The following is a 57671-nucleotide window of genomic DNA, read 5'->3' as shown; positions in this document are numbered from 1 at the left end:
GTTGTGCGACCGTTAGAAGATGGAGCTTGTACAGGAATGGGTAAATTCGCTAATATTTGGGTTTTTCCTGGCTCAATCACCACATTTTCGGGGAAATTACTTTGTCTAATTCCTCTTAGTACATCATTCATTGTCCTACTACCAGGGCCAGCGTAAATCGTACTTTGGGAATTGTCCACCATATCAAGTAAAGTAATAAACGGTGCTTCAGCAGAAAGGTAACTCGCTGCCTGCAATACTTGAACTGTTACAGGTTCATTTCCTGGATTGTGGACAATGATTCCTTGGTAAACCGTGCGGCTTTGGGCTGATGTTTCCGCCCTGACGATATGATGAGCAAATAAATCAAATCTCCCAGAGAAGGGATAATTGAGGTGTGCTTGGGGGACTTGTTTACCATCGGGGGGGAAGGTAGACAGTAAAATTCCTTCGGTAGTTACTAGTTCCGGACTATTGCTATTAAAGGTGGGGATAGTATCGAGTTTTCCCGGTAAAGGGCGGACTTCTTGGGGTTGGACTTCCACACCTGCTATATATTGGGGCGGTATGGTGTAGATATTTAACGCCCGACACATCAAAGCTGCGACTTCCCCTCTGGTGGCGCTTTGCTGGGGTTTTAGCTGTTTGACTTGGGGATAGTTAACAACAATACTATTTACAGTAGCAGATGCGATCGCACTTTGGGCATAGTTAGGAATTTGAGCCGCATCGTCAAAATACTGGGGTAATGTCTGCGCTGGGTTAGGTAGAGGGCTATAATTTTTCGCCCCAGCAACAACACCGATAATTTGGGCGCGAGGAATTGGCTGGTTTGGTTGAAACACTCCCCCTGGATAACCAGAGAAAAAGCCTTTTTGATAAGCAGTAGTAATGGCTTTGTGTGCCCAATAATTCGCAGGTACATCTGTAAATGTAGTCGAATTGCGCTTGATTGGTGCATCCCCAAAAGCATTCAACAGTAACACGGCTGCTTCGGCGCGTGTTACTGTTGAATTGGGGCGAAAACTACCATCGGGGTAGCCTGTAATTAATTTTCGTGCTGCTAGCTGTTGAACGCAAGCTTCTGCCCAATATTGTTGGGTGTCAGAAAAAGCCAGAGTGATGGGATTTGATAGAGTTAACAGCGAAGCGATCGCTATTGCAGTATTTCTCAGAAGCATTAATAGACTTTAGTATAAACTAAAGCTATTAAAATGCATTAGTTTTGATTGATGCAAGATATTAAGCAACTGAACTTTTCTTAACTCGACGAGTTAAAAATGAACTAGCACCGACAAGACCAATTGCTAAGACACCCAATAAAGAAGAAGACTCAGGAACTACTGTAACTATAGTACCAGAGTACTTGGTGTAGCCAGTAGCGACTGTGTGATTATCTGATTCAAAACCAGATGAAGTACCATTTGAATTAACAGCATTAGTGAATTCAACCTGATCAAAAGTTCCGTCAACATCATAGAAGTTGATGAACGCAAAGGGTTCCCCGCTATCCTGACCCTGGAATGCCGAAGTAGGATTACCGTAGTATGGGTTGGTTGTAGTTGAGGAGTTAGTTCCTAACTTGCTGATATAATTTTTCACATCCGCAGTAGTTATAGTTTGGACAACCTGACCTTTGGAAAGAAATTTTAGTACGTTGGTTGCGTCTCCCGCAGACCACCAAAGTCCAAAGTAACTTTGTGCCTGTTCTAATTTTAAAGTGGAAACAGTTTGTCCATTCCCTGATCTGCTTGCATCTACATCAAAATATTGATTCTTGTTGTTATATTGACTGTTGGCACCAGCACCGCCATATTGGTCGGCTGTCCTAATCTGAGTATTCGTATAGGTACCAATCTTTGTCGTTCCATCTTTCCATTCAAAGCCTGTGGCACTGTAATTTGTTGTTCCTTGACTATCAAAAGTTTGTACCTTAGCCTGAGTAAGATTGCCTAAATTTGCATTTACTACTTTTGCATCTTCTATTGAAACCACAAAAGATGCTGCCATTGCTGGACGGGTAACAGCAGCTAAAGATAAAACTACACCAGATGCGATCGCTGATTTAATTAAAAGACTTTTCATGTGTTCATCCTTCTCAATTTACAAACTTTCTTGTTAAACGCTTATTGCAGTACTCACAGCAACCATTACCTGAATTATGCTCCCAGAGTGCGGTTAAGAGTTTGAGGAGGATTACCGATTTTAATAAGAAGTTTGTGTGAACAAGCTAAAACCCTGACTTTAGCTATACTTTAAGTAATTAGGATGATGAACCGACGGAAAAAGAAGGCTTTCCGTCTGAAGCTATTGAGAATTTAATCTTTAAAGTCTCAAGTTGATGTGTATCTTTTCATATTTCTTTTTACCTATCTTTATATATACTGAGTTTTTCTCACCGATTTACTGCTCATGGATTACTCTTCCTGTGCACTTCCATAACTTCCGTATACTCAAACTCATTGGGACTTTGCTTTACTAAAGGATATCTTTCCTCACCCAAATCTATATAATCTTGTTCACAATCTGGCTTTGAAGAAAAGTAAGTCAACACATATTCTCTCCCGATTCTGTCTGCCATTTCTTCTGCAACTTCACCCCGCCATTGAGTTTTAGTCACCAACACAATTAATTGATTCGCTAACTTAGGAATTGTTTGCGCAATATGTCTTCTAGAAATTTCATCCAAACTCCCAAAGGGTGAATCCATGACAATGGGAAAGGTGCTGCTTTCAGGTAACATTAGCATTTTTCGCTTTTCACTCCATTCCCGCACTCTATCAATAATACTGGCGATAAAAGATAAACTGAGAATTTGATTTTCTCCGGTGGAAGCTGCAACTGGTGCTTCTATTCCGGCGGTATTCTCTACTAGTGTTAGTTCATATTTATCGCTAATTTTGGGAATATAGGGAGTAAAGGATATCTCTGTAAATATCTCCTGTACCCGCTTCTCTAATTGCAGGCGAAATTGCTTTTCTTGACGATTTCGCACTTCCGTTAACCGTTCAATTGCATCTTGGGTAGCGTTAATCCGTCGCTGTGCTAAGGCTTGGCGTTCTTCATTCAGTTTTTGCTTGGCGATTTGTTTACCTAGAGCTTCAATTTCTGTGTTAAAGTGGGCAATTTGCTGTTGATTTGCACCTTGTTCTCTATTTAATTCATCAATTTTATTTTCAATTTCATCTAAGCGTTTCTGTAAGCTGCTAATTTGTTCGTTAGCATCTTTCCGTAATCGGTCTTGAATATTATCTAATTCGCTTTCAATTTGGGAGATATTTTGCTTTAATTGCTGAATTCTCGCTTGTTCTCTGTCAACTTCTTCCCAAAATGCCGTTGCTTGTTTATCAATTTCATCAACTTGCGCACTCATGCGAAAAGCCATTTCTTCTACTGCTGAAGAACCTGCTTGATTTAACCAGAGAGTTACATTTGTATGGGGATGACTACCGACATTTAAATCTGTACCGCAAATACAACGTTGCGAATTAAGTAACTCGTTGATAAACTCCCGCGAAATTCCCGCAGTTAATTCACCTCGCTGCTTTAAATCATCCATGATTTCCCGAAATTGGGCTGTAGTATCGGCTAGGAGAACTGTATAACCCCGTGCGGAAATAATTTTTTTTAAGGCTTCCCGATTTTTCTTGTATTCTTCCTTATAAGCTTGATTCTGCGATTCTAAATTTTGACAACGTTCCTGTAATTCCTTCGCCGCACTCAGTTCCCGTAAGCGGTTACTTGTCTCTTTTTTTAAGGTTTGTTGATATTCTAACTCTTGTTTAATTTCTGTTTGGCGTTGGGTAATACTCTCAATTTCTCGTTCTATTTTTTCTTGCTGGCGCAAAAGCTGTTTGATTTCCGAATCGCCAATGGCTTTTAAGTCGTTCTCTAAACTTTTTTTCGCTTCTCCCAAATGCTTAATTGAACGGTTAATTACCTCCACCCCCAAGAATATCTTGGTAGCTTCCGCAATTTCCGCTTTTTTATCAGAACGGACGATTTCTTCAATTCTTTCACCGTCAAAGAAAAAATATTGATGCAAACTCGCAGGTAAAATCTGATTGATGATATCTTCTGGTTGCTGGGGTGGAAAATACCATTTACCATCATCGCCACCCACCCACATGGTTAACTGAGTTTTACCAGCTTCAAAATCACTTTCGTTTTTGTAAACTCTGCTGGAACGTTTTACTCGATAACGTTTACCTTCATGTTCCCAGCCCACTTCTACCCAGCATTCTACAGCTTGCTTGGTATTTGTAAAACCCTTGCTGTGTATAGCTTTCAGCTTGTTTAAATTCAACAATATCTAAAAACGTATCTAAATTCTACGGTTAAATTAAAAAGTGACTTTTTATAATACTGTTGACATCTAAAATTTTGTCTGACATATTATATACAGAACAAAAAAGCACTAGAACGTCCGTTAAACTTCCTAGTGCTTTTGACACTTTCTAAAGGATTCAAAAAATGTCATTCACTAATCTATTCTGTGCTGGATATATAAGCACGGCTTTGTTACATGTCTTAACAATTCCCTTTCCTGTTTTAGCTGAAAAGAAAGGTTGTAACATTAAAGTTGATCCACCAGTATGTCGTGTTGATGTTGTTCAAGTTGATCCAGACTTAATCAAAACTGAATCAGAAATTCTGTTAGCTCGTTGGTGCAAGATAAACGAAACACCAAAGCGTGATAATTGTCAAGACGGTTCAGGGACTGGTGCATAATCATGTTACTAGAACTATCTTTAACGGCTATCGGTTCGAGCTTGATTAGTACCCTGGTAACTAGTGCTTATTTCAAGAAAATCATTAGTAAACATGAAATCTGTCCGGTATATAACATTTTTACTAGAGCAGCACTCGAAATTAGATGGAAAACAATTGATAAAACTGATTTAGCGATCGCTTTCCTAGATGTTGATAAACTTAAACAAGCTAATCAATTTTATGGGCAAGCGGATTGTAACAATAGATTAGCTAAAGCTTTATCAGTTTTACGTGGTTCAGAACGTTTTGAGATATCTGGTAGATTCTATTATGGTGATGAAGTTGTCATAATAGCACCAGTTAAAGACATCATGAAACCTGTTAAACGTGTCCAAGATGCCTTGAAAGCTAATGGTTTATCAGCTACTATAGCCATTACACGTTACAACCCTGAACATAAATCGTTAACTGATGCTGTAAAACCTGCTAACAAAATTGTAGAAAATCTGAAAGCTGAAAATATCAGAGGTATCGTATATTCTGATATATACGAATTAATAGCTGAAGTTGTTGAAATTTCTAAAATCTGATATTGTCTGACAAATCAAAAACTGACTTTTTAAATTCCCCGGATAGTTTTAAGTTATCCAGGGAATTTTTTATCATTTTAGATTCCTACAGATCTTCTATAACTATTCGATGTCTGCATCTTGTTCTGAACGGCTAAAATAGATTTTTTGACTGATTGATTGTGAACATCATTTAAGCCTTGTTTGAATTGATCCAGGGTGACGTATTCCTGATTATTTATAACCGTTGTCTGAACATGAACTGTTTTGTTACCTGATTCAGAAACACTGGTAGTATTTACATTACCTGCTATTCCACCAAAAGCGAAATTACCTAACAATTTATCCGGTGTTAATCCTGCTTTCTCTAGTTCCTTAACACGATCAGCAGGAATCATTAATTCACCTTGGTGAACCACAGCAAGCATAGGTTTTTTACCTGATTCAGAAAACTCTTTGTTAAATGCTTTCTGAATTTTATGAACACCACCATTACTATAGTTTGGTATTTCGGTTTCATTTTTGTCTTTTACGATTCCACCATCATAAAATAAACCTCCAAAGATTCCACCAAACAGACTATTAAGTCCGGTGTTTAAGAAACCAGAGAGTATAGAACTAAAGAAATTATCAAACACATCAGAAAGTGAACCGCCTTTAACAATCAAATCTGTTATAGAGTTCGACAAAGACATCACAGAATTTCTAGCAACGTCTGAGACTGTCTGACCAAAAGTTTTAAACTGATTGTTAACATTTTCAAGGTTGAGATTGTGTATCTCGTTCAGACTGTCCTTGACTGTTTCAAGTTCTGAAGTGTCTATATTATTGAACTTCATTTGTTCAATCTGTGCATCTAGTTCCCTGAGTTGTTGAGTATATCTCAGATTTTCTTGTAACACAGCAGCATCTCTAGAAATTTTATTGGCAACGAATGGGTTACCCTGGTCAGTGTTGATTTTAGACGCTCTTGCATTCATTAAATCAATTTTGGGTTGATTACTAAAAGTTTCTAGAGTTCTTTGACGCTCATTACTGTTCTGAATGTCTTTAATCCGTTGCTCTTGTCTATCGATTTCAAAAGTGTTTTCAATATTTTGAACCCGTTCATTATTTCGTAAAGCTTCCCTTAAAAATTGCCCTTTCTTTTGACTGTCAGTAAGCTCTTTATTACTGAAGATTTCATTCCGTTTACTTTGGTAATTATTCAGATTTTCAGTAATTTGGATATCTCTATTAATTTCTAAAGGATTACCCAGGGTATAGTCACTAGAGTTTTTACGCTGCAACAGATTGATAGCTGTTAATTGATTTTGTAATTGTTCATTAATTGACTGTCTATCACGTTGTAAATTGTTAGCTTCCCTGGTTAATTCATTTAATTTTTGTTGTCTATCGGCTTCCTGATAACTTAAATCAATTTGCTCTTGTTTAGCAACAGATTGCTTTTTGTAGAGTTCAATTAATTGATTAGCTTGTTCCTGGGTAATTTCTTTTTTAAATAAACGCTCTTGAACTGTTGCAATATTTTTCTCTGTTTCTAAATCAACTTGTTTTAAATTGATTATCCTTTCTAGGGATGGAATATTTTTAACTTGTTCATCAAGCGGGTTAAACTGCTGTAAAGCTTTTAACGATTCAAGTCTAGCTTGTAATTTAGAAATTTCTTGTTGAGTTTCTTCAAAAGTTAGTGATTGTTGTCTGAAACCTTCCTGTGTGTTGAAAATGTTTTTGGCAGTTTGAACAGATTCATTTTTAAGTTTTTGTAATTCAACTAATTCTTTCTGAGTTTTAGATTTTTCGGCTAAACTTTGATTTAATCCTTTGGCTATTTCATCTTTAGCTGTTCCTGTAATTTCAGGGTTATTTAGTAGTTGTTTAGCAGTCTGAATCCTATCATCAAGTTCAATAATTAATCTGTTTCTGTCTCGAATATTATCATCAAATTCTCGATTTTGTTTTAATAACTGTTCATTAAATGAATCAGTACTAGATTTAATCGGATTGCCATATTGATTTTGAACATCCTGAAGCTGTCTAGCGTTCTGTTGTTGCTGATCACCAGAATCCCTTAAACCTCTACGAAATGTTCTTAAACTTTGTTCATTTTTACGTAATAATTCAAGCCGTTTACGTTCGGTATCAGCGTCAATTCTTTGTTGTTCCAAAAGCGATCGCTGATTAATCATATCTACATTAAGATTACTACCCTGGACTACAACATTTTGTAATTGACCAGGGTTTAGGTATTGTCCTTGCAGAGATGCTTGTAGCGCTGGATTCTTGAACTTTTGAAAATTATTTGTGAATGTTGATAACTTACCACCACTAGTCCCTTGTCCATAAGGGTTACCTTGAAGAGATGCCCATTCCTTATTTGCTAGAGTCACAGCACCTTGTATATCACCTTGCATCACTTTTTCTAATGCACCGCGATACATCAATCTGCCAACGGCTAAAACTTCCTGTGATTGTGGTTTAAAATCTCTAAGCCCTAATCCTTGATGACCATATTTAGTGTCATCATCCCAAACAAAGTCTATCGTTTGATATCTTCCTGTGGCTGAGCTTGTGTAACCACCAGCACTCACACGTTTTTTAGGATGACTTGTTAAACTATTTGGGTTAAAACTTTCTCTATTTGTATCACCGAATAAATACCCATAACCCCCGGTAGTGTTTGCGACATCACCAACTTCTGCAACTGCAACAGCATCTAAGAACGCTCTAACATTTGGATTTTTCAACGCTTCTAAAGCTTTTCTACCCGTTGGTGTTAATCCAGAAAAATCTGACGCTGAATATTGCGAAGCTTTACCAAATAGATAATTACTCGATTGTGTTTGACCAGGGTTAACGGCTACTTGTCTAGTTAATGGTTGCAACATCTGTCTAGCGCGATCGCTTCCTGTGTAATTCCAATGCCACGGCTCAAAATCTACACCTTGCTTATTCCCTGGTGTGAACGGCATCTGAAAACCATATCTAGCAGCATTCTGTTGCAACCATCGGAACTCCTTAGACTTACCAAAACTAGGTTCAACAGAATTGATATCCATTGCAAAACCTGTATGGTGTTGGCTAAATCCTGCCGGAGCCGAAACTTTAGCGCGTTGTTCTGGTGTTTGGTTTCTAGCTTTCATTCCAGAGTTAAATACTGTTTCTTGGTCTTTAACGGAACGGAAACCGGAAATAACACCGAGATTTACACCTTGTTTAGCAGCATCAGCAGCCATATTTCTAAATGCTGTTGCGGCTTCTTTGTCTAATAATTCGTTTCCAACTTTTACTAAATTTTCGCGGCTATTTTCTCTATAGGCAAAATGTCCATACTTGGTTATAGGCACTTGGCTAACAGGTTGATTAACAGGTTGATTAACAGGTTGTTGAATATTTACATTTTGATTAGCACTTGTAGCTTGTTGTAATGATTTTAAATATTGCTGAGGCTCAACATATTTACCATTGATTTTCACACCAAAATCTAAGTGTGCGCCTGTACTTAAACTATCCATTGTAACGGTTGATAATCTTTGCCCAGCATTAACTTGTATAGGCTGTTTAAGATTACCGTTGAACATTTTTTGAAGTTCTGTTAAATCCAAATGATTGTAAACAATAGTAACTTTGTTACCTTTTGGATCAACTGTATTGATATCAACACCACCACTAGTTGAAGTAATTTGTCTTGCTGTAGCAGTTCCAGACATTAAAGCTTGTACAACAGCACCTTGACTACCACCTACCCTAGAATCTAAATCAACTTTATTATGTTGTCTAGCACCACCGTCACGTATACCGTAAAAACTTTGACCCTGTGATGGTTTGTAGTTGATTATATCTTGGATAGATCTTCCTGCAATCGGACTTGCTATAGCACTATTAGACTGTTGAATACCATTAAATAATGATTGTCCTACACTGATTGCAGCACCTAAAGGATTACTAAAAGCGTTAGCAACATTACCTAAAGTTTCAACAATTCCTTGTCCTTGTGTTAATCCTTGAATCCATTTACCAGTTTGATCAACTATAGAACCAAATATTCCTGATATGTTTGAAAAAACATTTTCTAGAGAATTACTATTTTCTCTGACAGTTTCTAAAGAACTGCTGAACTGTTTACTTAGTTCTGATGATTCACCGATGTAAATGTTAGTGTCTTTGATAAACCTGTTAGCAATATCTAAATTATCATTTTGATTTTGAAATTCTTTTGTTAATTCCGAACTGCTATAAATATTCTCATCAATCACAGAATTAAAAGAATCTAAACCGTCATTAATTAATCCTGTTATATCGTTAGTTTCGTTAAGATTGTCATTCAATCTTTGAACGTTTTGATTATTATCAATACCGTTAAAATCCAGGGTAACAGGTATTTTAGGTAGATTCCCTGGTAAACTTCTTTGTAATTCTATTTGCTGTTTCAGGTTATCTTGTAACTGGAACTGAGCATCAAGAATTTTAGATTTTTTATCGATTTTATTATTTGCTATATCATTTAATTCTTGTAGATTAGCCACAAGACTATCAGCAAACTGAGTAAATATATTATCACCAACATTTGTTAAAACTGTCTTAATTCTATTTTGTTGTTGTAAAGTCTTGATATCGTTAGCAGATTTTTCAAATTCAATCTTAGATTGTTCAGTCTGTTTAACAATATTTTGATAATATTCGGCAACCTGTTTAGTCTGTTCTCGTAACTGATTAACTAATTCAAGTTTTGACTGAGCTATCTGAAGTTGTAAAGTGTTTAACTCGTTCTTGTTCTGTTGTAAGTTTGCAAACTCTTGTAATATGAATTTTTCATTATCTGTTTCAACCTGACTAAGAATCTGGTTGATTCTGGCTATCCCTGTATTAGCATCAACCTTGTAAGCTTCTAGAACATTAGCTGATTCAGTACCGGATCTAAATAGTTCTTCGGACTGCTTGATTGATTCTGACAGGTTCTTAATTTGACTCTGTATATTGTTTATGTCCAGGGATTGATTAATGAATTGTCTGTTCCCTGGTGTAACATTTCCTTTAATATCTGCACTTACAAAAGCTGTCTTATCTCTAGAAATTAAAAAGTCACTTTTTGTTTTTGTGTCTTGTAACAGAATGTTAACGTCTGTTAAGTTCTTTTTCCAAACATCGAAACTACTTGCAACTTTACCAACAGACTCGGTTATCTGTTGTTGACGCTTTTCTAAAATTGCTATCTGAGCATCGATTTCTTGATTTTGTCTATTGTACTGGTCTGTTGAAAGTTTGTTTTGATCATAAGATTCTTTAATTAATGGTTTGACAGCTTTCAAGCCTCTGATTTGTGCCTCTATAGCACCTTGAATACCTGCAACGGGTTGCAAATTTTTAAATCTTGTATCGAGTAAATCTTTTTCCTGTTTCTGAAGTTCTTTAAGTCCTTGAACATTTTCAGGATTTAATTGGACAATGGCACGTCTTTTAGCTTGAATTTCAGAAAGTTTTTTATCAGTTTCTACAACTAAATCTATTTGTTTCTGAATTTCTGAACTGTTTGTGATTTCTATTAATTTTTCACCAGATTTTAAACCTGTTTTACGTCCTTTTTGAATGTCATCAAAAGCCTTATTCTCTTTCTCGTTCTGAGTATCGAAAGGATTTAAATACTTTAAAGGATTTGTTAAAACATCTCTACCTAAATCGAGTAACATTTCTTTGTTACCCTTTTTAACTTCTTTGCCTGTTTCTATTTTCTTTAACATCGATTCAATATCTTTCAGACCTTTTTCAGATTGTTTTGCAAAATCTGAAGCTGCACCACCCATATCTGAGAAAGCTATTGTTAATTTTTCAATCGATGTTAAAACTGTTTGGAATACTAGTAATTCAGCACCAAAGTTTAACATTGGTTTGATTGCTGTAAACATTCCAGACAATGTTACTTGACTAAATTTAGCTTTAACAGTTAATAGATTTAAACTGGCTATTGATTGATAAACACCAGTGATAAACGGCTGCCATAACGGTCTAGTTAAAGCGATCGCTAAAAGTTTAACAAAATTTAAAATACTATCGATATTTTTAGATAATAAATCTAAACCTGTTGATGTAGCATTTAAGCTTAATTTTTGAAATGGTAAGAATGCTTTACCTGTATTATTTTGTAATTCAAGCAAACTATTATTGAAATTGTTAATTGCAGCTTGGCTAGTTTCTAGTGATGCTGGTAAACCTACAATTGATTCGGCTCTAGCTTGTTGTGATGCTTGAATTAATGTCTCTGGACTCAAACCGCCCGGAGTATTTTTAAGCTTTTTAGCTAATTGACCGGGTGTTAAACCTTGCGATCGTGCAAATATATTGTAAAACCCTGGTACAGCTTCACCAGCTTGACCCCTTAATTCTTCAGATTGAATACCTTTAGAAGCCATTTGTTGTACAGCAATACCAAAACGTTCTTGTGTTTGCTTATCAACACTTCTAGTTGCTAGCATCACATTAAAGTTTTCAAGTATCTGTGAACTTGGAGCGCCTTCTAAACTGCTGTTTTGTGTAGCTGCTAAAAATCCTGCTGCACCTTCCAATGATTGTCTTATATCAACTTTTAAAGCTTTGGCTTGCTCGCTGAAACGTTCAAAATTAGTTTTACCAGTTGCACTATCACCAGATGCAAACACAACCTTACGATTAAGGTTTTCCATCTCTGTCGCAACTTGCACACTAGTTACTAAGAAATCTTTTAATTTTGGTAATACTTCTGTAAGAACTGTGTAAGCTAAACCGAGTTTTGAAACACTAGTTATTAAACTAGTAACTGATTTAACAGGATCGTTGATAAAATCTGAAAGAACATTTTTACCGGAATCAAGACCTTTCTTAAAACCAGCAACAACCATTTTACCAATTTCAATAAATACCCTGGATGGTGATTGTATTTGATAACCTTTTTTAACTTGTTCAATTGGTTGTTGTACTAAAACTTCCTCAAAAACTTGCTCAACATCTGATGATTGTATTCCTTTTTCTAAACCTTTTGTAATGTCTTTGGCTACTTGTTTAGATTGTGTAGCGACATTACTAGAATCTATTTGTGGTAAAGGTATTTTAGCTTTTGCAAACTGTCGCTTAATATTATTTTCAAGTTGGCTAAGTTGTCCAAGCATTTGATTTACTTGAGACGCTTCTGTTGTTCCTATTTTTGGTATATTAGCTTCAGTCCTGAAAGATTCAATATCAGCTTTAGCTCTTGATGTATTTTCAAGAATTGTTTTAGCTTGTAAAGTTGCTTCAGGAAATTGTTTAGTTTTTAATTGGTCTTTTAAAGTACCGTACGATTTACCAAAATTATCAACAATCTTTTTAGAATTCTCTAGTGATTGTTTAATTTGTTCATTAGTAAAAGTTTCTATTTTCTTTTGAATTTCTTGAACAGGTTTTACTATTTCCTGTGAAACATTTTTATTTTCTTTTGGTAAAACTATACCAATTTTAGGATCTAAAAGTTTAGCTTTAGTTTCTAAGATTTCTTGTAAAACATTTTGATATTTAGTTTGTGTTATACCAGTTGTTTTACTAGAAACACTATTAACCTGTTTGTAAACAAGGTCTAGTTCTTTGACAATATTATTAGCGACCAGGGAAGCTTCAATTCCTGGTTGTTCTTGTAAATGTTTTAAATAAACTTTCGCTTTCTCAACAGCTTTTTTAATTTCTGATAACTCTCTGTCATCAGGTTGTAAATCAACAAAGATGTTTTCAAAATCTTGAACTATTTCTTCTAATTCAGATTTAAAATCGTCGGTTGATGTTAATAAATATCTCTTAATATGTTGTAAATTTTGAAAAGCTGCTGTGGCTAATTGATCTATTTGTTTCGTGTTTAATTGTGATTTATCTTGAGATTTAAAATATTCAGCACCTTTCCTAAAATCAGTTATTAATTCTGGTGTGACTTTCCCTGGACTACCAAACATGAAATTTTGAAGTTCAGCCACATTAGCATTTCTATAATTTTCGTAGGGATGTCCTTTAACACCTAATATTTGTTGCCCTTTAGTTCTCTCAGCAAGTCCTAAACGCCCATACATTTTATTAGTTTCAGCACCTAGATGCTCATCGGGACTAATAATTTTTCTATCTTTTTCATCAAAACCACCAATAAATTTTGGTGTACCAACACCTATAAAATCTGATTTATCACCATGCCCTAAAAGCTCCATTATTTTATGGGCTTCCTCAGCAGCAAAACCACCACCAGACTCACCCACAAATTTAATTTTAATCTCCGGATTTTTTTCTAATGCTGCTAATGCTTGTGCAGACATCTCTAAAGCGTCTTTAGAATAACCTCTTAATGTTGGTTTACTGATGCTAGTTAACAAAGCTTTTAATTTTTCTGGTGCGTTGTTTAAAGACTCTCTAGGAATGTCGCTGTCTTCATTCTTAGCCCAAATAACAGCGTTTTTAGGATTATCTTTACTTAATTCGTTTAACCCTGGACTAGAACGCATTTGACCAGAGACAAGAGTCTTACCTGACAAACCTCTCGCACCAGCATAACCACCAACAGCTATATAAAGATTTTCCGTTTCATCAGTAACGGCTTTAGTTGATAACATGTCAGCTTTACCTTTTTTAGCATTCAAAATTTCAAATGCTCTTTCTCTAACTAAAGGTAAAGCTCTTTCTTGTAACGCAATAGTTCTATATTGTTTTAATGATTCACCAATAGGTTTAGTTATACCTCTTAAAGCTGTTTCTGAAAAAATAGCACCTTTCATTTTTGCAGAAACTACTTCTAATTCTGAAATTAAACTTTTACTAACATTAGAAAAATCTACATCTTGTGTAGCAGCTTTAATAAAACTGTTAATTTTATCGGTTATTGTATCACCTTTATCTTCTAAAGCTGCTATTATACCATCACCAACTTTATAAGCACCTTGTCTCAGTTTTACTGTTAAAATCTGTTGTATTTCATTCGTGGTTTCTATAAATTCTTTGTTTTCAGTAAAATTATTTTTAACAAATTTACCTGTTTCCCTGGCAGCTTTTCTAAATTGTTGTGCGCTACCAGAACCAAAAGTGTCTCGAATACCTAGAGATAATTGACGCTGAATATTAGCACCAATATTTTCTTGAAAACCTGTTACAACATTCCCTATAAAACCTTTTTTATCGTTGGCTTGTTTAACAGCTTTTTCAACTTGTTTAATATGAAAAGTTAATTCTCTAAAATCGTTTTTTGTGTCCCCAGTACTTTCACGATTTTTTATAGTTACGCTTAATTTACCTTCAGTATTTTTTAAAGCTGTTTCAACTTGCTCAACAATATTATTTTTATCAATTTTTACAGGAAATCTTGCTGCCTGTAACTCTTTACGAATATTATTTATCTCTCTAAATATTTCAGTATTATCAATTTCAAAAGTAACTTTCTGGTTTTGAATCTGTTGTAATTGAAACAAATTTTTATTCAAATTATCCAGATTAGTCAAGTCTGTTCTAGGCTTTATAACATTGTTTTCATAAAACCTAACAGTTTCTTTTAAATGTCTTTGTTTTAAATCTAAATGTTTATTTAAATCTACTAATCTTGAATCATCAACGTTAACGACCAGGGTATTAGTCTTTTGTCTAGAAAGCTGTAATAACTGTTTTTGTAATGGTGCAAAATTAGCCTTAATATCAATATAAATAGAATCAATCTCTTGCCCGTTATCAAAAATTTCAGACATGATAAAAATATGGTATAATTATATGTTTTCATTATACCATATTATGATAAGTATTCTTTATACTACAAACTAGGGATATTAAACGGTAGCTTATCTGGTGTTAACATTTCAGATTCATTTTCAATACTTTGGAAACTCATTTTACTTTGCAAGGTTTCTACAAATTCTTTAGCAAAATCACCACCATTGAAGCCCGCGCCAGCACTATATAAGTTATAAAGGGTTTTTTCGGCTTCAATACGTTGATAATTTTCTAACAGGTTTTCATATTCCCAAACAGGTAACTCTAAAGCTTCTTGTCTTGACAAATGATAGAAATGTCTGAATATTGCTAGTTCGTTCAGAACTTTTTCTAAATAAACCTCAGCCTTTACACGTTTTTTTCACTATCATCTTGACCAGAGATACCACGCTTTTCCAATTCTTTTTCGTTGTACTCAGACAAAGCTTGGTTAATTTCATTGAACAAATCGGACACCAATTTTTCTTTGGGATAATCTAAATCTTCGTTATCGTTGTAAAATTCCTCAACGATTTCCTTTAATTTACCGGGTTTAAGTTTACAAAGCGTTTCTACATAGTTGTAGATGTTTTTATCAATTTCATCATTAATAGCTGTAATTTCCCTGGTAATAGCTTTACGCTGATCCAAGTTTTTCTGATCAAGTTTGTCAACACTAGAAAGTTTCGATAATTCATCAGATTTTTTAGACAACTTATCATTTAAAAAACTAACCTCATTCTGAGTATCGAAAATTGATAAACTTGCAGCTTTACTCAAAATATTGGGGTGATAAACCTTTAAATTTAAATCTTGAATCTCTAAAATAGGTTTTACTTTGTCCAGAACTTTATCAAATATTTTGACAGATTTCATAAACTTAACTAATGAATAGACAATTATCTATAACATTTTATCATGCTAAATAAAAAGTCACTTTTTGGAATTCAGCAATAATTATAAATGTTTCTCTATAGCACATAATATTATATTTGTCAACAGTATTAAAGAACTATTTTGAATATTTAACGAATGACCATTATATAGATAGTCTAGAAAACCTTAAAATCAGTCAAATAGCACAAACTATCAAGCTTACAGATTAGCCATGTTCTAGAGCGTTGTAGACCAGGGTAAACAACTATTAGTCCTGGTTAATGGTTGTCAACTGTTGGCTATCGAGCAACATCTTATAAATCAATAAGTTTAGCTTATACATATACTATTTTAAGCATTTATACTTACTTGTACTACTGTAATAGTACAGATATTCTCAATAACTCGAATATTCTCAATAAGACTACAAAATTTTTTGTAGTTTTTTGTAATAGTTTTTGTAGAAATTACAAACTACAAAAACCTTATGTAGCAAGGATTTTGTAATAGTTTTTGTAGATTTTGTAGTTTTGAGCCGGATATAAATCTCTAGAGCTTTGTAGTATGTCTGTAATATAAAAACAGGTAGTTTTGTAGTACAAGAAAATCTTATATATCAAGACTTATATGAATATCTAGTTTTCTATGGTCAGAGAAAAATAATTAAAAAATTATGTAGTCCAGGGTATGTAATCAGTAAAAAACCTAAATAGTTATAAATACTTAAACTAGTACAAATAATCTATTTAATTTGTATTACATATATAAAACATAAAGAAGTATAAGAAAAACTTATATTAATTTATCCTTTATATAACTAGTACAAATTTATAAGTAAAAATACTTATTTAGATTTTTTATGATTTACTCAGGTTTTTGTTAGTACAACTACCCTGGACTACATAATTTTTTGATTATTTTTCTCTAGCCAGATTAAATCATAGATTTCTATAAGCCTTTGATAGTACTAGTTTGTATAAATTTTACTAGTACACTTTGATAGTACACCTGTACTAGTACACCTGTAGAGATTTATATCCGGCTCAAAACTACAAAATCTACAAAAACTATTACAAAAACCTTGCTACATAAGGTTTTTGTAGTTTGTAATTTCTACAAAAACTATTACAAAAAACTACAAAATTTTTTGTAGTCTTATTGAGAATATCGAGCTTATTGAGAATATCTGTACTATTACAGTAGTACTTAATAAGTAAAAATACTCTAGTACAGTTATTTGCAATAAGATGTTTTATTGACAATAGGTAGGTATTTGTCGAGTGTTATTCACATCTGAATTGTAAAGAAATGTAAACAAACAGTCATTTGGTTTAAACTAGGTTTATACTAAAAGAATAGTGAACAGCACAGACACATGAACAACTCAAAAGTTGCCATAAGCTTACGGTTATCACCGAGATTGCACACAATTGTTAAAAAGATTTCTGAAATTGACCAAAAAAGTATGAATGATGTTGTTTCTGATGCGATTGAAGCTTACGCTAATAGCCGTGTAATACGTGAAAATATCCAGACAAAAGACCCGGATTATTCTATATCTATTGACAAAGATTTGTCTGGAAATTCAACGTTAACTCTGTATTCACTTTATGCGGGTTCAAACCACATAGTCTTTAATAATGTTAGTGAAGATAATTTACAGGCTGCAATTGAGCAACTAAACTCTTTAGTTGATTTTTCTCATGAGCGTTTACTTTAACTCAATGATTGCAAACATAGCAGGTAATTACAATGATTCAACACCCTTTCTCTTGGCATGTAATTAAAACTCATCGTTCAAATGAGCAAGCATACCAATGTTTTTCCAGACTCAGAGGTCACGATAGTTCTTTATTTTTCGGAACCGATGAAGCAACAAAAGAGAACGCAATAGCTCACAGAGATTATCTAAATAGAATAGAAAAATGGGATAAGTATTACACAACAGAAACGGTACAAAGAGTTTCGTTAGAGTATGATGTTTATCCCGAAGAATTTTTAAATGGTCTAGAAATTGTTGGATAATTTCTAAAACTTGAACAAATGTTATCCCTGGTCAAAAACAACGAGTAAAAAAAATGAACGTTTGTAAAGCTATTCAATGTCCTTATTTTAACGCTAAAACTAATAATTACGGATGTCAAAGATATCAAGTTTCAAACCATTGTCATTTGATTAAAGACTTTCAATTTTTAGCACCAACACAGTATGTTTTAGTTTGTCAAGAAACGACAGAATTAGATAAAATTAAATCGGTCAACAAAGAATATTTTTTAACTGATGAAAAATATCAGGATGATAAAAAGTTTTTAGAAACTCATTCTGGTTGGTTTAACGCTCATAGCTTTAAAGTTGGAAATCTGATTTAACCAATTTCTAAAACTTGAATAACTGTTATCCCTGGTCAAAAACAACCAGGGATTTTTTATTGTTACAGATCAAGCTGCAAAACTAGTCTATATTACCCTTGACAAATTTAAACTTTTATGCTATAGCAAATAAATTCTATATTTTTAAAATTGAAAAGTGACTTTTTGAATTGCCAGACAAATAAAAAAACCCTAGATTTAAAGTCTAGGGTAATGTTGTCCATTACTTAGCTACCAAATTTTAAAACCAGTTAGCGATTGCTAGATTACGGCAACAAACTAGATTGACCACGTAACACTTTGTAGTTGGTTTCGTTAGGGTCATAAGCTGTGAAAGTTATGTTGTACGCTCTTTGGTTTTGAATAGAGAAAGATAGGTTTAATTTACCTTCAACACCTGCATAAGGGAAGATGTACCAGAGTGTTGGATCTGTTGAAGGATCACCACCGACATAAGGTCTAATTACTACAGTACGATATGGAAGTTCAAGAGATCCGGTTGTTAATCCAGAGTCATCACCCATTGTAATCAACTCTGGTAAACCACCAGCTAAACCAGCACTACCCTGGTAAGCAGCAGCGTTTGTGGCAACTCGCATCAAGTCAATTCGATCGTCTGCAATTGATACTTGAGCGTTAGCTGTCATACCAACTTTGGTTTTGTTGAATGGAGCCATAGAAGCTTGAGTTAGGTTATCCTGATACATTTCTTCTATGTTCACCGTTGCAGCTTCTAACTGGTCAGAAGCTTTAATGACAACGTTCAATGGTGTAAAGGTTAGTGTGACACTTGCACCAGTTGCAGTTGCATTAGCGCTCAAAGTGATGCTGGTACTAGAACCTTTAGCAGCAACATAAGTACCTGCGGGAATACCAGTACCAGAAACCGCCATACCTACTTGAACGTTTTGAAAACCGTTGGCGGTACTTGTAGTTACTGCTGTACTTCCTGAAGTTGTAGAACAAGCAGCAACTGTAAAATCTGCTGTATTTTGATAAGTTGTTACCAGGGTTGTAGCTAACCCTTTAAGTTCAGTAAGTGTTAAGGCTGGTGTGATAATTGTAAATTCGGCTGGCCCACGAAGTTTAGCCATTAATTTTAAATCCTCTTAATATTAATAGAATCTGTAAACGAAATAACCACAGTAACTCATAACTTCTTGTACATAACCTAAATAAAAATCCTTGATTTTGTTGAAATTTGTAGATGTTCTAAAAGTGTTCATCAATGTTTCAACACGTTCAAGGATTCCATTGGGTTTTGTAAGTTGAAGTTCTTTTTGTGTGTAAATAGTTATTTGTATCTCTGGGTTTTTTATTTCATTTGAAATATATCTACCAGATGCATTATCACGAATAATACTCACAACTATTTTAGGTAGATTAAAGTTGCTTAAATTCCCTGATGGATGTTCAGGTAATATCTCTGCAATACCGTTTAAGTTTGCAGTCAAATAATCAAAAATTTCTTTTCTTATTTGGAAACCTGAAGTCATCAAAGTTATCAGAGAATATAATACTTTCTAACCTAAAAGTATTATATCATAAGTAAAATTAATGTAATAAGTAAAACTTATAATTTATTGAAATTCTGATAAAATTTCTGAACGTATTTGTGGTACTGAAGATCTGACAAAACCTGTTTTAGCTTCGACATAAACAGCGTAATTTACAGCCCGTTTAATGTTCTGTTCGCGTTTGATACCGTAAAGAGTTTTACCACCTAAACGGATTTTACAGCAGACATTGTTACCCTGGATAACAGGTTTTTCAGCTTCAATACTTTCAAAAAGTCGCTGAGTGTCTACAGGTGTAACATTCCTGATAATTTCAACAGAACGACCAGAACCTCTGTGGATTTTTTCAGCAACTTGTTGTTTAATTTTTTCAATCTGACTTTGAATGTTCATGACCAGTCATTAGGACTATAAGATTTTTTAGGAATCATAGAACCTTTAAAAGTTTGCCCAAAGATTTTTTCTAATTCTTTAAATCTGGTTCTATGAACGTTTTGGAAAATAAAATCACCTTGAACATTGTTATCGATAGTGATGATTGTTTTAGTACCGTTTTGAATTTCACTAGGTAACAGCCAATATTCAACCTGATTAGAATTGACTACATTACCAACAAAAAAGTTTCTTTCATTTTCAATACCTGTAGCTTCAAAAGTTCTAGTATTTTGATCAAGTTTTATAGATACTTCTATAATCAATTGATTGATTTGAATTACTGCGTTAGTTTCGTAAAATGTTCTAGGCATAAATAATAAATTAATAAAATATTTTTAAGTACCCATCAAATTTTTAACACCCTTGTTAACTTGAGTAAATGCAAGTGATAGAGCATCACCAGTATCACTGATTAACGGAACACCTGGAACACCTTCAAATTGATTAATAACTTTTAGAAAATCATCTGACCAGGGTTCATTTACTATGTAAAATTTACCTTTTTCAGCAGCTTCTGCACAGGGTAACGCTCTAATAGCCTTAGAACCTTCAGGTTTTACACCACGTACCCGATAAGCTTTTAACAATGGTTTAAAACTGTTCTCTAGCCATAGAATGCTTTGTGAACCACCTTCAAGTTCTATAAATACTGGTACTGATTTAGGTTGTTTTTCAACAGTTGAAATTACGTAATTCTGAGTTGAATGTGCATCTTTCTTGCATGGATACCAATTTAAAATGTAAAAATTTTCTTTATATTTCCCGATTAATACACCAACCGTGTAGCAACTAGTATCTTTGTCAGTTGCGGCAAAGTCCCAAGCTATTACTTGATAATCAAAATATTTTGGTAAATCGTTCTGAGAAATTTTCTTAAACCATGAAGCTTTGAAAATACTGTTGGCATTTGAAACTGCTGGGATAGTGTCTAATTCTTCTGATGCTCCATCACCATACTGCTCATAAATTTCTGATACCCATTTATTTTCATTTTCTTTAGTCCAGGGTTGTCCACTTGTTAAACAAATACGTTGATACAAACCCTGGTTAACAGCATCTTTAAAAGTGTTTTTCTGCTTATAATATTTTTCTTCACCTTTGTTTACAGCTTCGCAAAGTTCATTAAAAGGATTATCAATACCATTATGAGTTGATACTATAAAAACCTTACAACCCCAAATGAGCATTGATTTTACAGCTTTCAAAAACTCTAAAGGATTTGTGAGGAACGAAAATTCATCGCATAGAACATTTCCTTGTAAACCTCTGATAGAACTAGGTTTACTAGATAATGCCATCACTTTTTTATTAGACTTAAAATTAATTCTTAAACTTAAAATAGAGTCTTTTTCTGACTCGTATAAATCTTCTTTGATTTCACTAGCAGCTAATTGAAAATGTTTAACCCAATAGCTACAACTTTCTAAAAACTCTTTAGCCATTGACAAGCTAGTGCCAATATAATAAAAATTTTTACCGTTTTGTTTAGCAGCCGTTAAAACAGCATAAGCAGCTAACGCCCAGGTTGCCCCGATTCTTCTAGATTTTTCCCAAATTAATATTTTATTTTCTGGATTTTCGGCAGCTTTGTAAAATTGTTGTTGATAGGGAAAAAGTATCGGTGGTAATTCACGGAATAATTTATTATCTTCGGGTAAACAATCGGAAACTTCCCTAGATATTTTATCGATGTTATCCAGGGAAGTTTTATTGATATTCAGAACCGTTTTAGGTTTGATTTTTGTTTCTAAGATAATTTTCATTATTTAGGCATTATCAATTCCTAATAATTTACTTTTTATTTCAAAGATCGCTTCAGCGCTCAAACCACCACTAGCTTTCTCGGATTCTTTTTCGTTAACAACTGCCGGATTAATTACGATATATCCTGCTCTAGTTAACTTCTCTATAGCAGCTTGATCAGTCATAGAATTAGCAACAAGTTGTAGAACCCAATTAGGTGTTGGATTTAATGTAGTTTGCTTATCAATATTGGTGCTTCTAGTAACTTCTACAGGAATTTCATGACCATCTTCATCGTATAAAGATTTTACAGATTTTTTCTGGCTGGTTTTAACAGTTTGGGTAGTTTCACCTTGTTCTAGTAGCGTTTTAACTCTGTCTAAAAATAATTCTTCAATCTCTGGTGTAATTTTGATAAACATAATATCTTAAATTCACTAGTATAATATAAATAACTATAACTTAATATTATAATTCATGTTCAATAATCTATCGACAGCATTAGAAACTGTTAAAAGATATCTTCAAATTGATGATTTAGATAGTACCGAAGATATTTTCTTAACAACATTACTCGAAAATAGCACCGGAACTAATCGAGAAACTAACCAAAAAGAATATAGACCTTTTTATGTTTGTGCCAAATTTAGAAAATTTAAACCAGCTAATAATGGTGTTATTGAAATGTCAGGTACTGATACTGTTAAATTTCAAGATCCTGAGTTAGTTATCCAGGGTTTTATCGAAATGCAACAAGAGCTAGATAAAGCCTTGATTAATATTAAAACTAATATTGATACTAGCCATAGATTCAGCGTTTTTGTTGTCTAGAGTAAAAAGTGACTTTTTAGAATTTAAATTTTACAAATATGGTTTTAACTTTAAAAAATGATTCCAGATATCTTTTATCAATGTTCAGTAGCCTATATGCTGAAAAACTTAACAGCAATACTACTGTTGATGTAAATATCTCTAGTCCTAGTTTATCCAGGCAAGAGCTTAATAATTTATCTAGGACAAACGGGATAATTAAACGTGCTATTTACGAATATCCTAAATCAGCATCAAATTCTTGGATAGATTTAAATTTCAGCAAAGAAACTAATCTAAAAAACCAGGATGTTTTAGATTATTTAATGCGTATTCCATACTATACAAATCTCCAAAAAGCTGTTCATGGTTATGGTGCTAGAAATGCTTTTAAGTATGCCTCTGGACTAGCGCGTAAACTTGGCAGCGCTTTTATAGTTCTTGGGATAGCTGATGGCAACGATTTATCAGAACCTGTTAATTTAAACAATATTCAGTCAATAGACTGGATGTTTGTTTATGATTGCTATGACTTAACTAGAACAGTCATTAATGATCAAGAATTTTTTCAATTATCAAATGATGCTAATCAGTTAATACATCCTAATAGAGTTCTAAACTTTTATGGTAATAAGTTAGACACTGAAATCGAGTATGTAAACTCAAATTACAGACATGATTCAGTAATTAATTTGATGTTTGAAGCTTTCAGCAACTGGGTTACAGGTTCTAAAGCAATCTATGAAATGCTTTTGACTGGTAATATGTACACTTTTGGCATCGAAGATTTATCAGAGGATGTTAAACGTGATATTGACCAGGGTACAACCGAATATCAAGATTACATGCGATCGCGTGCTGAATCTGTAAAAACTGGGATGTCTGCAACTAACTTGTTGATTTATGACAAGATGCATGAATTAGTTGAAAATATATCTAGAAATTTTTCAGGAACCAAAGAAAGCTTTGAAGCGTTGCAAGATACTCTGGCTTCTGTTGTTGATATGCCACGCTGGAAACTTTACAACGAATTTGGTACGGCAGGGTTAGCAGCGTCTGTTGAATCAGCGAGAATTTTACAATTTAATTGGGCTATTTCAGTACAAGATTGGCAGATAGAAAACTGGCTAGAACCTGTTTACAAGTTATGTCAGTTTTGCATGTCTGCTAAAAATTTATATGGTTCAATTGTTGATAACTTTGGTGAAAACTCAATAATATTTCCAATTCAATTGAAGCTTACAAAGCTTGAAGAAATTGAATTGGAAAACTTGGCTATGGATAGAAACCAAAAGTTACTTTTAATGGGTGCTATCAGTCCTGATGAAGTCCGAAAACAGTATGAAAACTCAGTTTTTAATCCTAATATTACCCTGGATAACAATCTATACAAAGCATATCAGAACAAAAAAGAACAAGAACAGAAAATGATTTTAAACCAAAACAATTTAAATAATAAAGATAATTCAGGAAATAACAAAAATGATAAAAACTCTAGTAAATAAAGTTGTAACTTTACCAGCCTATGAAGTCTGTTTACAAATCGAAAGTTACAATAAAGAAACTGATTGTTATTTACTTCACGACTTTCATTATCGCTACAAAACATTGACGATATCTAGACATTATTTAATATCTTTGCTTGATTCTGGATTATCTAAAATATTGACTTAAAATTATTTTCTTGACATATTGTAAAAAATATAATATATGCTATAGTATTATAAGTTAAACTAATACTATAGCAAATCTGTATTAAGTTAAATAATGAAGCTTTTCAGGATAGATTCAAATAACAAAAAACTGGAATGGCAAAAACTTGATAATGGTTCGTACAAAGCCTATGTGACACTAGGTATTGCAGATTTACCATTAGAGTACCAAGACATTTCTGGTAACAAGTATATTGAAACTATTACTGAAAATGAATTATTTAACGATGATAGTTTGCTAACTGCTCACGGTTTACCAATAACTTTTAACCATCCTAAATTTGGCATATATAACCAAAACGCCGAAAATATTTTAGTTGGTTCTACCCTGGAAACTTATTTAAGACAAGACAAAGCTTTATTGATGCCAGCAATTATTACTGATAAAAGAGCGATCGCTCTAATCGATAATGTGTTGGAAAACAATCAAAATATCTTTGTTGAATTAAGTCCAGGGTATTGGTTAAAGGATAAACAGTTTAACAAAGATTCAAATGTTTGGGAGCAAATTAACCGAACTTACGATCATTTAGCTTTGTTGAACCCTGGTGAAGGTAGAGGCGGTCAAAAAATTATTTTAAGAACAGATTCAAATATTTCTTTGTGTACCAGTCTAGTTACTGAAAACACTATTGAAAGTTACGAATCTGATTATGGTATCCAAACTATTGAAACGGAAATTGCAACAATGACAACTCGGAAGATCTCTTATCAAGAAAAAGATTATGAAGTTCCAGTACTTCAGCAAGATGGAAAAGATTACGTAGCTTTTTCAGAAGTTCAAGCACTGTTAACAGATTCAAATCTAAGGATTGATTCTAAACAGAAAAATTTGAAATCTGAAATCGATTCAGCTAACGGTAAACTAGCAGCTTTACAAATTCAATTAGATTCTAAAGCTGAAATGATCACTTTAGATCAAGCATCTGGAATCATTTCTGAATCAATCGAACTTTGGCAAAAAGTCGAACCAATTTTTAAAGCTGATTCTAAAGATTTCAAACCTGATTACAGTCTAAATCCTACACAAATCAAAGAACTTTATATCAAAAAGTTCCATCCCTCTATTAATTTAGATAATCAATCAGCCGTATTTGTTGATGGTGTTTGGTCTGGCATTAGTCCAGGGATTGTAAATCAAGTTAAAGATAATGCTTCTAACAAAGTTCAAGCACAACTTGACTCTTTGAAATCTGCTAACACTGTCCAAACAGATTCGGCCGATGATGAAATTGAAAAAGCTTATAGAGAACTAGAATCGCGCGTAAGTTCTAAATAGTTTCAAAAATAAAAAGTCACTTTTCAAAATTCAAGGTAAACAGAAATGCCAATCGGACAAACTAGCGTAAAGTATACGCAAGATTTTGCATTATTTGAAGGACAGGTACTCTCTAACCCTGGTGTAAATGTTGTTAGAGAACGTTATAACCTTTCTGGTGCTGTTATTCCTTTCGGTCGTGCTGTAGTTGTCGGTGGTACTAAAAATGCTGTAATTCTTCCTAATACTACAGGATTAACACCAGTTGGTTTAACAATCATCAATCAATATCATTCAAGTCCCGATCTTGGTGATAATACATCAATTATTGGATATCCTGATAAATCCCTGGTTAGTATTGTTACTCGTGGTGGTGTAGATGTTGTAGTTTATTCTGCAACCGCTACAGATATTGATGATCCTGTGTTTTTTAGACATGCTAACGGAACGGGTTTAGCTGGTTTTGGTACATTCAGAAACTCTACAGCAACCGATTATACAGCTTGGACTGCTGCAAGATTTGTTAAAAAAACCAGTGGTGCTGGTTTAAGTGTTATCAATATCGGTGGTTTCTAAAATTCTAGAAACCTTTTAGTATTTTGCAAACCATAATCAGATAATCAGAACAAAATAATATGGATGGAATTATACAAGCTGGGCACTATTTAAGACAGCAATTAAGAGAAGTTACACCGGACATTATTAGAACCCAATACCCTGAGTTATGGGGTTATGAAGGTAAACATCATACTGTACAGATGAATTTACCATTCGGTTTACGCGAAATTTGGCAATCTAGAATCGATCATTCTGGTGTTGCTGTAAATTTTGGTGGTAAAGCTACCGATATTCCTTTAGCAAATTTTGGTATCGGTGCTGATAAATACAAAACAGTTATCGGTGTTTTAGGTGCTGAATGGGATTGGATGGAATTACAATCTCAAGAACAAGCCATGAAAGCCAATTTACCTACAGTAGATTGTGTAACCGAATATCGAGCAGCACTTGAGAAAGGTTTACGTGAATGGGTACATTTAAAAACCCTTTTTGGTGACACAACCATAGGGTTTAATGGTTTGTTTAATCACGCTGAAATTGAAGTTATTGATACAACAACAAACCTTAATACAGCAACATCCAGGGATTTACAGAACTTCTTTAGAGGTATTATTAAAGACTTCAAAAAGAATTCTAGATTAACTGCAAGTCCTACAAAGATTCTAGGATCTATCGACTTAATTTATGCTTTGAATGCACCATTTACCGATGCGGCTGGTGCTGTAACTGCTAAAGGTTCAGCTAGAGAAGCGTTATTAACTAGTGGTGATATTGCAAGTATTGATGAAGTTAATGAACTTTCCAATAGTTACTTATCTCAATTTGGTGTAACTGCTGCTAGCACAACTAAAGACGCTTTCATACTTTATGAACCATCAGCCGAAACATTGTATAAGCGTCAATCTAGAATTCTAACAACTCCGGTTGGTCTTAAAGATGATCAGATGACTTATAGAACTACCGGACTTGTAGCAGTTTCAGAAGTCATTATCAAACGTCCATATCGAGTTAAAATTTACACTTATCCTAAATTCTAATATGGCAACAGTAACTTATTATCCTGAAAGAGAAAATAGAAAAGCTGCTAGAACTTTTCTATTTGATGTCAACAAAGTGACTTTAAACCCTGGTGAAAATGAAGTTAATGATAACTTAATCAGTAAGTTCAAACAACTTGAAACGGTTCAAGAACTTGTCGAAGATGAAGTTATTAAAATTACTGAAATTGTTGTTAATAACTCAGTTTTAAAAAGACCACCAGTTGTTGATGACGAAGACGAAGAATAGCTGATAATTTCGAGATTCTTTGTAAAATCCCTGGTAATAATCAGGGATTTAAACTTTAAATATATTTTTGATTATGCCTTTAATTGATGGATTTATAGGAACTTCAGGAACCGATTTATCTGGTAGAACTGCTTATAACGGTTCAACATGGACTAGAACCAGAAACGATGGTGATAATACAAATTCAAAATTAATCATAAGTCCATCGGGGCGTGTAAGACAATGGAAAAAAATAAATGCTTCAAACTTTAGTGTTCACGCAAATAGTACACAAGTTAACACCACAAATTTTTATGAAGTTTTAGGCATTTTTAAATGGTATGGAGATCCTGATTTAATATCTTCAAGCCGTTCAAGTATTGGTTTTGGTTTAAGATATTTGAATTCTAGTAATAGTGGTTATGCTGCTACTATTAGATATTCTGAAGCGACTGGATCAACAAAATTATTTGCAATTTATAATTTACAAAGTAACCAATATCCTAAGCAATCAGGAACTAATGAGAGTAGATGTCCATTAGTAACAGGACATAGCTATGCCATAATTATTCAAGCCGTTTCCGGTGCAATAAATGCTGGTGTGTTCAGTCTAACAACTGGTAAATGGTTAAGCGGTGGGCTGTTTGATACCATTTCAAATACTTTAGTAGTTTCATCAAAAGTTATAAACCCAAATATAACCCAGGTTGGTACACCTGCTATATTTGCAATTTTTGATCCGGCAACAAATCCTGCTGATGATGTTTCTTACAGCACTATACAATTTCACGGTGCTGTCAGTGATGTTTTGTCTGAAGTTCCAAAATTAACTGTGGTTTCAGCACCACAGCAAGGTTTATCAGGACAAGCATCGACTAACTTTACTTTAGGATATACAGGGATTTTAGCACCAGGGAAAAATTATACTATTGTTCCCAGCGATTCGGGTGCTGGTGGTGTTTTTACACCTTCAACATTTAATATAAGTACTACAAACACTACAGTAAGTTTTACTTATAAACCACCATTATTAAATCCAACCGATCCGCCTCAAGAAATTCCATTATCTTTTACGGCTGATGGTGTTTTATTAACCCAATCGAATTATACTAGTTATTCTTCAAACACCAATATTACTGATGATGGAACAAACCCAACATTTGAATATGTTGGATACACTAGCCCTAATTTTAGGGTAACAATCAACGGTGTAAATCTGCCAACAACTGTTAACTTATCTGATAACAGTAATGGTGTTTTTACTCCAAATACTTTAACATTTACCTACCCTGGACAAGAACTAACTTTTAAATACAGACCTAATAGTTTAGGTGATATCACATTATTTATAACGGGTAATAATTTTACAACAAAAACTTATAACTTTCAGGGATTAACACCAACAGTAGATATTAAATCAAGTCCAAATGTTGCTTGGCTCAACTATGCTAGTAAAACTTTCACTGTTGGTTTAAATGGTGGTGTTAGTCAACTGGCCGGTTCAATACCTTTAACTTTTAACTCTAGTGGTGGAACTTTCACACCTGCTAATGTAACTTTAACTGGTGCAAATCCTACAGCGACTTTTACATTTACACCAAACACTACTGGCAATAAAACTATTACGATATCTTCAATATATGCAATATCAGCAACTAAAAATATTTTTGTTGGATTAAAACCGACAAAAATAACTTTAACTTTACCTAGTAAAAATAATTGTGAAATCAGCCAATATTCAGAAGCTTTTAATATTAGTGTTGATGGACTTGTTATCGATAATATAGAAGTTTTAGTAACTGATAATAATAAAAATTCTATAATTCCAAAAATAATATTTAGTAACCCTGATCAGATACCAAATCCGGTAAATAGTAAAGATTTTATAATCAAAGTTTGCAACTCAGAAGCATTTATATTAACTGCAATATCACCAGGATTGACATCTAATTCCGTATCATTTACAGGAATTTTGGACACAACTAATTATGATAGAAGTTTCATATTTAATGATGATTTTGAAAGAGGTAACACAACCTCATTGGGAAATGGTTGGTTACATGGTTCTCAATATTCTTTAGTTGATGGAAAAGTTGTCACAACTAACAAAACATTATCTGATGTTATAACTTTTTTCAGAGGTCAAGTAGTCAGAACCACTGTTAGATGTTTCCTAGATGAAGAATCTTTTACATTAACAAGTGCAGAATTAAACGCTTTTCATAAAGTTATTGTAGGTGATACGGTTCTTGGTAATAAACAAATACCGACAAGCACAACCGTTACAGCGAAAGCATCTAACAATTCATTAACACTTTCTAAAAAACCGACAGACAGTAATCCTAAAGACTGTTTAAGAGGTATTAGTATTGTAAATTCTGAAATAGAATGTGAAATTCAACCACCATTAAGTTATCTTTGGAATCAGATACACACAGCAAGAATTATCAGCCGTAAACAAGAAAACAAAGACGCTAAATATTTTGTAGATATCAGTGCTGAAAACAAAGGTTCAACAATGGTTGTGATAGCATCTTTATTTACAAAGATTTCAACCAGGGAAAAGCCTGATAGAATTTATGTAAGAAAAGTTTATTTACAAAATACAGCACACACTTTCAGATTTACCACAATAACTTATGATTCTACAACAGTTTTAGAATTACGTGCTATTAACCCTAATAATGGAATAACAACTTTTATTTTTAGGGTTGTCAACGGTGAACCTGAATTACAAAAACCTGGTGATATTGGTATAAGCCACAATGGTGTTGCAACATTTAATAGTTTCTCTTATTACTCAATAACTACTAAAAAGAAAAATTCACCATTAAATTTTTATGTAGATATAAATAATGGGAATGATAACAACAATGGTAGTTATTCAGCACCATTTCAAAATATTTCTAAAGCCTTAAGTAAATATGAAAAAGGTAGAAATCTGATAATTGTAATCAGACCAGGGACATACAACACAACATATACAGAAGAAAATCCATTAATTCTTAGGGATGGTTGCAGTATTGTAGGTGAATCAACAGCACCAGTAATAAAAGCAAGTGTCTTAATTGATCAGAGTTCCGATAGTTCTTTAAATAATTTGATATTTGATGGTAACAACTATCAAATTAAAAAAGCTGTGACAATCAGAGATGCTTACAATTTTATTTTCAAAAATATAGAAATTTACGGATACCGTGAAACAGCTTTAGATATTCAGCGAGTATCAGAAGCCGAGTTTAGCGATTTTAAAATAACAGACAGTAGTTATAGCAGCTTAATTCTAGGTTACATTCCAAGCTTCAGCACCGATAAGCAAACATCAGTTATTTTATTTGGTTTCTTGTTCAAAACGATTTTTAGAGATTTTTATATAAACACCCTGGACTCTAGAGGTGGTCAAGCTTTCTTGGCTTGGTCTGAACATTGGGAACGTTTGAATAATTATTTATAATAGTTTTATAACAATTCTATAATATTTGTTTATTTGTCTGACAATTCAAAAAGTGACTTTTTAAAATATGGCAGAAAATATTATATTTCCAAATAACGCTAACTTGCTGATTCCTAGAAATTTTACAATAAATGGACAAAATTATACAGCAACAATTAATCTTAGAACCGGACAACCTTTTAATATAGACAACACTGGTGCAACTGATGTTAGTCAAGAAATGCAAGATTTTCTTGACTGTAAAATGACTTATGGTGGGAACAGAATTAATTATTTACCCAATGGAACATATTTAGTTAGTAAAACGTTGTATTGGGCTGGTTATCTATTTATAAACAATGTTGCTCTTATAAATGTCACTGTAACTGCTGGTAGTAATATAATCACGGCTAGTTCAGGAACTTTTACAAATGTCCAAGTAGGTCAATCTGTTGTTGGCACGGGTATTCATCCAGGGACAACAGTAACAGCAGTCACAAATACGGCAAGTATCACAATCAGTCAAGCAGCATGGACAAGTTTTAGTGAAGGAAATAGACAGAAGCGTCAAATTTTACAAGGACAAAACAGAGAATTAACTAAAATCAAGCTTGCAAATAATTTAGGATCAAATTTTAATCAAAAAGCTGTAATCAACACGGGTTTAATTCCTGCACAGAGATTTAGAAATGCTGTCAGGGATTTGACAATAGATATAGGTTCTGGAAATCCTTTAGCTATCGGTTTGCAATTTTGTGCGCATAACCAAGGTGTAGCCAGAAATTTAAATATTATTTCAAGTGATCCTAATAAAGCTGGTAGAGCAGGTTTAGATCTTAGGAATACCAATGAACCTGCACCGATGCTTTGTAAAGATATTATGATTGATGGGTTTGATTATGGTGTTTGGGCTTGGTCTGGTGTTGGGATTACTTTATGTGATATTACAGTAAAAAATCAATTGCAATACGGTATTTATAATACTAGTGGTAATTACGGTGCTACCCTATTTATGGAAAATATTACATCTATAAATAGTGTTCCAGCATATTACAACATTTACGGTAATAATTTTACAGCTTGTGTTTCCCTGGTCAATTGCAATTTTCATAACAATGGTAATCCTACTAATGCGATCGCACTAAGTACCAACTGTTTAGCATTTTTTGCAAGAGGTTTGAACATCTCTGATTATGCAACAGCTATCCAAAATACTGCGGATGGTACTAATTTAACTGGTAATATTTCAAATTACGAATATTACACAGGAATGCTAGGAACCGGAACAAATACCAGTCAGACAACTAACTTGGGTGTTCCTGATAATATTGCATTACCAATTGAACCAACACCAGTAGTAACTTGGGAACAAGATTTTAGTAAATGGGTATGTCCCCAAGATGTTGGCGGAGTAATTTCAAGCACTGTTGATCAATCAACTTTTATCCAAGCTGCAATTGATATTCCGGGTAAAAATACTATTTATTTTCCGAGAGGAACTTATTTAATTAACAACAATATTTATATTCGTGGTGATATAAAACGTTTTATTGGTTGTGAAGCTTCCCTGACTGGCATTGGAAAAATAATAGTAGGTGATGGTTCAAGTAACACAGTAATTATTGAACGCTTCGATGGTCTTGCAGGCAATCAAATTCAACATTTAACTAGCAGAACTTTGATAATATCTAGTGTTACTTCAAACACTGATAACGTTAGGACTTATACAAATATTTCAGATGATTTAACAACTATCGGAACAGGAAAAATATTTTGTGAAGACTTTGTAACCGATTCAATAGAAATGATAGGTAACAGAGGATTCTTTAGACAATTTAATCCTGAAACTGGCAGCAGTCCTGACAAATTAATTTTAAGAAATAGTGCTTGGTTATTTTGTGTCGGAATGAAAACCGAAAAAAATCCGACACCAATAAGATTAGAAACTAATTCTAGATTCGATGGTAGCTGTTTTTTCTATTCGACAAGTACTAATGAACCTGCTAAAGTTGAACCCTTGGTAGAACTTACTGATGCTGAGGTTTCTTTAACTTTTACAGAATCCGTAAATAACAATAAACCATTTTTGGCTAATGTTATCGAAGAAAGAGCGGGACAAGTTAAAATACTTTATAAATCTTCATCAGGAACTACTGGTGAATCAGTAGCATTGACAACTGTTAGAAGACTTCCTAGTGATGATATAAATATCAATGATATTTCACCAGGGTTTGTAGACTTGGTGATTGAAAACGGTAGTATCGTTGTAGGTGATGTCAACAATGCTTGGAATGAAAATTTAGAATTAAAATATAGAACCCAACAATCAGCGATCGCTATCCATTTAGCAGACTTTAGGAATTCTAAAATTCAATACAATCAATTCAATGGAATGTTGTCTATTTGGAATTCCAAAAGCAGTAATATATTAATTCAATATAATCAATGGGATTATGAAAAATCTGATAGTACTGGGTATTGTATTGGATTACATGATACTGGTTTAAAAGTACAATTCAACATTTTCAAAAATTACGGATACGCTTTTAGAAATGTATTAAATATAATCCCTGGTGCTTATGTTGATAACACAAACATGCCTAGCCCTACCATAAACAACAATATATTTTGTAGACCTTATTTAAATTCTGTAGCTCAATTTGGTGGTAATAAATTTACTAGTTTTCCTTTTAATTTCTACAATAACACCGTAATCTTAAACAGTAGTTATTCAGCTTTTAAATTTAGTTACGGCTTTAACAATTCTAGTGCTATTTCATCAACCACAGAAGCCACCAATGTTTATAGTAAATTCCAAAATAATATATTCATTTGTAATTCTGAAAGTGTTGGCAGCACAGGATTGGCTACAGGAAGTGTTACCATCAGCTACAATGCTTTTCAAAATACCACGGTAATCGGAGCAAATACTTTAAATGTTCCGGTAGATTTTGAAAGTACAAACCCTAGCACAAACGTATGGGAATATAAATTAAGATCTACAAGTATTTTGATTAATGCAGGTATCCCGATTACGGATATAACACCTATATCTGCGGTGTCTATAGGTGCGTTGCAATATGGTAATCCCTGGACAATCACACAACCAGGTAAATTTAAAAATACCATGAATGTGTTGCCAGAATACGAAATACTAGCAACACTTACATCGGATAACAATCAAAATATATTGCCAACAATTATGAATATGACAGCAACTAAGTTAAATTCGATAACATTCCCAGATTATCAAAGACTAGAAACGCAGTTCAAATCTGGTGAAACTTTTGCTCAAAGAACATCTTTTTTGAGTAATGGAATGGTTCTATCAATTACCCAAAAAATGAATCATGAAGAATTAGAAAGTCTATTAAATTTTTATAACTCTGTTGGCGGAACCCTAAATAGTTTTGTTTTACCAGAGGAATTTTATAAATTACCTCAAATAATCCAAAACCGAATTTACAATTTAAACGCTATACAAAAATGGAAATTTGAAAAACCCCCAATAGTTAGCCCGATAGTTGCAAGCTTTTTAAGAGGTTGGTATCAAATCGAAATTTCATTAATATCTGTTATCAGATAGTTCAAGATTATCCGATGATTTCACAAATTCTATAGAATTACGTGAATTATCAAAACCGATGTTCAACTTAACAATCAAATCTAAAAATGGTTGAAAAATTACTAAAAGTGTAGCTGCAATTAAAACTCTTTCGGTGATTTTTGAACGAAAGAGTTTTACAATACTACTTTCAGTTCTACTATCTAGATTAATTATCATCGTTATCTACCATTTTTTCAGAATAATAATCTTGATCGTCAATGCTATCAATATTATCATTCAAAAAATTATGGACTTTATCTGACTTAAAGTAGATTTTTATAATTTCAAAAAGTTTTTTTTGTCTACGTTCTATCCTAATTATTCTTTGATTTAAAATTGTCCATTTTTTAGGAACATCCCAATACTTAATAAGCACAAGTAACATTAATGCTGCACCAACCATTAAAGCAGCTAGCTCTTGCTCAACGAGTCTTTGTACAGTTTTTAAAACTAAATACTCTATACTAAGTTGTGATTCAGCATCAGCAAAAACAAATAAATTTAATAACATAAACTTATACGTCAGTAAATCTATTATATTTAATAGTTATCTAAGACACAATAGGTATTTACACTATTATGTAATTTTGTCAATTATCTTTAAATAATCTTTACAATATAAAGTTTGCTAGAATTTTAGAAATAATTTAGCAACAGTTATGACTAGAAACAAAATTGTAATTTTTTCAGGAATACTGGTTTTATTAATAGTTGTCAACGCAATAACCTACATTAACCAAAGTTGCTCAAAAATAATTAAAGAAGCTGTAGACCAGGGTGATATACAAGTTTTACAGGATATCAACTCTGGTAGAAAATATTGCAGACCCGCAGGAAAATTATTTTAATTTGTCAGACATTATAAAAAGTGACTTTTTAATTTTAAAAATATAGAATTTATTGTCTATAGCATAAAAGTTTAAATTTGTCAAGGGTATTTATAATAATTTTCAGATTTTGTAGCCAGATTGAAAACTACAAAAAATATTTGGTTGTTGGTTTCAATCCCTGATAGGGATTATTAGGTATCGCTAGATTCATTACTGAGGAAGATTACAAGGGCATAGGTTTCAATCCCTGATAGGGATTATTAGGTATTGCTAGAATTACGTAATGAGGCTGTTGAGTTTTTACGTAAGTTTCAATCCCTGATAGGGATTATTAGGTATTGCTAGTTTAGGCTTTTTAGTGCTGATATCCCTATTAACGTTTCAATCCCTGATAGGGATTATTAGGTATTGCTAGATTTTTAGCTGGGATATCTTACGCTCCAATTGGTTAGTTTCAATCCCTGATAGGGATTATTAGGTATTGCTAGGGCTACCTTTTGAAAGTCTTTGTCTATAAGGTTTTCACGGTTCGGTTGCGTCAATCTACTTAAAAATATCATTACAGCCATTAAACTGTCAAGGTTTTGGTCAAATAGCTATAGATCAACACTGAACCAATCAATTCAAAATCAAAGCTTTTCTAGGGCATTCTAGACCAGGGTAAAAGCATGTATGAATCTAGGGTACTTAGATAATCTAGAACCTTTTAACTATCTATTGTCATTAAAACATCTTATTGCAAATAACTGTACTAGAGTATTTATGCTTATTAAGTACTACTGTAATAGTACAGATATTCTCAATAAGCTCAATATTCTCAATAAGACCACAAAATTTTTTGTAGTTTTTTGTAATGGTTTTTGTAGAAATTACAAACTACAAAAACCTTATGTAGCAAGGATTTTGTAATAGTTTTTGTAGATTTTGTAGTTTTGAGCCGGATATAAATCTCTACAGGTGTACTAGTACAGGTGTACTATCAAAGTGTACTAGTAAAATTTATACAAACTAGTACTATCAAAGGCTTATAGAAATCTATGATTTAATCTGGCTAGAGAAAAATAATCATAAATTTTTGTAGTCCAGGGTAGTTGTACTAACAAAAACCTGAGTAAATCATAAAAAATCTAAATAAGTATTTTTACTTATAAATTTGTACTAGTTATATAAAGGATAAATTAATATAAGTTTTTCTTATACTTCTTTATGTTTTATATATGTAATACAAATTAAATAGATTATTTGTACTAGTTTAAGTATTTATAACTATTTAGGTTTTTGTTAGTACAACTACCCTGGGCTACATAATTTTTTGATTATTTTTCTCTGACCATAGAAAACTAGATATTCATATAAGTCTTGATATATAAGATTTTCTTGTACTACAAAACTACCTGTTTTTATATTACAGACATACTACAAAGCTCTAGAGATTTATATCCGGCTCAAAACTACAAAATCTACAAAAACTATTACAAAATCCTTGCTACATAAGGTTTTTGTAGTTTGTAATTTCTACAAAAACTATTACAAAAAACTACAAAATTTTTTGTAGTCTTATTGAGAATATTGAGCTTATTGAGAATATCTGTACTATTACAGTAGTACAAGTAAGTATAAATGCTTAAAATAGTATATGTATAAGCTAAACTTATCAATGAAAACTACAAAAAGTCTGAAAGCCTTGTAACAACTAGAATCTTTATTCAGCTTGATAAACTAATCGTGCTGCCACCCTGGTCTAGAATGCCCTATAACTTACCCGATCATCGAACAAACCCTTTTGTACTTCCAATGAATCAAGGCTTTTTGTAATCGATTCTGGAAACTACAAAAATTTTTGTAGTCCATTTTGCAACTCTGCGATAAACTACAAAATTCAAAAATTGTTTTAAAATACCCTTGACAAATTTAAACTTTTGTGCTATAGAGAATAATTTATAAAATATTCAAAATTAAAAAGTCACTTTTTAAAATAGTTTTATAATATAAGTGTTGAATTTTGGAATTGTCTGCCATCTTTTACAGATGGCTTTACTTATGGATAATCAAGAAAAACCAGATATTCTTTTGATACTTTCACAAGAACATCCAGAATTAAAAGAATATTTTTTACAGCGTAGAAATATAGGGCTACAAACATACGGTAAACGTTTAAACCCTTTTAATGGTAGAGATGCTTACAAAGATTTGTTTGAAGAATTACTAGATGCCTGTGCTTATGCATATCAGCTTTATTTAGAAAATCCTAATGATACTAAATATCATGTGATTTATGAAGCTGTTACTGAATTAACAAAATTAGTTTTAGAGAAAAAGTAATATGACAATTAAAAGTGATCGATGGATCTCTGAGCAAGGCTCTAATCTAATTAATCCGTTCTGTAACAGTTTGATTAGAAAACAGGATGATCTAAAAGTTATTAGTTATGGATTATCTAGTTATGGTTATGACATCAGATTGTCGGGCAAAGATTTTAGGATTTTTAAACACATCCCTGGTCAAGTAGTCGATCCTAAAAATTTCGATCCAAAATTTCTTGAAAAAGCCGATTTGTATTTTAACGATGATGGTTCAAAATATTTTATAATTCCGGGGAATAGTTACGCTTTAGGTGTTGCCAAAGAATTTTTAGATATTCCTGATGATGTAACTGTTATCTGTATTGGTAAATCAACTTATGCAAGAGTAGGTTTGATAGCCAATTTAACACCTGGTGAGGCAGGATGGAAAGGTCATTTAACTCTTGAAATCAGTAACAGTTCTAATAGTGATTGTATTGTTTATGCTGATGAAGGAATCGTACAATTATTATTTTTCCAAAGTGATGAAAAATGTCTAACAACTTATGAAGCCAGAAATGGTAAATACCAAAATCAATCTGAACAGATAACAATAGCCAAAGTATAATAACTTTGGTATAGGTTTTTTTAATCCTAGAATGATAAAAAGTTCTAGGATTTTTTATATAATAGATATGTTCTTAGCTACTTGATTTTATGAATAACATTGTTGAATTATTAGGCTTTTATGGTGGTGATAAAAGAGTTTGTTTATCAGCTTGGCAAAGTACTACAGAAGAATTAGGAATTGATTTACCCGATGATATTTCTGATAGGGTTGATGTGATTTTTGAATATCTATGTACCCAGAAAAAGAAAACACCTTTTGAATTATTAAATTTTTTAGCTGAAAATCATCACGAAACACCTTTTGAAAAAGCTATTTTAGATTTTCAATTAACAGGTGATATTGCATCACACATACATGTAATCAAACATAGAATAAGTAGTGTAAATGCAGAAAGTCAAAGATATAAAGAGTTTATTTATGATCGTTTTTATATTCCTGATGATTGGCAAGGAATTCAAGCTACTGGTGATGTAACTTGGTTTACTAATTTTGAAGAAGAATGTGTTTTTAGCAATAAAAACGAATATTGGCAAGACATTTTAGAAAATTATAGTCAATTAGGGTTTAATTTATATCATCAAGCTATTGAAGATTTAACACCAGTTTTAGGTAAAAAAACGTGCTAAAGAATCAGCTAGATATTTTCTCGGTTATAATACTCAAATAAACTTTGACTGGCAGATGAATTTTAGAAGCTTTGTAAATATTCAACAATTAAGAAATAGTGATCATTCTCAAAAAGAAATTCATTACATTGCCAACACCATGCTTTATTTAGTTGAGAATATCCCTGGACAACCGTTTAAATATTGTTTAAAAGCTTTTGGATTAAAGTCTGATCCTAATTGGTTGTTAAATCATCAAAAATTACTTGAAGATTTAAAATTGCTAAATAATCTATAACTTTGGTATAGGTTTTTTAATCCTAGAATTATAAAAAGTTCTAGGATTTTTTATATAATAGATATGTTCTTAGTTACTTAATGGTTTTATGTTTCAACCTAAAGTCAAAATTATTAAAGATTCGGTTAACGCTGCAACTGGTTCTAGAATTACAACTTTTGTTTTAACTTATCATCGTTTTATACATTCTGAGTTCATGACTTATAGAATGTTTTCTAGAAATGCTTCAAGTTCTAGAGCAATTCCTGTAGAGAAAATGATTCAAAAAGTTATTGATCAACAGGTTGAGCCACTTTATTGGGGTAAGAATCAACCAGGGATGCAAGCGAGTCAAGAATTATCATCAGAAGAAATAGAGCAAGCCAGATTACAATGGAATGCCGCAAAAGCAACAGTAATTTCTTATGCTCGACAAATGATTGAAAAAGGTGTACATAAACAAATAGTCAATAGAATTTTAGAACCTTTTTCAACCATTACAGTAATTTGCACATCCACAGATTATCAAAACTTTTTTAATCAACGTTGTCATCCAGATGCACAACCAGAAATACAAGCTTTAGCATATTTAATGAAAGCTGAGTATGATAAATCAAAACCTGATATCTTATACCCTGGTGAATGGCATTTACCATTTTATGATTTAGAGAATGATAAAGGTATTTTTGGTGATGATATTTTAAAAGTGTGTGTTGGTAGATGTGCAAGAGTTAGTTATTTAAATCATGATGGTAAGCGTAATTTAAGCAAAGATATTGAATTACATGATAAATTACTTGTTGCTAACCCAAAACATCTTAGTCCTTTTGAACATGTAGCGATCGCTCAAACTGGTAATAATGCTAATTTTTTGGATTTTAAAAGTTATAGATATATTTTAGAAAATTCTGGTTTATAAATAATCTATAATATTAGTGGCTCATACTAAACAGCAATGGACTATCAAAAATCCCTAAAAGAATTTTAAACTTTTAGGGATTTTTCTTTTTATATAACTTTGTAACTTTAGGAATCTTCAAACAATTCTAAAATTATTTCCCAATCAGGCTTACATTTTTGAGTAATTTCAGATCTGTTTTCAACTATAAATTTTTTAAAATTATTTCTATGAATTATAATTCTATTACCATTTTCTACAGGATTTAAAATATTCTTCCATCGTTTAATTTTTAACCAAGATTGAACTTTATCGTACGAAACATTTAGAATTTTCTCTATTTGCCTGACACTTACATATTGATCTGCAACATCCCTAGACAAACCTAATTTAACTATTTGTGCGTGAATAGCGTTTACAGTTCTAAAGCTTAAATTTTTTTCCAGACAATAACCATTTAATTTTTTAACAATTTCTGGAAATGGAAGTAAACCACAATATCTTTCTAGTATTTCTATTTCTCTGGGATGCCAATCTCTAACCATCAAAGAATTTTTACCACCTCTTACCATCAATCCTTTCTGTTTAACATATTTACTTATCAAATATTGAGATACTTCATGACCATTGGTTTTTAATAATAATTGTAATTTTTTTACGATGCCCCAAACATCCTGATAATTTTCATCAATAATTTTAGTTATTTCACTAGATTTTACATATTTTAAATCTAGTTTTGATTTGGGATTCCTTGCCATATTTTAAAAAGTCACTTTTTGAATTGTCCTACAAATCTATTATATAACTTGATTTTATAAGATGTCTGAAATAATACATAATAAAAAGTTATGTTATAATATTATAAATATCAGTTTTATTCATATTTATATAATGCTTACGACCAGGTTAGTAGTAGGCAAAATTTACCGAACTAATGGTGATGTTCTGACATCATCCAAAATTTTATTCAAACTTTTAAATAGTTCTTACATAGCTGATGGTCAAATAGTCAAATCAGAGATTATTGCAGACATAGATAATCAGGGTAATCTATACACCACAACAGATTTAGGAAGCATCATTAATGGTGTGAGACTTTGGTGTAATGAGCAAGGTGATATAGCATCTGAATACGCTTGTTTTTTACCAGGGAATGAGGTATTCAAATTTACTTTACCATCAGGTAATTCTGACATTCAGCTATCGGTTTTAAGACAAGCGGGAATAACCCAGAATGATCCTCAGTACAATACCCTGGCCACTTACGTTGATAACTTAGTAAATTCTAAAGGTACTGGGAAAATCTCGATACCTTTTAGTTATGGTGATGCTTCACCAAAGATTTTGATTAATAGTTTTCAAGGTTTAGTCGACACTGTAACTATTCAAATCAATCAAGTTTTTAATGAAATTTCTTTATTATCAATAACAGATTCATCAAATCAAACTTTATTGTCTAGTGATTATTGTGATGTGACAACTGTTGCAAGTTATGAATCTTACCCGTTTTTCAAATATGAAAACTCGGTTGATATTTTCTTGAATATTCAACTTGGAAATGGTGTAAACCAAGGAAATGGTTTTGTAGTTTTAGGAATCAAGGAGTTATAAAAAATGTCTAAATTTGCAGATTTACTCGGTACTGTTGTAAGTTATTTTAAAATCGGTACGAATGGCGTAAGACTCAAAAACAGTTCGGGAAATTTATTAATTAGAAATAGCACTGATAGCGCAGATAGTTCAGTTACAGCTAGTACTATCAATATTTCTAGTGACAATTTTGTAATTAATAGTGATGCTGCGAACACTAGCGCTGATAGAAGTATCACTATTGCTAGACCTACATCAGGTATGTCTGCGAGTTACACATTAACACTACCAACGAGTGTTGGTAGTCCTAACCAAGTGTTAACAACTGATGGAACAACTGGAAATTTATCCTGGGTAAATGCTGGTGGTTCAACAACTGACAAGGTTAGTACAGACACAACTAATTTAGCTTTTGGTAGTACCAGTCCCGTGTCAATGTTTACTTTACCAGCTAATTCTGTAATCCAAGCTGTTCGTGTGATAGTAGACACGGCTTTTAATGGTACACCTTCATTATCTATCGGTATTTCTGGTACAACTTCAAAATATGTAGCGACTAATCAAGTTGATTTAACAACAATCGCAATTTACGAAATTTATCCAGGGTTGACAGCTAACGGAAGTTCGGAAAGTTTGATAACTACTTATAGTGCTGGTAGCGCATCTGTTGGCGCTGCAAGAATTGAAGTTGATTATGTAATTCCTGCTTAGTATGAGTAAGTTTTCAGATATTGTTGGCGCGATTTCAGATTTTTCAATCGGCTTAAAACAGCTAACAGGCGATCGCGCTTTAAAATTTTTATCAAATAATTTTATTGCTTCACTAGTCTGGAACCCGACAGCTAATAGAACTATCCGATTACCTGATACATCAGGAACCCTGGTTACTGTTGGTTACGGTTCTTATAACCCGGTAATTGTTTTAACTGCTAATAAAACTTTAGTTATTACTGAGCAGAATGTTTGTTATCTTTGTGAAAATACAACCACCATTAACATTACTGTTCCTGATAATGCAACTGTAAATTTCCCTATCGGAACAGAATTTGAAATAATTCAGTATGCAACATCAACCGTAACTATTAATGCTGGCACAAACGTTTTTATTTACAAAGGTGGAAGTGCCACAACAACTGGTCATGTAATCATAGCTGAAAATTACTCTGTTTCTTTAAAATATTTAGGGTCTAATGAATGGTTAATTACTGGTGATGTAAGGTAGTTAAAATGAGAAAGAGTACCTTTACTTTAACTAGATATATCCGTTCAACATTTCCAAATCTTCCTAATAATAGATTAAAAATTGTTGAAAGATCCTGTAAATTAGCTGCTGTTGATGAAAGTTACTCAGCTTACGATGTTATCAATAGTTTAAATAATTGTAATTGGTATTGTTTCGATGCTAATTCCAGTTTTACAGACACTAGTGGAACAACACCAGCCACAACAAATAGCGCGATCGCTTGTGTTAAACCCTGGATAGGTTCGGGTAATATCACACAATCAACTAGTAGTAAAAGACCCACATTATTATCAGATGGTGCTAGTTTTAATAGTACCAATTTAACCTTTTTAATAGGTTCAACAAACCTTTCAAATACTAATTATTCTGCTTTTGTTGTTGCTAATGTAACCGCAAACAGTAAAGGTGCTATATTTGCTAACCAAAATGATGCTAATAATATAACCGCTGGATGGTTTTTAGGTGTTGGTAGCACAACACCTGATACTAATGGTAATAATTTACTTGGTGGTTCTAGCGGTACTGGTGGAGGTTTTATAACTTCAAGTTTTAATTGTACTGGTTCCAAAAAATTATTAGGAATGACACGTAACAATACCGATTCAACTATCAGATTATACGGTAATAATATAACAACTACCGTAGGTTCCAATAACACTTATCCTTCTAATAGTATTACTGGTGGTTTTCAAGTTGGTGGTTATTTTAGAAGTACTGGTTCTATTAATAGACACTGCGACTCTATTATTTACTCTGTTATTACAGGAAATTTTCAAATGCAAGGCTCAACTTTGAGAAGAATCACAAAGTTTTTAAACTTTTATCATAGTTTAGGATTAACCTTATAAATTATTTTGTGGAAAAAATAAAGTTTATACTAAATACATAAATTGCAGATTCATCAGTATAATTTAAATTTTCATAAATTATTTCACCCGTTGGTAATATAAAAAATCTTATAAGACTTAAAGTACCAGTAATATTGACGTTAGCAGCAACACCATTAAAAATTAAACGTTTTGAGGTTCTCATACCAACTGGTAATGTCGCGATAGTTGTCAATAAACTCGGTTTCGATGGTATCTGTATAGTTCCCTGAATTTCAACATCACCATTTTGTTTTTTAATTGCTCTAGCCGGATGATAATCTGCTGAATAGTTACTAGAACCATTTTGTAGTGTTAAAGTTCTCCAATTGGCATTAAGAATTAAATCGGTTTGTACAGTTGTCGGGTTATGTGTGAAACCTGAACTATCTGATATGCTAGTTCCATTAGGATTACTATTAACAATTTCCCAATGTTGACCAGCATCTAAAGATTTTAAATTATAATTTAAATTGCCACGTAACCAAACAATACAATCATTTCCACTAGATGTTGTTGTACCATCTCTAATATCACCGACAGCATTTGTATAAGTTCCTAAAGAATATTCATATTTAATTTCATCAATAATACTTACTTGATTCCCATAATTGTAAGGTTGAAATCTAAATTCCAAATTAAAAGTCCCTGCGTTTGTTATTGGAGTTTGTAAGGAACTTCTATAAATTTGACATTTTCCTGATCCTGTTAGATTACTAGGTTGAATTAATTTTATTTGAACAGGATAAAAAGTGTTAACATTACCACCGACAGTAAATGATCTGTAACCAGAGGTATCGACACCATTACTATAAACACTTCCAGAAACACCAACACCACCAGAAACTATTAAAGCACCACTAGAACTATTAACCGATGGTGTAGCATTTGTGATTGATACAGGATTTTTAAAATTATTATGTGTGTATCCTATTAAATTACCATCAATATATTGATAGGCTGTTTCATCACGTTTATGGATAAAAACAGTACCATTCCCTGGTGTATATTTTTGCCAAGCGTTATTGATAAATTTAAAAATTGAACCTGTTGTGAAATTAATAACTTGTTCTGAATATAAAACATTAGCATTTGAAATTGTTACTGGTGCTTGATAATCTTGCACCGCTATAGTCTCACAAAAATATACATCAATAGCCATAACATCTAAACCAGAATAAATTGTTAATCTTTGAACTGATATGTTAGTTGGAACAGAAACGAGTTTTATACTAGTTTTAAATAAACCTCTAACACTTGAAGCAACAATAGTTTCAACTGAAATAACATTTTCAAATTTCCAATAAACATTTTGTGTATTTATTAAACTTTTAATGATTGTTGGTTGTTTAAAAATCTCGTCTGGTAATGTGAAACTTCCTGTTAAACCTCCAACAATATCCCAAAATTTTAATAATTCTGATACTTCATTTTGATTTATGAAATCTAAAATTAATGTTAATTTTGCATTAGTTAAAGCTGATAAATAATGTAAGGATTGTTCATTACCATCAGAAAATCTTAAAACTTTTTTAAATGTTTCTGGCGCTTCATAATTAATTCCAGAGACTGTTATAACCGGAAATATTGCCATATAGACATTTATTATAAAAATAATTCAGGATATAATATTATATTATACTTCGATATTATACATGACTGAATACAATAATACTGTTATTCATGTTGGTGATTTATTCACTGTCAGAATATACAAAGAAACCGTAATATTTAGATGGCAAAATTTTGTATCAAACCAAATTATTACCTGGTCAAATAAGCAATACACATATTTACCAATAAATTTTAAAAGTCCTGCTAAATCCCTAGAAGTTTCTAGCGAATCAACAATTATCAGTGTTCCAAATTTACCAGAAATCAGACAATATGTTGAAAATTACAAAGGTTTTAGAAATTCAATAATAGAATGTGTTTCGGTTTATCCTGATAATCCCAATGCTACACCACGATCAAAAGATTTAATGGTTGTCAAAAGTTCTCGATATGTTAATGCTTCTATAGAATTTGAATTAAGTTCCAGATTATCTAGTATTCAGGGTAATATACCATCAACATTTTTCACAACTGGTAAAAACGTCAATGGTCTAAATATTGTTGGATATATCCCTGAGATTCCCGTGACCTCTAATATCAATTTGAGTTGATTAAATATGCTTGAATTACCGAATAAGTTTTATAAGTGGCAAGAATTTGATTGTTTTACCTTAGCTCAAGAAATGCGATCGCTTTTAAATTTAGAACCGTTACCAGATTTTAATTGGATTTATCGAGAGTATAATAAATTAAATTATCCTAAAGATTTGGTTAAAGTGTTTTTAGATGCTTATGCTAAACAATCAAATGTTGATAAAGCTAATTTAGTGTGTCTCGATTGGGAAGGTTACAAAGCGCTAGGCACTGTTTACCAGGGTACAATAATCTATATCATTAACAAACCTATTCAGCGACCTATCGAAAGATTAAGATTATGGATTGATAGTTTTTGGTTTTACTAAAACAAAAAGTCACTTTTTAAATTGTCTGACATATTATTGATATAATTTGATGTTAAACAAAGAAATCATAGAAATTTTAAAAGATAATCATGGTATTGAAATTACCGAAAACGATTTAGCAGCTATACACGAATTTCAATACTTTCTAGAACTTGATAGACAAACCAAATTAGCTTTAACACACTCTGGTGATGTTAACGTTCAAGATGCACCTGTAATCGGTGTTATTTTAGGTGGTGCTTTAGGTGCTTTTGCTGCTCCATTAATCGGTGTAGGTTTGCTTGCTGGCGCTTTGATAGGTGCTTCAATAGGTTGGAGATTATTGGGTGGTGGTCAAAAATCTAATAAATCTCAAGATCCTGTAGAACAAGTTAAAAAACGTGATAGTGCTGTTGCTAATTTTGGATTTAATACAGCACCTTCCATAGTACCTTTAGGTGGTGCTATACCTTTAGTTTACACAAATACTGATATCAATGTTAATGGTGGTGTTAGAACCTCTGGATTCATATTAAATTCCAGGGTAGAGACTTTATCAGGCACTCAAAAATTATATGTGCTTTATGGTCTATGTTTAGGTGAAATAAATTCTATTGAAAACACAAAAACATTACTTGATAATCAATCCCTGGACAACTTTTTTTCTGATGAATATTCACAAGAATTTAGACTTGGTACAAAAACCCAAACAGGTATAGATTCTTTTCCTTATTACAGTACTGTCAACAATTTATCAACTAACACATACTTTGGTTTTACTTACAAGCGTAAAACTACAAACACTGTTAGTTACACAGGTAATTTTATTCAAATAGATCCTGATAACTTAGGAATTTACAATACTTCTGATCGGTTGGTTATACATGATGATGTTTCAACAGTTTTACAACCTTTTAAAATCACAAATTTAAATTTATTTGAAACCAATAAACTTTCTATTAATAATACTATCGCTGTCCAAAATCAAAAAGAAATATTTGTAACGAATACTGCAACTTTCAAAACTAGTAAAAAGTGTAGTGAAATTCACATAAATTTCGTTTACAGAATATCGGCTAGAAATGAAAACAACGATAATATTTATCATTCAGTTATATTTTATTTATATTTGAATGGTGTTTTTATCAGGCAATTGATATTATCAAATAATTCTGATTCTGAGTTAAAAGGTGTTATCAAATTAAAAAATTTAAGCTATCAAAAACATAAAGTAGAAATCGAATCTAGAAGGTATTTAAATAATGGGATGGTTACACAACAATTAGGATCTTATAATGATATTGCTTTTTCAACTGGTGTAATTTTTAACGGTAAGGATGTGCTGCTAGTAACTGGTGCTTATCCACAAGATACTAATGCTTTAATTGCTAACGGGAATTTTAATTATGAAGATACAAAAAAATTTGTATCTAATGAACAATCAGCACCTTGTAAAATTACAACCGTGAATGAAATAGTTTACCCAAGTGATTTAAACCATTTATTCATGGCTAATTATCCGGGTATTGTGTTGGCTAGTTTAATTATTCAAGCTTCCGAGCGTGTGCAAAGTGATCCGAATCCTTCATTTTTTATAAGCAAGGGTAGAATTTGTAAAAATATTTTAATGGCTGGTGTTGCTGGAAACGGTAGTAACAATAGTAATTTAATCGATTTAACAAAGAATTTTATAGCCAGTTTTCCTGCTAATGCTCCTGGAAATTTACGAAACGAAACTTACATTAGAAACCTTGATAAACAAGTTGAAAGCTACGGTTTTTATGTTGGTGTTAATAATATTCAATCCCTGGTTAATTTACAATTTGAAGAAAATGATAGATATGTAATTTATGAATTAGGAAGTTCTAACTATTTTCCTGATATTTTCGTTGACTTATTAACCACAAACATTGGTGGACTAGCAGGATTTTTACCAGAGAATCTGATTCAAGACTTTTTTATAGATTATGAGTCAATTGTGAAATCTAGAAAGTATTGTGTAACTAACAATTATTTTTGGGATGGTGCAATAGATTCTACAATTAATTTTGAAGAATGGGTGACCAGGGAATCATTAACTAGTTTGTTATTCCCTTGTAGGACTGGTGGAAGATATGGATTAATCCCAGAACAACAAACAAACCCTGTAGCTATTTTTAGTGCTTCAAATATTATCGAGAATAGTTACAGTGAAGAAAACGTTCAAATCGATAATTTAAATTGCATACACGTAACTTTTAGCGACGGTACAGACGATTTAAAACCTAAAGTGATCAGCGTGATGACTGCTGATGCTTATAACGGTTTAGAACCTCTGTTCCCTGAATCTTTAAAATTTACTAGCATCACTAATCAATCGCAAGCTGAAAAAGTCGGCAAAGTTTATCTAAAATCTCGGCTAAATCAAACCAAAGTTATAAATTTTTCTACAGGTTTACAAGGTTTCGGTGTCCGCGAAGGTGATTTAATCATCATCCAATATTTAACAACAGAACTAGTAAACGAATTTTCAGGATTTGTTGTTTCGCTTGAAAAGAACCAGGGAACATTCCATGATTATTTTTTGAGTGTTCCTTTACCTTCGAGTTTACCGATTAACTACCCTGGTGTGAACACTTATAAATTATCTAGTGGTAACATAGAACGCTCTAAAACTTGTGAAATTGTTGTTAGTAATAATAAACGTTGTCTGAGAATTTATGGTTTATCAAATATTCTAGAATCCGGTGATTATGTAATAGTTACTGAGGATGTAGAAAGTAGAAAAACTTTTAGGGTTAACAAAATAGAACCACAAGATGATGGTTCAGTAAATATTCAAGCTCTCCGATGGATTCCTGATATTTTAGATGGTTCTGATTTATTTGTAATCGATTAAAAAGGTTTAAAAAATATGCCAGTAATCAAACTTGATTCAAGAAGATTTCAAATTTTTTATAGACTTTACCAGGGTAAAACTGATAGACAGATTGGTCAAGAATTAAAATTACCTGGATACACTATTACTTATAACAAAGCACAGTTATTTAAAATTTTAAATGTGAAAAAACGCGCTGAACTACCAAATTTAGCGCGTAATTTCAAAATTGTTTTAGATTGTCCGATAGGTTAACAAGCAACTGATTCATCTACAACAAAATCAGGGTTTTCATATTTTCTGATTTTGTTAAAGAATTTTAACATAATTTCTTCTGTTGTTCCTGGTTTTTCAAATTCATCGGTCATAGGAACATCATTAAAATAATATGTCCAGATGTTTCTAGCAAAACACCAAGCTAAAACACCGATTCTAATTTCTTGATCAGCTACAAGGTAGCAGACATCAACCTTGTGAATATTATCTCTGTGTTGATAATTTCCAAAATAATTTGTGACTCTTAAAATCAAATTATATTTTTTGGCTAATTCTTCAGTTTTATCCAGGGTTTGACGTTTAGCTTCATAACGTTTAGCAACTTTTTCATGTGCTAATCTTTTAGATTCGGCAGCTTTTCTTTCTTCAAAACGTCTTTTAGCTTCATGTTTGACTTCTAGCCGTTCTAGTTCTTTCTGTATTTTTTGCTCCATTGCGTCTGTAATTTCCATAATATCCTTTTTGTTGTTTAGTTTTTTATTAGGGAACATCTTTTTAATAACACTGTTAGTTACTATTGGGTAATTAGCAGTGTTATACACGCTTTCTAATGTTATATCAGGAATTTCAAAATTAGTCAATAGAACTAGATCATTCCTAGGTATGGACTTTTCCAAATACAGATACATTCCAACGAATTTCTTTAACCGTGACTTAAATTCCCTGGTTAATTTAAATTCTTTTAACTGTTCATCGTTATTTGGTAAAAATCTGGAAACTAGGATCTCTCTATCGGTTAAGGTAACTGTTGACATGGTTTTTAAAAATTTCTGATATTTGTATTATATATTTTCTGGTTTAAAAAGTCACTTTTTAAATTTTTACCATTTTTCCAACAAAACCTAAGTCTTGAAAATTATCTTTAAACCTGGTAATAACACTAGATTTATTTGATAAACACATAAACGCGTTGTAATTACGGGGACTTTTACCAGGTTCCATAGTTTTCCCATCTATCCAGGGTATTCTATTTCTTACAATTACAGTAGGATATGTCAGCAATTCAGGAACTTGAAATAACACAGACTCGCTAAAAGCGGCAAAAATAATTGAAACGTGTTTATGTTCTTGAATAGTAGCGATCGCTTTGATAGCCCAAAGTTTAGCAGGTGTCGGTGGATTGGTATACACAAAATTATGTTTCCAAGATATTTCTAAACCGTTAACACCTTTGATAGGGCAAGGATCGAAAATGTCTTTAGTGTCAAAAGTTGAGTAAACTTTATTCCAGATATACCCTGGTGTGTAGTACTCTTGTGATGGTTTGTGATTTCCAAGTAATGAATGATTATTCATAATTTTAAGCTGCTTTAGCAAAAGATTTATTGTTTTTGATTAGTTCAGAAAACGAGTTAAACCCAAAATGTTTGGCAACTGGTAATAGATGTCTACAAACTTTTTTACCAGGGAAAGGCAATCCATATTGTTTTTGATTTTGGAAATCTGTGCAACTACATGTGTAATCGGTTTGATAAATTTCAACTAAATGTGTATCATGGCTAGATTCAAATTTTACAAATGCTCGAATTGAATCTAAATCATTAACATCAGCCATGTTTAAAACTTCATAACTTTCTGTTAAATGCGCGTTAATACGAAAACTATAAAAATCTTGTTGATAGGTTTTAAAGCTTATAAATGTACAGCAGTTACCTCTATTTATTTTATAGCGTGCCAAAACTTTACCTTTAACTACACGTATTTCGGCAACATCTTTAGCTTTAATATTTAGAATTCTGGCTGTTGCAGCTTTAGTTATGTAGTTAATCATGTTAATTATGGTTAATTAAGGTTATTTAGAGTTAATTAGGTAGTTGATCACGGTCTGAACCGTTCCATATATCTATAATATGTCGGACAAAATATAATGTCAAGGGTTTTAAAATCAAAAAGTGACTTTTTAAAATTAAATAATTTGAAATTATATATTACTTTAGATATATAAGCTTATATTATAGTCATGGTATAATATAAGTATTGTAAATTTACAATAAACCTAGGTTTAAATTATGGCTACTACAGACGTTTTAAATCAGTTAGCAGATCAGATTGTTGCTCTAGCTTCCTTGGTCAGACAACTCATTGCAACTAAGGCTGATGACAGTAATAAAATCGCTCAGCTAACTGATCAAGCACTTCAAAAAGACACACAGATTCAAGAATTGTTATCTAGCGATCAAGTTTCCAGTGAAAAAGCGGTTCAACTTAGTAACGAGATAAAAGCACTAGTCACAGAGGCTACTGCGGCTCTAGCTCAACCTGCTTAATTAAATCTATCTAGACAATAAAAAACCCTTAGTAACTTAAAATTACTAAGGGTTTTTTAGTTTTATGTCAATTTTATTTATTTTTTAAAAATATTGGCATATTTATCGTAATTTCCGATTATTTCTTTTATTTTGTCGTGATTCAAAATTCCATCAGATAACGCCGTAACACCTGCCAAATTGTACATATTTGTTTTACCAGAAACACGAATTTTTTCAAAACAATCAAAATCTTTTTTTGTGATTTCCATAAATTCAACTCCTTTTTGTGTAAATGATATCGAAAATTAAATGTACCAGTGCTGAAAGTTCCATTGCAACATAGAGAATCATAGAATATTTCAGAACAGTTTCAAGATTTTGAAAATCGTTGTAAACCAATAATAGACCGGGAATAAACAACAAGTAACAGAATCTAATCAAACTTCCGATAATCGGAAAATGTGTATAAAAGTTCCGATTAAAAAAGTTACCCTTGTGTTTAAATAACGCTCTATACGGTATCCAATAAAACTTTAGAATCGACCATTTTTGAGAAGGTCTAGATTTTTTCATATCTAAATCAGGACTTAAATATAACCCTGAAAATAGATAGAACCCTGAAAATGTTGCTAGTGTTATCATGTCCAGGGAATAGTATGAGCCTATAGCCCAAAACCCTGGTAATGATAGAAATATTGATTTATCGTGAGTTTTGCCAGATGCCATAAAATTACTTACCTTTTACCCATCCTTTAAACTGGCAAGTGATATCTTTAATCGGTTGTCCATCACTCGTGAAACCTTTTTCTTTAATTTCAATATTGATAATAGCTTCTGGTATTTGAGGATTATCAGAATATTGAGATGATTGTGTTGATTTAATTACCATAAAATTTTTCCTGTTTTCAGAACTTTCTATAATATGTCAGACATTTCTAAGTTTGTCAATACTTAAAAAGTGACTTTTTAAAATCTTAGTCATATTATGTTTGATGCATATTATAAAAAATTTGTCAAGAGTATTTAAGCTTATATTTTTTAAAATTATCAGATTGACAAAACAAACAGTTACGATTTTTAATCAATCTGATAGAATAACCAGAATCTTGGAATTCATGTCCATTGCTACAAATAGAACCAAAAGCGTATAATTCCGGTTTTCTACGAAGTTCAATTAAAAAATCTGTAGCCTCTTGACTTAATTCAGCATTTTTGTATTCTCGCTGAATTCCTAGTTTTTCCCTGGTCACTTGTTGGTATATTATTTTTTGTTGCTTTTTGATTTTTTCTTCATTTTCTAAACGGTAATTTATTGCGCAAAAAATACATCTTTTTGATATTTTATATCTGATAGAATAACCAGAATTTTCAAATTCATGATTATTCGGACAGATAGTACCAAATCTAAAATCATCGGAATTTTTACCACTAGCTTTTAAAAAGTTGATAGCCGATTTAGTCAAAGGTGTAAATTTACCAAAAACCGATTCTTTTTTCTGTTTCACATGATCTTTACATTTTCTAGTTTTATTACATTCATAACAATTATTACCGTTTTTATATCTGATGGAGTAACCAGAATCTCGGAATTCATGATTGTTCTTACAAATTTCACCAAATCTGTATAATTCTGGATTGCAGCCAGCAAATATTAAATGATCTATAGCTTCTTGGCTTAATTCTGGGTAATTCATATCGATTAAATAAAAGTGACTTTTCAAGTATACAAACAATTCATAGAATTGTCTACCTTTGAAAAGTCACTTTCTAGCTATGGGTATTATAAAAAGTTTGTCAAGTACTTGTAACAATCTGTAATGTCTCGGATAACTTTAATGGTTCAGTCCAGGTACAGCGTTTTTCTGTTTGCTTAAAATTTCGGAACAATACCAAGATAGTAATGACCAAGATAAGCAAACACAACGGGCTGTTTCAATCTTTGTGAAACAACTTTGTAATTTTTATACTGTTCGCGTAAATTATCCCGGTCTTTCTTATCAGGTACTGCTTGAGGAAGATTTAAAGCGGTCTCGATAACTTTATAGCTTTCCATTTCTCGGTTATCTTTAATATATTTGTTGCCAAGTAACACAAGATTTAAACATGACCTAGTGCTTTGATCTAACTCTTTAATGCCTATGGCTTTCAGGTTTAAACTGTGTAATATTGCGACAAATTTGACGTTGTACTCCCGCCCAATAATTAAAATGTCTAATAACAATTGTGAATATTGAACATCAGCTTCATCGAGAGCGATCGCAGAACTGATCCAATCATCGAGTAACACGATAAAAGGTTTAAGATTATTGCGTCGATCTTCATCCAGGGACAATCTACGCTCATATTCAGTTTTGATATCGTTAAAAAATTCTTGTGCTTCTTGGATTTTGTCATCACCTATAAATCTATAGCAACAATCTTGTTCTCTTAAACCTTCGTAGCTGTCATTTTTTACGCTGAATACTCTGGCATCAAACTCTGTGTAAGTGTCCTTTAATTGCCTCAAATACTCTTTAACGAATGAACTTTTACCACTACCTTGTTGTCCAATAATCACTGTTGAACCATCAGACTTTACAAGACTCTTAATCATGTCTCTAGTGTCTTGCTCAGATTTAGCAACATCAAAGTTACTACCCTGGACAGAATCGTTTTGATTATCAAAATTATCCGAACTGTTGCTAGAACCATCTGAACCGTTGCCAGACTTTTCTAAATTCGGTTCATAACCACGTTGATCCAAACGTTCCATTTTCTTTTCACTAGTTTTTGACTCTAAATCATGCTTAAATTTTTCAGCTTTTAACCGTGCTAAATCTAAATCAAAACTAGAATTCTCGATAAGTTTTTGCTTTCTAGATTGTTCCTGTAAATATTCCTGATAAGCTAGTTTTTGCTCATCGGACATGTCCATCATTCTCAAACTTTGAAATTCACTTTCAATATTTTCTTGGATGTACTGAGTTTCTAGAACGGTTCTATACTTGGTTGTTTCGCGAGACTGCAAACCGATTAACTGAGCTTCAAGAGTTTCAGTTTTGTATTGTTCAAATAGTTCAGGGAATTCTCGCTTGTATCTGGTTGATGTCAGGCTGTAAAGTCCGTAAGAAACTGTTGAAAGTCCTACAGCCGCTATAGCATAAAAAAGGTAATTTGGGTTAGTTGCTTTATTAAAATTTACAATGTGTCTACCAGTTGCCGGAATCAAAAATTTATCATTCCCTGTAACAAATTCTGGGTTAGGTTTCAACTCATCCTTTTTCAACAAAAACTTAGGGCTAGTCCTAAATATGTCCTGACCATTTTTACAGAATTCAGATCTTGGTGTACTGTGTAAAACTTCTGGGATAAAGCAAAAATCTACAGTATCATATTTAACATCTGACATACTAGTATACATCGATACAATACTGATGCCAGCAAAACAGAATGCTAATTTTGCTGTGTTATCTCTTTGTTTCTTGATCTGTTTAAGCGGGTTCATGTTGTCCAGGTAATATTATACAAAAATGTCTGACAACTATTATAACAAGTGTCAGACATTTTAAAAAGTGACTTTTTAGTTAATCCATAAGATCCTTTAAAAATTTATAACCCATAACACCAGCAGCAGCACCACAACCTGTTAAAATTATAAATTTTAAATCAGGGTTAATTCCTTGTCTTTTATCCCTTTCATAATCTTGTTTATCTTGCTCATAAGCAGTAGCACTGACATCAGCAATTTTTAAAATATTACGAATCTCGCTTGTAGCAACAAATGTTAATGTTCCTGCTAATATCAATTTAATCAAACCATTAATAAGTTTCCCGTTAACACTGAAATTCATAGATTCACTGTCCTTAGATATATTGAAATTGTCAGCGATCGCTTTCATAGCTGGTACTGATCCAATTGTAAAGCCTCCAAGAACAGCTAAGAACAGTGTAGAACCAACGTGAATCAACCAAAGCGTTATGAACACATTCATAGAATTAAACATAACCATTTCTAACCAAGATTTAACAAATTCTTGTCTATTCAACTCTTTCAGATAATCTTGCTCAAGTCTTGCTAAATGTTCCTGGTTTTCCCTGGTAAACTCCAAATTTTGTTCTTGATTTTCATTTTCTTGAATATTAAACATGATATAATTCCTTTACACACTAGAGATTGCTATTTAAAAACCTTTAAAGTATGCTTATTATTTTAAAGGTTTTTTCTTGTCTGACATATTTTAACATTATAGTAAAAATTTAGACAATAAAAAATCCCTAGTTGTTATCCAGGGATTTAAAAAGTCACTTTTTGAATTAAATCAATCGTTTCTCTCTTGTGTTTGTAAAGTGTTTTTAATAACACGTTTCATATTCTTTTCGCAACAAAAAAACATAGACTTAAACAAATCAATATCATTTTCAACAGCTATCAAAAAGATAGATTGAATAATGTTAACAGAGATTTCAAAAAACTTTTCAGGATCAATATCAATGTTAAAAAGAATTGATTTTTTATAAAGTTCACAAAGGTTAAAAACATTTTCTGACAAATCTAGATTAAGATTTTCCGGGAATCCATTATATATATTAGCAAAAGTGAATTTCTCATCATAAGCCAATATAGCTAAATAAGCTAAAACATCACATAATTCTAAACCTAAATTATGTGTGTCTTTATCAGTTTTATCTTTGATTTTCAAAATAGATAAAACTTCACCAGCTTCACCAGCAACACCTAAAATTAAAAGAGTTGTTTTGTGAATTTCATCAACTTTATAATTTTGTTGATTTAAAATAAAAAATTTCTGAAAGCTTCTAAGCAAAGAATAAATTGATAATCCATTTTTTTCTTTTGAATTACAAGAATTTTCCATAGATGTTAACAAATTGTTCATGTCTTTTATTACTTCTGTCATTTCTTTAATCCTTGTTTTTTGTCCGACAAATATATACTAACTAATAATATTATAAATGTCAACAAGTTTAATAAAAAATCCCTAATTGTTATCCAGGGATTTAAAAAGTCACTTTTTGATTTATCTAGTTTACAAAAATTGTAAGATTTACACAAACAATCCTAAACGTTCTCCAATACTTTGTAAAAAGCCTATAACACCTCTAGAAGCTGGTGTGTAATCTTTTTTGATTATATATTCCGGTCTTGACTGATCACCATTGGTTAACAAGTGTGAAACAACCGCTTTTTGGTAATTTCTATCTTCTTGAATTTGTTTGATGCTTACCTGGTTTACCGTGTTAATAAGTTTTGCCTGCCCATCAACATTTTGCATCGATTGTTTAATCATGCCTTGTAGCTTGATATAAGACATTTCTAAATTATGTCGTTGATGTTCGAGCAATTTAGCGTGATGAAAGTCAATAGCGTTTTCAGAACGACTATGTAAATATTGACTATTGGCTAACTTGATAGATGACTGAGCTTTTTCAATTTGTGTTGAACCTTTACCAGCAGCCTTGAGAATTTCTGCTTGATCTAAATTATATTGAGTTGTTGCTGTAATTTGATTAAGAATTGCTGCTTTTAATTGTGGTGCTAAATCATTATAAGTTTGTGCCTCTAAATTCATCTGTCCAAGCTGTTGACAAGCTTGTAACTGTGCTTCAGGATTACTGGTGTCTAAAGCCTGTTCCATCAATCCAAACATGTCACCATAATTTTGAGAAAGCTTTCTAGACAGAGTTTTACCGTGTTGGGCAACATGATTTTTAAATTTCATAAAATAACCTCAATCATTTTTGTAAGTGTCAGACATATTATAACAAAGATTGATTTTGGTTTCACTATTATTACAAGATTTTTTTAAATAATTTTGGTAATTATTTGAATCCACTTGAGTAAATAAAGGAAATAAAATAGCACTTGTGACCAGGGTAAAGAAACAAATTAAATAAAATGTTGTGTTTCTGTCTTGTACATGTTGCCAATAATTTATCAAATTCGACTTTGATTGTTTTACCCTGGTCAATCTAGTTTTAATATCATCTAGAACTGTTTCAGAACTTGTAATTTTA

54 protein-coding genes (2 of these 54 running past the window's edge) are annotated in these 57671 nt (G+C 32.2%); 27 read left to right on the top strand and 27 right to left on the bottom strand.

Translation table 11 applies throughout. From position 1 onward, the window contains the following. The 3 genes from AACU32_RS02830 to AACU32_RS02820 form a co-directional block, all read right to left on the bottom strand. A protein-coding gene (locus tag AACU32_RS02830) for a DUF3370 family protein (RefSeq protein ID WP_096597672.1) crosses the window boundary here: on the bottom strand, positions 1–1160 show its 5' portion. Its footprint begins 739 nt before the window's first position; 1160 of the gene's 1899 nt are visible here — the first part of the coding sequence; it begins with the start codon at positions 1158–1160; its stop codon lies beyond the left edge, outside the window. A gap of 61 nt (positions 1161–1221) precedes the next feature. Continuing rightward, positions 1222–2064 carry an Npun_F0296 family exosortase-dependent surface protein gene (locus AACU32_RS02825; protein ID WP_096597670.1) on the bottom strand — a complete coding sequence of 281 codons (843 nt, stop codon included), beginning with the start codon at positions 2062–2064 and terminating at the stop codon, positions 1222–1224. Positions 2065–2389: 325 nt separating this feature from the next. Continuing rightward, positions 2390–4288, bottom strand: coding sequence for an AAA family ATPase (locus AACU32_RS02820; RefSeq protein WP_339377447.1), 1899 nt, complete (start codon positions 4286–4288; stop codon positions 2390–2392). A gap of 164 nt (positions 4289–4452) precedes the next feature. Between AACU32_RS02820 and AACU32_RS02815 the strand changes: the two genes are divergently transcribed. Together AACU32_RS02815 and AACU32_RS02810 are read left to right on the top strand one after the other, a co-directional pair. Next, positions 4453–4710: a hypothetical protein gene (locus AACU32_RS02815; protein WP_096597668.1), complete on the top strand. Its 258-nt coding sequence runs from the start codon at positions 4453–4455 to the stop codon at positions 4708–4710. 2 nt (positions 4711–4712) lie between these two features. Further along, positions 4713–5282, top strand: coding sequence for a diguanylate cyclase (locus tag AACU32_RS02810; protein ID WP_096597666.1), 570 nt, complete (start codon positions 4713–4715; stop codon positions 5280–5282). Positions 5283–5359: 77 nt separating this feature from the next. On the opposite strand, the gene AACU32_RS02805 is transcribed toward AACU32_RS02810, so the two are convergent. The 3 genes from AACU32_RS02805 to AACU32_RS02795 form a co-directional block, all read right to left on the bottom strand. Beyond that, complete coding sequence (locus AACU32_RS02805; RefSeq protein ID WP_096597664.1) at positions 5360–14974, bottom strand: D-alanyl-D-alanine carboxypeptidase family protein; 9615 nt, start codon at positions 14972–14974, stop codon at positions 5360–5362. Positions 14975–15036: 62 nt separating this feature from the next. Then, positions 15037–15282, bottom strand: coding sequence for a hypothetical protein (locus tag AACU32_RS02800; protein ID WP_096597662.1), 246 nt, complete (start codon positions 15280–15282; stop codon positions 15037–15039). 62 nt (positions 15283–15344) lie between these two features. Then, complete coding sequence (locus tag AACU32_RS02795) at positions 15345–15851, bottom strand: hypothetical protein (protein ID WP_096597660.1); 507 nt, start codon at positions 15849–15851, stop codon at positions 15345–15347. Positions 15852–17316: 1465 nt separating this feature from the next. On the opposite strand from AACU32_RS02795, the gene AACU32_RS02790 reads away from it, so the two are divergent. Genes AACU32_RS02790 through AACU32_RS02780 form a run of 3 tightly spaced genes read left to right on the top strand, consistent with a single transcriptional unit; the run spans position 17317 to position 18220 of the window. Next, positions 17317–17571 (top strand): hypothetical protein, encoded by a 255-nt coding sequence (locus tag AACU32_RS02790; RefSeq protein WP_339377446.1) that lies wholly within the window; start codon positions 17317–17319, stop codon positions 17569–17571. A 32-nt stretch (positions 17572–17603) separates the two neighbouring features. Continuing rightward, positions 17604–17876 carry a hypothetical protein gene (locus tag AACU32_RS02785; protein ID WP_096597656.1) on the top strand — a complete coding sequence of 91 codons (273 nt, stop codon included), beginning with the start codon at positions 17604–17606 and terminating at the stop codon, positions 17874–17876. 53 nt (positions 17877–17929) lie between these two features. Then, positions 17930–18220, top strand: coding sequence for a hypothetical protein (locus tag AACU32_RS02780; RefSeq protein WP_096597654.1), 291 nt, complete (start codon positions 17930–17932; stop codon positions 18218–18220). A 266-nt stretch (positions 18221–18486) separates the two neighbouring features. Here the strand turns inward: AACU32_RS02780 and AACU32_RS02775 are convergent, their stop codons facing one another. From AACU32_RS02775 to AACU32_RS02750, 6 genes are all read right to left on the bottom strand, one after another. Beyond that, positions 18487–19314, bottom strand: a complete 828-nt coding sequence (locus AACU32_RS02775; protein ID WP_096597652.1) for a hypothetical protein — start codon at positions 19312–19314, stop codon at positions 18487–18489. A 21-nt stretch (positions 19315–19335) separates the two neighbouring features. Then, a complete protein-coding gene (locus tag AACU32_RS02770; RefSeq protein WP_096597650.1) occupies positions 19336–19716 on the bottom strand; it encodes a hypothetical protein in 381 nt (126 codons plus the stop codon). Between the two features lie 84 nt (positions 19717–19800). Further along, positions 19801–20130 carry a hypothetical protein gene (locus tag AACU32_RS02765; RefSeq protein ID WP_096597648.1) on the bottom strand — a complete coding sequence of 110 codons (330 nt, stop codon included), beginning with the start codon at positions 20128–20130 and terminating at the stop codon, positions 19801–19803. Continuing rightward, positions 20127–20483: a hypothetical protein gene (locus AACU32_RS02760; protein WP_096597646.1), complete on the bottom strand. Its 357-nt coding sequence runs from the start codon at positions 20481–20483 to the stop codon at positions 20127–20129. The genes AACU32_RS02765 and AACU32_RS02760 overlap by 4 nt, the downstream gene beginning before the upstream one ends. A 24-nt stretch (positions 20484–20507) precedes the next feature. Continuing rightward, the gene (locus AACU32_RS02755; RefSeq protein WP_096597644.1) at positions 20508–21935 is read right to left on the bottom strand and encodes a terminase large subunit domain-containing protein; all 1428 of its coding nucleotides are present in this window, start codon (positions 21933–21935) and stop codon (positions 20508–20510) included. Positions 21936–21938: 3 nt separating this feature from the next. After that, complete coding sequence (locus AACU32_RS02750; protein ID WP_096597642.1) at positions 21939–22337, bottom strand: hypothetical protein; 399 nt, start codon at positions 22335–22337, stop codon at positions 21939–21941. A gap of 55 nt (positions 22338–22392) precedes the next feature. Between AACU32_RS02750 and AACU32_RS02745 the strand changes: the two genes are divergently transcribed. The 8 genes from AACU32_RS02745 (at position 22393) to AACU32_RS02710 (ending at position 34538) form a co-directional block, all read left to right on the top strand. Further along, positions 22393–22746 carry a hypothetical protein gene (locus tag AACU32_RS02745; RefSeq protein WP_096597640.1) on the top strand — a complete coding sequence of 118 codons (354 nt, stop codon included), beginning with the start codon at positions 22393–22395 and terminating at the stop codon, positions 22744–22746. Between the two features lie 38 nt (positions 22747–22784). Next, positions 22785–24230, top strand: coding sequence for an anti-CBASS protein Acb1 family protein (locus AACU32_RS02740; RefSeq protein WP_096597638.1), 1446 nt, complete (start codon positions 22785–22787; stop codon positions 24228–24230). Positions 24231–24492: 262 nt separating this feature from the next. Beyond that, positions 24493–25716: a DUF2213 domain-containing protein gene (locus tag AACU32_RS02735; RefSeq protein WP_096597636.1), complete on the top strand. Its 1224-nt coding sequence runs from the start codon at positions 24493–24495 to the stop codon at positions 25714–25716. A gap of 45 nt (positions 25717–25761) precedes the next feature. Further along, entirely contained in the window at positions 25762–26271 is a 510-nt protein-coding gene (locus tag AACU32_RS02730) for a structural cement protein Gp24 (RefSeq protein WP_096597634.1), read from the top strand. 59 nt (positions 26272–26330) lie between these two features. Beyond that, a complete protein-coding gene (locus tag AACU32_RS02725; RefSeq protein WP_096597632.1) occupies positions 26331–27290 on the top strand; it encodes a major capsid family protein in 960 nt (319 codons plus the stop codon). Between the two features lies 1 nt (position 27291). After that, positions 27292–27540: a hypothetical protein gene (locus tag AACU32_RS02720; protein ID WP_096597630.1), complete on the top strand. Its 249-nt coding sequence runs from the start codon at positions 27292–27294 to the stop codon at positions 27538–27540. Positions 27541–27613: 73 nt separating this feature from the next. Further along, the gene (locus tag AACU32_RS02715; RefSeq protein ID WP_096597628.1) at positions 27614–30973 is read left to right on the top strand and encodes a DUF1565 domain-containing protein; all 3360 of its coding nucleotides are present in this window, start codon (positions 27614–27616) and stop codon (positions 30971–30973) included. Between the two features lie 67 nt (positions 30974–31040). Next, entirely contained in the window at positions 31041–34538 is a 3498-nt protein-coding gene (locus AACU32_RS02710) for a glycosyl hydrolase family 28-related protein (protein ID WP_096597626.1), read from the top strand. Between the two features lie 187 nt (positions 34539–34725). On the opposite strand, the gene AACU32_RS02705 is transcribed toward AACU32_RS02710, so the two are convergent. Continuing rightward, positions 34726–35070, bottom strand: a complete 345-nt coding sequence (locus AACU32_RS02705; RefSeq protein ID WP_096597622.1) for a hypothetical protein — start codon at positions 35068–35070, stop codon at positions 34726–34728. A gap of 2359 nt (positions 35071–37429) precedes the next feature. Between AACU32_RS02705 and AACU32_RS02700 the strand changes: the two genes are divergently transcribed. The 5 genes from AACU32_RS02700 to AACU32_RS02680 all read left to right on the top strand — a co-directional run bounded on the left by AACU32_RS02700 (position 37430) and on the right by AACU32_RS02680 (position 40104). After that, entirely contained in the window at positions 37430–37711 is a 282-nt protein-coding gene (locus tag AACU32_RS02700; protein ID WP_339377445.1) for a hypothetical protein, read from the top strand. 1 nt (position 37712) lies between these two features. Next, positions 37713–38300, top strand: coding sequence for a dCTP deaminase (gene dcd / locus AACU32_RS02695; RefSeq protein ID WP_096597616.1), 588 nt, complete (start codon positions 37713–37715; stop codon positions 38298–38300). An 89-nt stretch (positions 38301–38389) separates the two neighbouring features. Next, a complete protein-coding gene (locus tag AACU32_RS02690; RefSeq protein ID WP_096597614.1) occupies positions 38390–38929 on the top strand; it encodes an FAD-dependent thymidylate synthase in 540 nt (179 codons plus the stop codon). A 37-nt stretch (positions 38930–38966) separates the two neighbouring features. Continuing rightward, the gene (locus tag AACU32_RS02685) at positions 38967–39206 is read left to right on the top strand and encodes an FAD-dependent thymidylate synthase (RefSeq protein WP_339378668.1); all 240 of its coding nucleotides are present in this window, start codon (positions 38967–38969) and stop codon (positions 39204–39206) included. An 88-nt stretch (positions 39207–39294) separates the two neighbouring features. Then, on the top strand, positions 39295–40104 hold the full coding sequence (locus tag AACU32_RS02680; protein ID WP_096597610.1) for an FAD-dependent thymidylate synthase: 810 nt from the start codon (positions 39295–39297) through the stop codon (positions 40102–40104). 107 nt (positions 40105–40211) lie between these two features. Here AACU32_RS02680 and AACU32_RS02675 read toward each other — a convergent pair whose 3' ends face one another. Then, positions 40212–40841, bottom strand: coding sequence for a hypothetical protein (locus tag AACU32_RS02675; RefSeq protein ID WP_096597608.1), 630 nt, complete (start codon positions 40839–40841; stop codon positions 40212–40214). A 61-nt stretch (positions 40842–40902) separates the two neighbouring features. Here AACU32_RS02675 and AACU32_RS02670 point away from each other — a divergent pair, with 61 nt between their 5' ends. The 4 genes from AACU32_RS02670 to AACU32_RS02655 are packed head-to-tail and all read left to right on the top strand — an operon-like array spanning position 40903 to position 43764. Then, the gene (locus tag AACU32_RS02670; RefSeq protein ID WP_339377443.1) at positions 40903–41694 is read left to right on the top strand and encodes a hypothetical protein; all 792 of its coding nucleotides are present in this window, start codon (positions 40903–40905) and stop codon (positions 41692–41694) included. Positions 41695–41697: 3 nt separating this feature from the next. Next, positions 41698–42384 carry a hypothetical protein gene (locus tag AACU32_RS02665; protein WP_096597604.1) on the top strand — a complete coding sequence of 229 codons (687 nt, stop codon included), beginning with the start codon at positions 41698–41700 and terminating at the stop codon, positions 42382–42384. A 1-nt stretch (position 42385) separates the two neighbouring features. After that, a complete protein-coding gene (locus AACU32_RS02660) occupies positions 42386–42895 on the top strand; it encodes a hypothetical protein (RefSeq protein WP_096597602.1) in 510 nt (169 codons plus the stop codon). A 5-nt stretch (positions 42896–42900) separates the two neighbouring features. Then, on the top strand, positions 42901–43764 hold the full coding sequence (locus tag AACU32_RS02655) for a hypothetical protein (RefSeq protein ID WP_096597600.1): 864 nt from the start codon (positions 42901–42903) through the stop codon (positions 43762–43764). Position 43765: 1 nt separating this feature from the next. Here AACU32_RS02655 and AACU32_RS02650 read toward each other — a convergent pair whose 3' ends face one another. Beyond that, on the bottom strand, positions 43766–45376 hold the full coding sequence (locus AACU32_RS02650) for a hypothetical protein (RefSeq protein WP_096597598.1): 1611 nt from the start codon (positions 45374–45376) through the stop codon (positions 43766–43768). Between the two features lie 61 nt (positions 45377–45437). On the opposite strand from AACU32_RS02650, the gene AACU32_RS02645 reads away from it, so the two are divergent. The 4 genes from AACU32_RS02645 to AACU32_RS02630 are packed head-to-tail and all read left to right on the top strand — an operon-like array spanning position 45438 to position 49389. Continuing rightward, a complete protein-coding gene (locus tag AACU32_RS02645; RefSeq protein ID WP_096597596.1) occupies positions 45438–45947 on the top strand; it encodes a hypothetical protein in 510 nt (169 codons plus the stop codon). A gap of 6 nt (positions 45948–45953) precedes the next feature. Further along, entirely contained in the window at positions 45954–46298 is a 345-nt protein-coding gene (locus AACU32_RS02640) for a hypothetical protein (protein WP_096597594.1), read from the top strand. A gap of 49 nt (positions 46299–46347) precedes the next feature. Further along, entirely contained in the window at positions 46348–49155 is a 2808-nt protein-coding gene (locus AACU32_RS02635; protein ID WP_096597592.1) for a hypothetical protein, read from the top strand. Between the two features lie 15 nt (positions 49156–49170). Continuing rightward, a complete protein-coding gene (locus tag AACU32_RS02630) occupies positions 49171–49389 on the top strand; it encodes a LuxR C-terminal-related transcriptional regulator (RefSeq protein ID WP_096597590.1) in 219 nt (72 codons plus the stop codon). On the opposite strand, the gene AACU32_RS02625 is transcribed toward AACU32_RS02630, so the two are convergent. From AACU32_RS02625 to AACU32_RS02615, 3 genes are read right to left on the bottom strand one after another with little or no spacing between them, the layout of a single operon-like run. After that, positions 49386–50165 (bottom strand): hypothetical protein, encoded by a 780-nt coding sequence (locus AACU32_RS02625; RefSeq protein WP_096597588.1) that lies wholly within the window; start codon positions 50163–50165, stop codon positions 49386–49388. The genes AACU32_RS02630 and AACU32_RS02625 overlap by 4 nt on opposite strands. 58 nt (positions 50166–50223) lie before the next feature. After that, entirely contained in the window at positions 50224–50706 is a 483-nt protein-coding gene (locus tag AACU32_RS02620) for a hypothetical protein (RefSeq protein WP_096597586.1), read from the bottom strand. Positions 50707–50710: 4 nt separating this feature from the next. After that, entirely contained in the window at positions 50711–51181 is a 471-nt protein-coding gene (locus tag AACU32_RS02615; RefSeq protein WP_096597584.1) for a hypothetical protein, read from the bottom strand. A gap of 238 nt (positions 51182–51419) precedes the next feature. On the opposite strand from AACU32_RS02615, the gene AACU32_RS02610 reads away from it, so the two are divergent. Beyond that, positions 51420–51677 (top strand): hypothetical protein, encoded by a 258-nt coding sequence (locus AACU32_RS02610; RefSeq protein WP_096597582.1) that lies wholly within the window; start codon positions 51420–51422, stop codon positions 51675–51677. 77 nt (positions 51678–51754) lie between these two features. Here AACU32_RS02610 and AACU32_RS02605 read toward each other — a convergent pair whose 3' ends face one another. The 9 genes from AACU32_RS02605 to AACU32_RS02570 all read right to left on the bottom strand — a co-directional run. Next, positions 51755–51928: a hypothetical protein gene (locus AACU32_RS02605; protein ID WP_339377441.1), complete on the bottom strand. Its 174-nt coding sequence runs from the start codon at positions 51926–51928 to the stop codon at positions 51755–51757. A gap of 4 nt (positions 51929–51932) precedes the next feature. Next, positions 51933–52385 carry a DUF2227 family putative metal-binding protein gene (locus AACU32_RS40625; protein ID WP_096597580.1) on the bottom strand — a complete coding sequence of 151 codons (453 nt, stop codon included), beginning with the start codon at positions 52383–52385 and terminating at the stop codon, positions 51933–51935. Positions 52386–52389: 4 nt separating this feature from the next. Further along, complete coding sequence (locus tag AACU32_RS02600) at positions 52390–52548, bottom strand: hypothetical protein (RefSeq protein WP_339377440.1); 159 nt, start codon at positions 52546–52548, stop codon at positions 52390–52392. A 124-nt stretch (positions 52549–52672) separates the two neighbouring features. After that, on the bottom strand, positions 52673–53353 hold the full coding sequence (locus AACU32_RS02595; RefSeq protein ID WP_096597578.1) for a hypothetical protein: 681 nt from the start codon (positions 53351–53353) through the stop codon (positions 52673–52675). 176 nt (positions 53354–53529) lie between these two features. Beyond that, positions 53530–55143 (bottom strand): ATPase/DNA packaging protein, encoded by a 1614-nt coding sequence (locus AACU32_RS02590; RefSeq protein WP_096597576.1) that lies wholly within the window; start codon positions 55141–55143, stop codon positions 53530–53532. A gap of 79 nt (positions 55144–55222) precedes the next feature. Continuing rightward, entirely contained in the window at positions 55223–55786 is a 564-nt protein-coding gene (locus tag AACU32_RS02585; protein ID WP_096597574.1) for a hypothetical protein, read from the bottom strand. A gap of 171 nt (positions 55787–55957) precedes the next feature. Then, entirely contained in the window at positions 55958–56554 is a 597-nt protein-coding gene (locus AACU32_RS02580; protein ID WP_096597572.1) for a hypothetical protein, read from the bottom strand. A gap of 147 nt (positions 56555–56701) precedes the next feature. Then, positions 56702–57376, bottom strand: a complete 675-nt coding sequence (locus AACU32_RS02575) for a hypothetical protein (RefSeq protein ID WP_096597570.1) — start codon at positions 57374–57376, stop codon at positions 56702–56704. 9 nt (positions 57377–57385) lie between these two features. Beyond that, positions 57386–57671, bottom strand: the 3' portion of a protein-coding gene (locus AACU32_RS02570) for a hypothetical protein (RefSeq protein WP_096597568.1). 134 nt of this gene lie beyond the right edge of the window; only the last 286 of its 420 coding nucleotides appear in the window; the start codon falls outside the window, past its right edge — the gene reads right to left on this strand; it ends in the stop codon at positions 57386–57388.

The sequence above is a fragment of the Calothrix sp. NIES-2100 genome (assembly GCF_963875285.1).
Lineage (GTDB): Bacteria > Cyanobacteriota > Cyanobacteriia > Cyanobacteriales > Nostocaceae > Aulosira.
The sequence above is the reverse complement of the archived record's forward strand: the minus strand, read 5'-3'. Positions and strand labels throughout refer to the sequence as shown.

Excerpts from the sequence above, each read along its gene's own strand:
- AACU32_RS02635 (WP_096597592.1), top strand. The coding sequence starts at position 46,348 with ATGTTAAACAAAGAAATCATAGAAATTTTAAAAGATAATCATGGTATT.
- AACU32_RS02735 (WP_096597636.1), top strand. The coding sequence starts at position 24,493 with ATGAAGCTTTTCAGGATAGATTCAAATAACAAAAAACTGGAATGGCAA.
- AACU32_RS02655 (WP_096597600.1), top strand. The coding sequence starts at position 42,901 with ATGAGAAAGAGTACCTTTACTTTAACTAGATATATCCGTTCAACATTT.
- AACU32_RS02660 (WP_096597602.1), top strand. The coding sequence starts at position 42,386 with ATGAGTAAGTTTTCAGATATTGTTGGCGCGATTTCAGATTTTTCAATC.
- AACU32_RS02680 (WP_096597610.1), top strand. The coding sequence starts at position 39,295 with ATGTTTCAACCTAAAGTCAAAATTATTAAAGATTCGGTTAACGCTGCA.
- AACU32_RS02815 (WP_096597668.1), top strand. The coding sequence starts at position 4,453 with ATGTCATTCACTAATCTATTCTGTGCTGGATATATAAGCACGGCTTTG.
- AACU32_RS02730 (WP_096597634.1), top strand. The coding sequence starts at position 25,762 with ATGCCAATCGGACAAACTAGCGTAAAGTATACGCAAGATTTTGCATTA.
- AACU32_RS02580 (WP_096597572.1), bottom strand. The coding sequence starts at position 56,554 with ATGACAGAAGTAATAAAAGACATGAACAATTTGTTAACATCTATGGAA.
- AACU32_RS02720 (WP_096597630.1), top strand. The coding sequence starts at position 27,292 with ATGGCAACAGTAACTTATTATCCTGAAAGAGAAAATAGAAAAGCTGCT.
- AACU32_RS02765 (WP_096597648.1), bottom strand. The coding sequence starts at position 20,130 with ATGAACATTCAAAGTCAGATTGAAAAAATTAAACAACAAGTTGCTGAA.
- AACU32_RS02575 (WP_096597570.1), bottom strand. The coding sequence starts at position 57,376 with ATGAAATTTAAAAATCATGTTGCCCAACACGGTAAAACTCTGTCTAGA.
- AACU32_RS02670 (WP_339377443.1), top strand. The coding sequence starts at position 40,903 with ATGTCTGAAATAATACATAATAAAAAGTTATGTTATAATATTATAAAT.
- AACU32_RS02725 (WP_096597632.1), top strand. The coding sequence starts at position 26,331 with ATGGATGGAATTATACAAGCTGGGCACTATTTAAGACAGCAATTAAGA.
- AACU32_RS02745 (WP_096597640.1), top strand. The coding sequence starts at position 22,393 with ATGTTCAATAATCTATCGACAGCATTAGAAACTGTTAAAAGATATCTT.
- AACU32_RS02755 (WP_096597644.1), bottom strand. The coding sequence starts at position 21,935 with ATGAAAATTATCTTAGAAACAAAAATCAAACCTAAAACGGTTCTGAAT.
- AACU32_RS02605 (WP_339377441.1), bottom strand. The coding sequence starts at position 51,928 with ATGGAAATCACAAAAAAAGATTTTGATTGTTTTGAAAAAATTCGTGTT.
- AACU32_RS02760 (WP_096597646.1), bottom strand. The coding sequence starts at position 20,483 with ATGCCTAGAACATTTTACGAAACTAACGCAGTAATTCAAATCAATCAA.
- AACU32_RS02600 (WP_339377440.1), bottom strand. The coding sequence starts at position 52,548 with ATGGTAATTAAATCAACACAATCATCTCAATATTCTGATAATCCTCAA.
- AACU32_RS02795 (WP_096597660.1), bottom strand. The coding sequence starts at position 15,851 with ATGAAATCTGTCAAAATATTTGATAAAGTTCTGGACAAAGTAAAACCT.
- AACU32_RS02675 (WP_096597608.1), bottom strand. The coding sequence starts at position 40,841 with ATGGCAAGGAATCCCAAATCAAAACTAGATTTAAAATATGTAAAATCT.
- dcd (WP_096597616.1), top strand. The coding sequence starts at position 37,713 with ATGACAATTAAAAGTGATCGATGGATCTCTGAGCAAGGCTCTAATCTA.
- AACU32_RS02775 (WP_096597652.1), bottom strand. The coding sequence starts at position 19,314 with ATGGCTAAACTTCGTGGGCCAGCCGAATTTACAATTATCACACCAGCC.
- AACU32_RS02780 (WP_096597654.1), top strand. The coding sequence starts at position 17,930 with ATGAACGTTTGTAAAGCTATTCAATGTCCTTATTTTAACGCTAAAACT.
- AACU32_RS02790 (WP_339377446.1), top strand. The coding sequence starts at position 17,317 with ATGAATGATGTTGTTTCTGATGCGATTGAAGCTTACGCTAATAGCCGT.
- AACU32_RS02590 (WP_096597576.1), bottom strand. The coding sequence starts at position 55,143 with ATGAACCCGCTTAAACAGATCAAGAAACAAAGAGATAACACAGCAAAA.
- AACU32_RS02715 (WP_096597628.1), top strand. The coding sequence starts at position 27,614 with ATGCCTTTAATTGATGGATTTATAGGAACTTCAGGAACCGATTTATCT.
- AACU32_RS02615 (WP_096597584.1), bottom strand. The coding sequence starts at position 51,181 with ATGATTAACTACATAACTAAAGCTGCAACAGCCAGAATTCTAAATATT.
- AACU32_RS02825 (WP_096597670.1), bottom strand. The coding sequence starts at position 2,064 with ATGAAAAGTCTTTTAATTAAATCAGCGATCGCATCTGGTGTAGTTTTA.
- AACU32_RS02750 (WP_096597642.1), bottom strand. The coding sequence starts at position 22,337 with ATGTTTATCAAAATTACACCAGAGATTGAAGAATTATTTTTAGACAGA.
- AACU32_RS02705 (WP_096597622.1), bottom strand. The coding sequence starts at position 35,070 with ATGTTATTAAATTTATTTGTTTTTGCTGATGCTGAATCACAACTTAGT.
- AACU32_RS02610 (WP_096597582.1), top strand. The coding sequence starts at position 51,420 with ATGGCTACTACAGACGTTTTAAATCAGTTAGCAGATCAGATTGTTGCT.
- AACU32_RS02645 (WP_096597596.1), top strand. The coding sequence starts at position 45,438 with ATGACTGAATACAATAATACTGTTATTCATGTTGGTGATTTATTCACT.
- AACU32_RS02770 (WP_096597650.1), bottom strand. The coding sequence starts at position 19,716 with ATGACTTCAGGTTTCCAAATAAGAAAAGAAATTTTTGATTATTTGACT.
- AACU32_RS02595 (WP_096597578.1), bottom strand. The coding sequence starts at position 53,353 with ATGAATTACCCAGAATTAAGCCAAGAAGCTATAGATCATTTAATATTT.
- AACU32_RS02740 (WP_096597638.1), top strand. The coding sequence starts at position 22,785 with ATGGTTTTAACTTTAAAAAATGATTCCAGATATCTTTTATCAATGTTC.
- AACU32_RS02785 (WP_096597656.1), top strand. The coding sequence starts at position 17,604 with ATGATTCAACACCCTTTCTCTTGGCATGTAATTAAAACTCATCGTTCA.
- AACU32_RS02650 (WP_096597598.1), bottom strand. The coding sequence starts at position 45,376 with ATGGCAATATTTCCGGTTATAACAGTCTCTGGAATTAATTATGAAGCG.
- AACU32_RS02710 (WP_096597626.1), top strand. The coding sequence starts at position 31,041 with ATGGCAGAAAATATTATATTTCCAAATAACGCTAACTTGCTGATTCCT.
- AACU32_RS02810 (WP_096597666.1), top strand. The coding sequence starts at position 4,713 with ATGTTACTAGAACTATCTTTAACGGCTATCGGTTCGAGCTTGATTAGT.
- AACU32_RS02585 (WP_096597574.1), bottom strand. The coding sequence starts at position 55,786 with ATGTTTAATATTCAAGAAAATGAAAATCAAGAACAAAATTTGGAGTTT.
- AACU32_RS40625 (WP_096597580.1), bottom strand. The coding sequence starts at position 52,385 with ATGGCATCTGGCAAAACTCACGATAAATCAATATTTCTATCATTACCA.
- AACU32_RS02805 (WP_096597664.1), bottom strand. The coding sequence starts at position 14,974 with ATGTCTGAAATTTTTGATAACGGGCAAGAGATTGATTCTATTTATATT.
- AACU32_RS02690 (WP_096597614.1), top strand. The coding sequence starts at position 38,390 with ATGAATAACATTGTTGAATTATTAGGCTTTTATGGTGGTGATAAAAGA.
- AACU32_RS02625 (WP_096597588.1), bottom strand. The coding sequence starts at position 50,165 with ATGTCAACAGTTACCTTAACCGATAGAGAGATCCTAGTTTCCAGATTT.
- AACU32_RS02620 (WP_096597586.1), bottom strand. The coding sequence starts at position 50,706 with ATGAATAATCATTCATTACTTGGAAATCACAAACCATCACAAGAGTAC.
- AACU32_RS02665 (WP_096597604.1), top strand. The coding sequence starts at position 41,698 with ATGTCTAAATTTGCAGATTTACTCGGTACTGTTGTAAGTTATTTTAAA.
- AACU32_RS02640 (WP_096597594.1), top strand. The coding sequence starts at position 45,954 with ATGCTTGAATTACCGAATAAGTTTTATAAGTGGCAAGAATTTGATTGT.
- AACU32_RS02630 (WP_096597590.1), top strand. The coding sequence starts at position 49,171 with ATGCCAGTAATCAAACTTGATTCAAGAAGATTTCAAATTTTTTATAGA.
- AACU32_RS02700 (WP_339377445.1), top strand. The coding sequence starts at position 37,430 with ATGGATAATCAAGAAAAACCAGATATTCTTTTGATACTTTCACAAGAA.